Origin of the sequence: Saccharopolyspora sp. SCSIO 74807, from assembly GCF_037023755.1 — a bacterium.
Lineage (GTDB): Bacteria > Actinomycetota > Actinomycetes > Mycobacteriales > Pseudonocardiaceae > Saccharopolyspora_C > Saccharopolyspora_C galaxeae.
In genome coordinates this window covers 2920001-2977671 of record NZ_CP146100.1, presented here as the reverse complement: position 1 = coordinate 2977671, position 57671 = coordinate 2920001, and the positions used below count along the sequence as shown (strand labels likewise).

Annotated in this window: 50 protein-coding genes, 2 tRNA genes, 2 rRNA genes, 1 pseudogene and 1 riboswitch (2 of these 56 running past the window's edge); of the genes and pseudogenes, 29 read left to right on the top strand and 26 right to left on the bottom strand. The window is 70.6% G+C overall.

What is annotated here, in order from left to right:
- From V1457_RS13755 to V1457_RS13735, 5 genes and pseudogenes are all read right to left on the bottom strand, one after another.
- Positions 1–944, bottom strand: partial view of a DHA2 family efflux MFS transporter permease subunit gene (locus V1457_RS13755; RefSeq protein ID WP_338604201.1) — the 5' portion only. It extends 478 nt beyond the left edge of the window; only the first 944 of its 1422 coding nucleotides appear in the window; its start codon is at positions 942–944; its stop codon lies beyond the left edge, outside the window.
- Between the two features lie 13 nt (positions 945–957).
- A complete protein-coding gene (locus tag V1457_RS13750) occupies positions 958–1155 on the bottom strand; it encodes an MbtH family protein (protein WP_295145783.1) in 198 nt (65 codons plus the stop codon).
- Positions 1155–8492, bottom strand: coding sequence for an amino acid adenylation domain-containing protein (locus V1457_RS13745; protein WP_338604197.1), 7338 nt, complete (start codon positions 8490–8492; stop codon positions 1155–1157). The genes V1457_RS13750 and V1457_RS13745 overlap by 1 nt, the downstream gene beginning before the upstream one ends.
- A gap of 223 nt (positions 8493–8715) precedes the next feature.
- A complete protein-coding gene (locus V1457_RS13740; RefSeq protein ID WP_295139524.1) occupies positions 8716–10020 on the bottom strand; it encodes a GNAT family N-acetyltransferase in 1305 nt (434 codons plus the stop codon).
- A 155-nt stretch (positions 10021–10175) separates the two neighbouring features.
- Positions 10176–10574 (bottom strand): annotated as a pseudogene (locus V1457_RS13735) (amino acid ABC transporter ATP-binding protein); the annotation flags it as partial.
- Between the two features lie 32 nt (positions 10575–10606).
- On the opposite strand from V1457_RS13735, the gene V1457_RS13730 reads away from it, so the two are divergent.
- The 4 genes from V1457_RS13730 to V1457_RS13715 all read left to right on the top strand — a co-directional run bounded on the left by V1457_RS13730 (position 10607) and on the right by V1457_RS13715 (position 13817).
- Positions 10607–10849, top strand: coding sequence for a hypothetical protein (locus tag V1457_RS13730; RefSeq protein WP_338604193.1), 243 nt, complete (start codon positions 10607–10609; stop codon positions 10847–10849).
- Between the two features lie 120 nt (positions 10850–10969).
- A complete protein-coding gene (locus V1457_RS13725; RefSeq protein WP_338604190.1) occupies positions 10970–11941 on the top strand; it encodes a hypothetical protein in 972 nt (323 codons plus the stop codon).
- Positions 11942–11953: 12 nt separating this feature from the next.
- The gene (locus V1457_RS13720) at positions 11954–12448 is read left to right on the top strand and encodes a hypothetical protein (protein WP_200070856.1); all 495 of its coding nucleotides are present in this window, start codon (positions 11954–11956) and stop codon (positions 12446–12448) included.
- A gap of 235 nt (positions 12449–12683) precedes the next feature.
- Positions 12684–13817, top strand: a complete 1134-nt coding sequence (locus V1457_RS13715; RefSeq protein ID WP_295146278.1) for a polysaccharide pyruvyl transferase family protein — start codon at positions 12684–12686, stop codon at positions 13815–13817.
- Between the two features lie 11 nt (positions 13818–13828).
- On the opposite strand, the gene V1457_RS13710 is transcribed toward V1457_RS13715, so the two are convergent.
- The 5 genes from V1457_RS13710 to thiE all read right to left on the bottom strand — a co-directional run bounded on the left by V1457_RS13710 (position 13829) and on the right by thiE (position 17291).
- On the bottom strand, positions 13829–14662 hold the full coding sequence (locus tag V1457_RS13710; protein ID WP_295146280.1) for a chitosanase: 834 nt from the start codon (positions 14660–14662) through the stop codon (positions 13829–13831).
- Between the two features lie 123 nt (positions 14663–14785).
- Complete coding sequence (locus tag V1457_RS13705) at positions 14786–14914, bottom strand: hypothetical protein (RefSeq protein WP_255520875.1); 129 nt, start codon at positions 14912–14914, stop codon at positions 14786–14788.
- A gap of 155 nt (positions 14915–15069) precedes the next feature.
- Positions 15070–15780 carry a thiaminase II gene (tenA, locus tag V1457_RS13700; protein ID WP_200070853.1) on the bottom strand — a complete coding sequence of 237 codons (711 nt, stop codon included), beginning with the start codon at positions 15778–15780 and terminating at the stop codon, positions 15070–15072.
- A gap of 54 nt (positions 15781–15834) precedes the next feature.
- Positions 15835–16632 carry a bifunctional hydroxymethylpyrimidine kinase/phosphomethylpyrimidine kinase gene (gene thiD / locus V1457_RS13695; protein WP_200070852.1) on the bottom strand — a complete coding sequence of 266 codons (798 nt, stop codon included), beginning with the start codon at positions 16630–16632 and terminating at the stop codon, positions 15835–15837.
- Positions 16629–17291: a thiamine phosphate synthase gene (gene thiE / locus V1457_RS13690; protein ID WP_200070851.1), complete on the bottom strand. Its 663-nt coding sequence runs from the start codon at positions 17289–17291 to the stop codon at positions 16629–16631. Before thiE ends, thiD begins: the two co-directional genes overlap by 4 nt.
- Positions 17285–17376, bottom strand: a riboswitch (TPP riboswitch). It overlaps the preceding gene by 7 nt.
- 326 nt (positions 17377–17702) lie before the next feature.
- On the opposite strand from thiE, the gene V1457_RS13685 reads away from it, so the two are divergent.
- From V1457_RS13685 to V1457_RS13675, 3 genes are all read left to right on the top strand, one after another.
- Positions 17703–17981 carry a hypothetical protein gene (locus V1457_RS13685; RefSeq protein ID WP_233627631.1) on the top strand — a complete coding sequence of 93 codons (279 nt, stop codon included), beginning with the start codon at positions 17703–17705 and terminating at the stop codon, positions 17979–17981.
- A gap of 162 nt (positions 17982–18143) precedes the next feature.
- On the top strand, positions 18144–18878 hold the full coding sequence (locus V1457_RS13680) for a hypothetical protein (RefSeq protein WP_200070850.1): 735 nt from the start codon (positions 18144–18146) through the stop codon (positions 18876–18878).
- A gap of 126 nt (positions 18879–19004) precedes the next feature.
- Complete coding sequence (locus V1457_RS13675; RefSeq protein ID WP_338604176.1) at positions 19005–19463, top strand: nuclear transport factor 2 family protein; 459 nt, start codon at positions 19005–19007, stop codon at positions 19461–19463.
- A gap of 97 nt (positions 19464–19560) precedes the next feature.
- On the opposite strand, the gene V1457_RS13670 is transcribed toward V1457_RS13675, so the two are convergent.
- Entirely contained in the window at positions 19561–19965 is a 405-nt protein-coding gene (locus V1457_RS13670; RefSeq protein WP_200070848.1) for a hypothetical protein, read from the bottom strand.
- Between the two features lie 208 nt (positions 19966–20173).
- On the opposite strand from V1457_RS13670, the gene V1457_RS13665 reads away from it, so the two are divergent.
- The 4 genes from V1457_RS13665 (at position 20174) to V1457_RS13650 (ending at position 23024) form a co-directional block, all read left to right on the top strand.
- Positions 20174–20365, top strand: a complete 192-nt coding sequence (locus V1457_RS13665; protein ID WP_200071135.1) for a hypothetical protein — start codon at positions 20174–20176, stop codon at positions 20363–20365.
- A 76-nt stretch (positions 20366–20441) separates the two neighbouring features.
- Positions 20442–22133 (top strand): AMP-binding protein, encoded by a 1692-nt coding sequence (locus V1457_RS13660; protein ID WP_200071134.1) that lies wholly within the window; start codon positions 20442–20444, stop codon positions 22131–22133.
- A 53-nt stretch (positions 22134–22186) separates the two neighbouring features.
- Positions 22187–22831 carry an oligoribonuclease gene (orn, locus tag V1457_RS13655; protein ID WP_295149165.1) on the top strand — a complete coding sequence of 215 codons (645 nt, stop codon included), beginning with the start codon at positions 22187–22189 and terminating at the stop codon, positions 22829–22831.
- Positions 22832–22948: 117 nt separating this feature from the next.
- Positions 22949–23024: transfer RNA gene (locus tag V1457_RS13650), tRNA-His, on the top strand.
- A gap of 53 nt (positions 23025–23077) precedes the next feature.
- On the opposite strand, the gene V1457_RS13645 is transcribed toward V1457_RS13650, so the two are convergent.
- A complete protein-coding gene (locus tag V1457_RS13645; protein WP_307850093.1) occupies positions 23078–24220 on the bottom strand; it encodes an Ig-like domain-containing protein in 1143 nt (380 codons plus the stop codon).
- 349 nt (positions 24221–24569) lie between these two features.
- Between V1457_RS13645 and V1457_RS13640 the strand changes: the two genes are divergently transcribed.
- The 3 genes from V1457_RS13640 to V1457_RS13630 all read left to right on the top strand — a co-directional run bounded on the left by V1457_RS13640 (position 24570) and on the right by V1457_RS13630 (position 26882).
- A tRNA-Lys gene (locus V1457_RS13640) sits at positions 24570–24642 on the top strand.
- 173 nt (positions 24643–24815) lie between these two features.
- The gene (locus V1457_RS13635; protein ID WP_295149167.1) at positions 24816–25196 is read left to right on the top strand and encodes a VOC family protein; all 381 of its coding nucleotides are present in this window, start codon (positions 24816–24818) and stop codon (positions 25194–25196) included.
- Positions 25197–25400: 204 nt separating this feature from the next.
- Positions 25401–26882, top strand: a complete 1482-nt coding sequence (locus tag V1457_RS13630; RefSeq protein ID WP_338604166.1) for an aldehyde dehydrogenase family protein — start codon at positions 25401–25403, stop codon at positions 26880–26882.
- 48 nt (positions 26883–26930) lie between these two features.
- Here V1457_RS13630 and V1457_RS13625 read toward each other — a convergent pair whose 3' ends face one another.
- Complete coding sequence (locus V1457_RS13625) at positions 26931–27185, bottom strand: hypothetical protein (protein WP_338604163.1); 255 nt, start codon at positions 27183–27185, stop codon at positions 26931–26933.
- Between the two features lie 243 nt (positions 27186–27428).
- On the opposite strand from V1457_RS13625, the gene V1457_RS13620 reads away from it, so the two are divergent.
- The 4 genes from V1457_RS13620 to V1457_RS13605 all read left to right on the top strand — a co-directional run bounded on the left by V1457_RS13620 (position 27429) and on the right by V1457_RS13605 (position 31758).
- Positions 27429–28763, top strand: a complete 1335-nt coding sequence (locus V1457_RS13620; protein ID WP_200071132.1) for an MFS transporter — start codon at positions 27429–27431, stop codon at positions 28761–28763.
- Between the two features lie 137 nt (positions 28764–28900).
- Positions 28901–29182 carry a metal-sensitive transcriptional regulator gene (locus V1457_RS13615; RefSeq protein ID WP_295148390.1) on the top strand — a complete coding sequence of 94 codons (282 nt, stop codon included), beginning with the start codon at positions 28901–28903 and terminating at the stop codon, positions 29180–29182.
- Between the two features lie 26 nt (positions 29183–29208).
- The gene (locus V1457_RS13610) at positions 29209–29412 is read left to right on the top strand and encodes a heavy-metal-associated domain-containing protein (protein WP_200070842.1); all 204 of its coding nucleotides are present in this window, start codon (positions 29209–29211) and stop codon (positions 29410–29412) included.
- Positions 29413–29532: 120 nt separating this feature from the next.
- The gene (locus tag V1457_RS13605; protein WP_338604159.1) at positions 29533–31758 is read left to right on the top strand and encodes a heavy metal translocating P-type ATPase; all 2226 of its coding nucleotides are present in this window, start codon (positions 29533–29535) and stop codon (positions 31756–31758) included.
- Positions 31759–32009: 251 nt separating this feature from the next.
- Here V1457_RS13605 and V1457_RS13600 read toward each other — a convergent pair whose 3' ends face one another.
- The 8 genes from V1457_RS13600 to V1457_RS13565 form a co-directional block, all read right to left on the bottom strand.
- Positions 32010–33227 (bottom strand): DUF1015 family protein, encoded by a 1218-nt coding sequence (locus tag V1457_RS13600; RefSeq protein WP_200070840.1) that lies wholly within the window; start codon positions 33225–33227, stop codon positions 32010–32012.
- 145 nt (positions 33228–33372) lie between these two features.
- Entirely contained in the window at positions 33373–33825 is a 453-nt protein-coding gene (locus V1457_RS13595) for a hypothetical protein (RefSeq protein WP_200070839.1), read from the bottom strand.
- Positions 33826–33893: 68 nt separating this feature from the next.
- Complete coding sequence (add, locus tag V1457_RS13590) at positions 33894–34907, bottom strand: adenosine deaminase (protein WP_200070838.1); 1014 nt, start codon at positions 34905–34907, stop codon at positions 33894–33896.
- A gap of 100 nt (positions 34908–35007) precedes the next feature.
- Positions 35008–35241 carry a hypothetical protein gene (locus V1457_RS13585; RefSeq protein WP_200070837.1) on the bottom strand — a complete coding sequence of 78 codons (234 nt, stop codon included), beginning with the start codon at positions 35239–35241 and terminating at the stop codon, positions 35008–35010.
- 43 nt (positions 35242–35284) lie between these two features.
- Complete coding sequence (locus tag V1457_RS13580) at positions 35285–35956, bottom strand: TNT domain-containing protein (RefSeq protein WP_338604149.1); 672 nt, start codon at positions 35954–35956, stop codon at positions 35285–35287.
- Positions 35957–36038: 82 nt separating this feature from the next.
- Positions 36039–37205 carry a DUF6923 family protein gene (locus V1457_RS13575; RefSeq protein ID WP_338604145.1) on the bottom strand — a complete coding sequence of 389 codons (1167 nt, stop codon included), beginning with the start codon at positions 37203–37205 and terminating at the stop codon, positions 36039–36041.
- Positions 37202–37963, bottom strand: a complete 762-nt coding sequence (locus V1457_RS13570; RefSeq protein ID WP_338604142.1) for a hypothetical protein — start codon at positions 37961–37963, stop codon at positions 37202–37204. The genes V1457_RS13575 and V1457_RS13570 overlap by 4 nt, the downstream gene beginning before the upstream one ends.
- Positions 37964–38346: 383 nt before the next feature.
- On the bottom strand, positions 38347–38643 hold the full coding sequence (locus V1457_RS13565) for a helix-turn-helix transcriptional regulator (protein ID WP_338604139.1): 297 nt from the start codon (positions 38641–38643) through the stop codon (positions 38347–38349).
- 849 nt (positions 38644–39492) lie between these two features.
- Here V1457_RS13565 and V1457_RS13560 point away from each other — a divergent pair.
- The 5 genes from V1457_RS13560 (at position 39493) to V1457_RS13540 (ending at position 45567) form a co-directional block, all read left to right on the top strand.
- Positions 39493–40899 carry a family 2B encapsulin nanocompartment shell protein gene (locus tag V1457_RS13560; protein ID WP_338604136.1) on the top strand — a complete coding sequence of 469 codons (1407 nt, stop codon included), beginning with the start codon at positions 39493–39495 and terminating at the stop codon, positions 40897–40899.
- Positions 40900–41168: 269 nt separating this feature from the next.
- Positions 41169–42575, top strand: coding sequence for a family 2B encapsulin nanocompartment shell protein (locus V1457_RS13555; protein ID WP_338604133.1), 1407 nt, complete (start codon positions 41169–41171; stop codon positions 42573–42575).
- Between the two features lie 13 nt (positions 42576–42588).
- A complete protein-coding gene (locus tag V1457_RS13550) occupies positions 42589–43614 on the top strand; it encodes a family 2 encapsulin nanocompartment cargo protein polyprenyl transferase (RefSeq protein WP_338604130.1) in 1026 nt (341 codons plus the stop codon).
- A 248-nt stretch (positions 43615–43862) separates the two neighbouring features.
- Positions 43863–45074, top strand: coding sequence for an amidohydrolase (locus V1457_RS13545; protein ID WP_338604127.1), 1212 nt, complete (start codon positions 43863–43865; stop codon positions 45072–45074).
- A 247-nt stretch (positions 45075–45321) separates the two neighbouring features.
- Complete coding sequence (locus V1457_RS13540; protein ID WP_338604124.1) at positions 45322–45567, top strand: zinc-ribbon domain-containing protein; 246 nt, start codon at positions 45322–45324, stop codon at positions 45565–45567.
- A 1-nt stretch (position 45568) separates the two neighbouring features.
- Here V1457_RS13540 and V1457_RS13535 read toward each other — a convergent pair whose 3' ends face one another.
- The gene (locus V1457_RS13535) at positions 45569–46342 is read right to left on the bottom strand and encodes a DUF1295 domain-containing protein (RefSeq protein ID WP_338604121.1); all 774 of its coding nucleotides are present in this window, start codon (positions 46340–46342) and stop codon (positions 45569–45571) included.
- Entirely contained in the window at positions 46339–47625 is a 1287-nt protein-coding gene (locus V1457_RS13530; RefSeq protein WP_338604118.1) for a cyclopropane-fatty-acyl-phospholipid synthase family protein, read from the bottom strand. The genes V1457_RS13535 and V1457_RS13530 overlap by 4 nt, the downstream gene beginning before the upstream one ends.
- A gap of 123 nt (positions 47626–47748) precedes the next feature.
- Between V1457_RS13530 and V1457_RS13525 the strand changes: the two genes are divergently transcribed.
- The 6 genes from V1457_RS13525 to V1457_RS13500 are packed head-to-tail and all read left to right on the top strand — an operon-like array spanning position 47749 to position 53042.
- Entirely contained in the window at positions 47749–48393 is a 645-nt protein-coding gene (locus V1457_RS13525) for an alpha/beta fold hydrolase (protein WP_338604114.1), read from the top strand.
- Positions 48390–49649 (top strand): FAD-dependent oxidoreductase, encoded by a 1260-nt coding sequence (locus V1457_RS13520; RefSeq protein ID WP_338604111.1) that lies wholly within the window; start codon positions 48390–48392, stop codon positions 49647–49649. The genes V1457_RS13525 and V1457_RS13520 overlap by 4 nt, the downstream gene beginning before the upstream one ends.
- Positions 49646–50401 (top strand): DUF1365 domain-containing protein, encoded by a 756-nt coding sequence (locus V1457_RS13515; RefSeq protein ID WP_307850092.1) that lies wholly within the window; start codon positions 49646–49648, stop codon positions 50399–50401. The genes V1457_RS13520 and V1457_RS13515 overlap by 4 nt, the downstream gene beginning before the upstream one ends.
- Entirely contained in the window at positions 50398–51636 is a 1239-nt protein-coding gene (locus tag V1457_RS13510; RefSeq protein WP_200070824.1) for a cyclopropane-fatty-acyl-phospholipid synthase family protein, read from the top strand. The genes V1457_RS13515 and V1457_RS13510 overlap by 4 nt, the downstream gene beginning before the upstream one ends.
- Positions 51637–51687: 51 nt before the next feature.
- Positions 51688–52290: an ECF RNA polymerase sigma factor SigK gene (sigK, locus tag V1457_RS13505; RefSeq protein WP_200070823.1), complete on the top strand. Its 603-nt coding sequence runs from the start codon at positions 51688–51690 to the stop codon at positions 52288–52290.
- Positions 52287–53042 (top strand): anti-sigma factor, encoded by a 756-nt coding sequence (locus V1457_RS13500; RefSeq protein WP_338604105.1) that lies wholly within the window; start codon positions 52287–52289, stop codon positions 53040–53042. Before sigK ends, V1457_RS13500 begins: the two co-directional genes overlap by 4 nt.
- 152 nt (positions 53043–53194) lie before the next feature.
- Here the strand turns inward: V1457_RS13500 and ilvD are convergent, their stop codons facing one another.
- The 3 genes from ilvD to V1457_RS13485 form a co-directional block, all read right to left on the bottom strand.
- Positions 53195–54886, bottom strand: a complete 1692-nt coding sequence (ilvD, locus tag V1457_RS13495; RefSeq protein ID WP_338604103.1) for a dihydroxy-acid dehydratase — start codon at positions 54884–54886, stop codon at positions 53195–53197.
- Positions 54887–54982: 96 nt separating this feature from the next.
- Positions 54983–55100: ribosomal RNA gene (gene rrf / locus V1457_RS13490) — 5S ribosomal RNA — on the bottom strand.
- Positions 55101–55227: 127 nt separating this feature from the next.
- A 23S ribosomal RNA gene (locus V1457_RS13485) occupies positions 55228–57671 on the bottom strand; it runs 641 nt beyond the window's last position.

Below are 57671 nucleotides of genomic sequence, written 5' to 3'. Positions count from 1 at the left end.
CGCGAAGCCAGCATCAGCCCGATCGCCTTCGGCAACGTGACCAGCCCGGTCTCCTGCGCCGAAGCACCCATCCCGGACTGGTACATCAACGTGAAGCCGTAGAGCGTGCCGAGGAACCCGGCCACGCAGAACGCCAGGATCAGGCTCGCCCGGCGGAACGACGCGTCGGCGAACAGCCGCACGTCCAGCATCGGTTGCCGGGTGCGCAGCTGCGCCAGGACCAGCACCAGCAGGCAGACCAGCCCGGCCACGCCGCAGGCCAGGAATTGCGGCGAGGTGAAACCGTGCGCGGAAACCGTGTCCAGCGCGTACATCAGCAGCCCCAGGCCCGGCGCGGCCAGCGCGAACCCGAGCACGTCGAACCGCTTGTGCACCGACTCCACGTGCTCGGTCAGCTTGACCGCGCCGTAGATCAGCGCCAGCACCCCGACCGGCACGTTCACGAAGAAGCCCCACCGCCAGGTCAAGTGCTCCACGAACAACCCGCCGAGCACCGGCCCCAGCGCGGGCGCGATCGCGGTCGGGATCACGAGCACGCCGGACAACCGGATCCGCTCCTGCGGCGGGTAGGCGCGGAACAGCATGGTCAGCGCGACCGGGCTCAGCACCCCGCCGCCCGCGCCTTGCAGCACGCGGGCCGCGGTGAGCTGGGTGAGGTCCTGCGCCGCCCCGCACAGCGCGGAGGCCAGCACGAACGCGCCGAACGCGCCGAGGAAGACCTTCTTCGTGCCGAACCGGTCCCCCAGCCACCCGGACATCGGAATGCACACCGCGAGGCTGACGAGGTAGCCCACGTTGATCGCGCTGGTCGCGCTCGGCGCCACGGCGAACTCGTCGCCGATCGCGGGCAACGCCACGTTGACGATGGTGGCGTCCATGCCGTTCATGAACATCGCGGCGACGTAGACGACGCACACCGCGATCTTCGGGTCGTTCAAGCGCACTGCCGGTCCTGGTTCACGCGCCGTTGCGGGCTGGGCGGATGTCGGTCCAATGCACCTCGATGTGTTCGAGGCATTCGGGTCTGGGCGCCGGTCCGTGCGCGATCGACCAGCCCGCCGGGATCTCGATGCGGGCGGGCCACAGCGAGTACTGGTCCTCGTCGTTGACCAGGGCGTAGAAGGTTCCGTCGGGGTCGTCGAACGGGTTGGTCATCAGCGCGGACTCCTTGGCTGCGGCGGCGTTGCTGCGTCTTGCTGCGGCGCGGCGGGACGGTCGTTGCGCTGCGGCCGGGCGGGGTCGCCGCCTTGCCGCTGCGACGCGGTGTTGTTGCGTTGCCGCGGCGAGACGGGGTTGCCGCCGTGCTGCGGCGAGGCAGTGCTGCCGCCTTGCTGCGGCCCGGCGGGATCGGTCTGCGGCGGCGCGGCGGGCGGTTCCGAGTCGGCCAGCCGCTCCGGGTCGGCCAGCCGCTCCGAATCGGTCAGCCGCCGCTGCACCACCTCGGCGATCTCGGCGAGCGGACCCGGCTGGGTCATGTCCTTGTGCTCGCAGGCGATGTCGTGGTTCTCCACCGCACCGTCCACGTAGGACTCCCACATCCGGGCGGTCAGCGACTCCTTCGCCGGATTCACGGTGGCGGTGAAGAACAGCACGTCACCGCGGTAGATCTCGTGCTCGGCCTCGTTCTCCAGCACCGCGCAGTTGGCGAAGTTGTCGATGATGGCTTCGACCGTGTGCTCTTCGAGGTTGGCCAGCGCACTGCCCTCCGCGGACAGGATCTCCATCACGTGCTCGCGGCGCAGCTGGTCTATGCCCATCCCATCAGCACGCAGCTCGGCGAGGTCGTAGCCGGCCATGTAGAGCAGCGCCTTGAGCGCTTCCTCCTCGGTGGGCAGCTCGTCCCACACGTCCTTCGGGTAGGAGTCGAGCATCGCGAGGAACCGGACCTCCTCGCCCTGGGCCTGCAACTGGGTCCCCATCTCGTGCGCGATCACGCCGCCGAACGACCAGCCCAGGAAGTGGTACGGCCCGTGCGGCTGCACCGAGCGGATGTGCTCGAGGTATTCGGCGGCCAGATCGTGCAGGTTCGCGATCACCGGCGCCGGTTCGTCCAGACCGCGCGACTGCAGGCCGTACAGCGGGCGGCGCGGATCGATGTGCTTCATCAGCCCGGAGAACGGCCACGCCAGACCGGCCGCCGGGTGCACGCAGAACAGCGGTTCCTTGTCGCCTTCGGTGCGCAGCGGCAGCAGGATGCCGAGCGCGTCGCCCTTGCCGCCGGTGCGCATCCGGGAGCTCAGGCCCGACACCGACGGTGCCGCGAACAGGCTGCCGACGTTGAGCTGCACGCCCAGCGCCTCATCGATGCGCGCGATCAGCTTCGCGGCCAGTAGCGAGTGCCCGCCGAGGTCGAAGAAGCCGTCGTGCACGCCGACCCGCGGCAGTTCCAGCACTTCGGCGAACAGTTCGCACAGGATCTCTTCGGTCGGATCGCGCGGTACCGCGTCGCCCACGGATGCGGCCAGGTCCGGCTCGGGCAGCGCGCCCCGGTCCAGCTTCCCGTTCGGCATCAGCGGCAGTTCGCCGAGGAACACGATCGCCGCCGGGACCATGTAGTCCGGCAGCGATTCCGCCGCGTGCGCGCGGAGTTCGGCTTGGCTGACGTCCTGGCGCGCGACGACGTAGCCGACCAGCCGCTTGTCGCCGGGCCGGTCCTCGCGCACCACCGCGGCGACCTGGGACACCGCGGGATGGCGGGTCAGCGCCGCCTCCACCTCGCCCGGTTCGATCCGGAATCCGCGGATCTTGACCTGGTCGTCGGCCCGCCCGGCGAAGTCCAGCGCCCCGTCATCGCGCCAGCGCACCAGGTCGCCGGTGCGGTACATCCGCGAGCCGGGTTCGCCGTGCGGGTCGGCGACGAAGCGTTCGGCGGTGAGCCCGTGCCGGTTCAGGTAGCCGTGCGCGAGCCCGGTGCCGCCCACGTACAGCTCGCCGACGACCCCCGGCGGCACCGGCTGCAGCGCCTCGTCCAGCACGTACAGCCGGGTTCCCGGGTCGGGCAGGCCGATCGGCACGGACGTGCCCGCGTCGGGTTCGCACAACCACAGCGTGGAGTTGACGGTGGCCTCGGTCGGGCCGTAGCAGTTCAGCATCCGCCGCCCGCGCGCCCAGCGCTGGACCAGGTCGGAGGGCACCTTCTCGGCCCCGCACAACAAGGTCGCGTCCGGCGGCAGGTCCACGCCGGGCGGGAACATGCCCATCACCGACGGCCCGATGGCCAGGTGCGTGACGCCGTGCTCGGTGGCGTAGTCGACCAGCGGCGCGCCAGGCACCCGCCGGTCCGCGGGCGCGACGACGAGCGTGCCGCCGGAGAGCAGCCCCATGCACATCTCCCAGAACGCCACGTCGAAGCTCGGCGAGGCGAACTGCAGCACCCGGCTGCTCTCGGTGATGCCGACCCGCTGCGCCTGCGTGGCCAGCAGTCCGGCGACACCGCGGTGCGGCACCACGACGCCCTTGGGTCTGCCGGTGGAGCCGGAGGTGTAGATGACGTACGCCGGGTCGTCCACAGTGGATTTCCGTGGCGGTGCGGCGACCGGTGCGCTGCGCAGCGCCGCGCGCGTCCCGTCGTCGTCGAGCAGCAGCGTCCGCGCGTTCCGCGGCCGGTTCTTGGACAGCGCGAGCACCTGGTCCGGCCCGGCATCGTCGATCATGTGCTGCAACCGGTCTTCGGGATAATCCGGGTCCAGCGCCAGGTACGCGGCACCGGAGGCCATCACCGCCAGCAGCCCCACGATCAGCTCGGGTGAGCGCGGCAGCATCACCCCGACGATCCGGCCGGGACCGGCACCGCGCTCGATCAGCAGGTGTGCCAACGCGTTCACGCGTGCGCCCAGTTCCGCGTAGCTGAGTTCGGTGCCCTCGAAGACCAGCGCCGGCTTGTCCGGGTTCGCCCTTGCCCGCGCGTCCAGCAGGTCCGGGAAGGTGGCGGGGTCGACGTCCTGCGCGGCGACCGCGTCACCCCAGGAGAAGATCCGCTGCCGCTCCTCGTCGTCGAGCACCGCGAGCCGGCTGATCGGCGCGTCCGGCCGGGAAACCGCGTCGGTCAGCAGCCGCACCAGCCGGTCGGTGAGGTCCTCGACCGTGCCCGCGTCGAACAGGTCGGTGCTGAACTGCGCGACGCCTTCCACGCCGCCGCCTGCCGCACGCAGGCTCAGCGCCAGGTCGAACTTCGCCGCACCCGCGTCCACGGTGTCCACATCGGACTTCAGTCCGGGGAAGCCGGCGTGCACCGCGTCCGCCTCGCCCCAGTACGCCAGCATCACCTGGAACAGCGGGTGCCTGGCCAGCGAGCGGGACGGGTTGAGCACTTCGGCCAGCCGCTCGAACGGCAGCTCGGCGTGGTCGTAGGCGGCCAGGTCGGTGCGCCGCACCCGCTGGACCAGCTCGGCGAACGTCGGATCGCCGCCGGTTCCGGTGCGCAGCACCAGGCTGTTGACGAAGAACCCGACCAGTTCGTCCAGCCGGTCGTCTCCGCGCCCGGCCACCGGTGAGCCGATCGGGATGTCGGTTCCCGCGCCGAGCCTGGTCAACAGCGCGGCCAGCCCGGCTTGCAGCACCATGAACAGGCTCGCCTGGTGCTCGGCGGCCAGCGCCCGCAGGTCACTGTGCAGCTCCGCGTCGAAACCGAACCGGATCGCGCCGCCGCGATGGCTCGGCACGGCCGGGCGCGGGTGGTCGGCGGGCAGCTCGAGCTCGTCCGGCAGGCCCGCCAGCTCGTCGATCCAGAACGCCAGCTCGCGGGCGGCGAGGCTGTTGTCGTCCTGCTCGTCGCCGAGCAGTTCCCGTTGCCACAGCGTGTAATCCGCGTACTGGACCGGCAGCGGTTTCCAGTCCGGCTCGGCGCTCATGCTGCGCGCGGAGTAGGCGGTGGCCAGGTCGCGCAGCAGCGGAGCCATGGACCACTCGTCGGTGGCGATGTGGTGCAGCAGCACCAGCAGCACGTGCTCGTTCGCGGACGTCTGGAACAGCACGGTGCGCAGCGGCGGTTCCTGCGCGAGGTCGAAACCGTACCGGGCGGCCGCGGCCAGTTCCTCGTCCAATGCGGACTCGGTCGTGCGCACGTAGGTCAACGCCGGCCGGGACGGCTCCAGCACGCGCTGCCGCGGCTGCCCCTGCCGGTCCGGGAAGACGGTGCGCAGGCTCTCGTGCCGCCCGACCACGTCCCCGAGCGCGGCGCGCAGCGCGGGCACGTCGAGGTCGCCGGACAACCGCAGCGTGATCGGCAGGTTGTAGGTCGCGCTGGGACCTTCCAGCCGGTGCAGGAACCAAAGCCGTTGCTGCGCAAAGGAAAGCGGCACCTCGTCCGGGCGCGGCAGCGGCCGCAGCTCCGGCCGGCCGCGCACGCCCGGACCGAGCCGGCTCGCCAACCCGGCCACCGAAGGGTGGTCGAACAGCGTGCGGATGGCGACTTCGACGCCGAGTTCCGCGCGCACCCGCGCCAGCAGCCTAGTCGCGAGCAGCGAATGCCCGCCCAGCTCGAAGAAGCCGTCGTCGATGCCCACCTCGTCCACGCCGAGGACTTCGCCGTAGAGCCGGCACAGCGCGGTCTCCACCTGGTCGCGCGGCGCCCGCCCGGCGGCGTTCGCGCTGAAGTCCGGCGCGGGCAGCGCATCGGTGTCGAGCTTTCCGTTGGGCGTCAACGGGAACTCGTCGACTATGACCACTGTGGACGGAATCATGTAGTCCGGCAGTTCGGCCGCCAGCGCCGCGCGCAGCTCGGCGGGCTCGGCCTGCGAAACCGCGTAGCCGACCAGCCGCACGTCTCCCGGCTGGTCCTCGCGGGTGAGCACCGCCGCCTGCGAGACGCGCGGTTGCGCGGCCAGCCGCGCCTCGATCTCGCCGAGCTCGATGCGGAAACCGCGAACCTTCACCTGGTGATCGGCGCGCCCGACGAACTCCAGCAGCCCGTTTCCGCGCCACCGGGCCAAATCCCCGGACCGGTACATCCGCGTTCCCGGCGTGCCGAACGGATCGGCGACGAACCGGGACGAGGTCAGCCCACGCCGACCCAGGTAGCCGCGCGCCAGCCCCGCGCCCGCGATGTAGAGCTCCCCGACCACGCCGGGCGGGACCGGTTGCAGGTTCTCGTCCAGCAGGTAGACCCGCAGGTCGGGGATGCCGCGCCCGATGAGGCTGCCGTCCCGGCGGGACACCAGCTCGCGATCGAGCTCCAGGTAGGACACGTGCACGGTGGTCTCGGTGATCCCGTACATGTTGATCAGCTTCGGCGCGTCGTCGGCGTGCCGCGCGTACCAATCGTCCAATCTGGACAGATCGAGCGCTTCCCCGCCGAACACCACGCGCCGCAGCGCCAACCGCCCGGCGGACTCCGGGAATTCCCGATCGGCCTCGATGAGCTGGTAGAACGCCGAAGGAGTCTGGTTGAGCACGGTGACCCGCTCGCGCACCAGCAGCCGGCGGAACTCCTCCGGCGACCGGCTGACCTCGTGCGGCACCACGACGAGCCGCCCGCCGTGCAGCAGCGCGCCCCACAGCTCCCACACCGAGAAGTCGAAGGAATACGAGTGGAACAGCGTCCACACGTCCTCGGTGCCGAAGCCGAACCACGGCTCGGTGGCGCTGAACAGCCGGACCACGTTGTGGTGCGGGATCACCACGCCCTTCGGCTTGCCGGTCGAGCCGGAGGTGTAAATCACGTAGGCGGCGTGGTCCGCCGTCAGCGGCCCCCGCTCACCACCGCGCGGGTCGCGCTGCGAGTGCTCGCCGATCTCCCGCACGGCCGCCGGATCGTCCAGCAGCAGGCGCGGGATCGGCAGGTCGCCGTGCTGCGCCGAGTCGCTGATCAGCATCGACGGCTGGGAATCCGCGACGATGTAGGCGATCCGGCTCGCCGGATTGCCCGGGTCCAGCGGCAGGTACGCCGCACCGGACTTCAGCACCGCCAGCACCGCGACCACCAACTCGGCCGAACGCGGCAGGGCCAGCGCCACCAGCTGCTCCGGCCCGATGCCGTGGTCGATGAGGCAGTGCGCCAGCCGGTTCGCCCTGGAATCCAGCTCGGTATAGCTGATCTGCTCGTCGCCCCAGGTCAGCGCGATCGCCTCGGGCGTGCGCCGGACCTGGTCCTCGAACAGTTCGGGCAGCGTCGCCGGACCGCGGTCGGCGCCGACCGGCCCGCCGTTGTACTCCCGCAGCACCAGCTCGCGCTCCTCGGCGGTGAGCAGGTCCACCTGCCCGACGGGTCCGCCGGTGCGCGCGAACCGGTCCAGGAAGCGCAGGAACCGGTCCTGGTGCGCCGCGAGCTCGTCCGCGGAGTACAGCTGCGGATTCGCGTCGAACTCGAACCGCATCCCGGTGCCTTCGGTGTAGACCAGCACCGTGAGGTCGTCGACCGGCCCGGCGGCCAGGTTGTGCACCGTCGCAGGGTGCTCGGCGAAGCTCAGCTCGTAGTCGAACGCCTTCACGTTGATCATCGGGCCGAACAGCGGCCGGTCGGTGCCCAGCAGCCGCAGGTCCCGGCGCAGGTCCTCGCCGCGGTACTGCTGGTGCTTGCGCAGCTGCCGCACTTCCCGCGCGACGCGGCCGACCAGCTCGTCGCGGGTGGTGTCCGGGTCGACCGCGACCCGCAGCGGCAGCACGTTCACGACCATGCCCGGCACCCGGGAGGCGGTGGAGCCGAGCCGCCCCATCACCGGCAGTCCCAGCACGACCTCCCGCGCGCCGGTGACCCGGTGCAGGTAGGCGGCGAACCCGGCGATCAGCGCATCCGGCCAGATCGTGCGGCTGTCCGCGGCGGCCGCGCCGAGCGCGTCGGCGGCGTCGGAGTCCAGTTCGGCGCTGCGCCGCAGGAACGTGTGCGCGGTGCGGCCGCTGCGGCTGGCGAGGCCGACCGGGGCCGGGGCGTCGGCGAGGTGCTCGCGCCAGAACTCGGCGTCGCGCTCGAACTTCGCCGACTCGCGGTATTCGCGTTCGGCGTCCAGCAGCGCGCGCAACGGCTCGAACGGGGTCGCGCCGACCGGCTGCCCAGCGGCGAGAGCGCTGTAGACCTCGGCGACCCGGCGCATGACGATCGAGAAGCCGTAGCCGTCGATGGCCACGTGGTGAATCCGCTGGTACCAGAACCAGTGCTGGTCGGTGAGCTTGAACAGCGCGGCGGTGAACAGCCGCCCGTCCGGCCCGCCGACCGTGAGATCGACCGGTTCGGCCAGGTCAGCGCGCATCCAGCGCAGCGCGGCCGCCCGCGGGCCGGCCTCGGCGGTGAGGTCGACGACCGGCAGCCGCGGGTCCCAGGCCGGCTCGATCACCTGCTGCGGGGCGTCCGCGTCGTCGATCACGCGCAGGCGCAGCGCGTCCGCCTCGGCGAGGACGGTGCGCAGCGCCGCGCGAAACAGCTCCGGGTCGATCGGGCCGTGGATCTCGACGTACTCGCTGGTGTTGTAGATCGGGTTCGCGCCATCGAGCGCTTGCGCGAACCAGATTCCCGCCTGGGCGGCGGACAGCGGCAGCGACGCGCCAGGAAGCTCCGGCATCGTTCTCCCCACGGTCACACGGACGAAGTAAGGCTAACCTTATTTCACCCGCGCTCCGCGCACCAGAACGTATGGCTCGTGCTTTACCTCTCAGTCCTGCGCAGACGCAACGCCCGCGGGCGCGGCCCGCAGCACCTGCTCCATTCGGCCCAATCGCCGGCGCACGAGGAGCGAGCGCCGACTTCGACCGGCCCCATGGGACGGAGGTCGCGCTCGCCGCTGATCAGCGCGGGTGGATCATCAGCGCGGAGTTCTTGCCGGGCAGACCGACTTCGCGAGCGCGACCGAACCCGCCCTTGCCGAACGCAGCCACCGAAGCTCCATTGTGGACATTCGGCTCGGCGACCACCCGGCGGCAGTCCTGATCGGCGCCGAGCAACCCCTGCGCCACCGCCGCCAGCAGCGACGAACCGAGCCCGCGGCCGACGGCGTCGGACTCCCCGATCGCGATGTGCACGCCCAGGTCGTTCGGCTCGAACGGGTAGCAGGCCGAAAGCTTGTCCCGCAGCACCCGGTACAGCTCGACGTAAGCGACCTCCCGGCCGTCCCGGCTGACCAGGCACGGCATCGAATGCTCACCGGCCAGCTGGGTGCCGAGCTCGTCGGTCCAGCGGCGCAACGACCACGCCTGGTTCCAGTTGGTCGCCACGTGCTCGGCGTTCATCCAGCGGTGCACCAGCGCCGGATCGTCGGAGTCCAGCCGAACCGGCCGCAACGACCAGCCCTCGCCCAGCTCCGGGATCGGCACGCCCGGCACGTCGGTGTCGTTCACCTTGGCGCGCAACGGGTTCGGCACCTCGTGGTGCACCGGCCGCACCTCGACCCTGTCGCCGTTGCGGTAGCGCAGCCCGGACCCGTTGAGCACCGCGAAGTCGGTGAGCGTGGTGCTGGTGAGCCAGTGCCGCACGATCCGCTCGGTCTCCGGGTAGGTGTCGCGGATCGCGGTCAGCGCCGCGGTCAGCAGCTCCAGCAGCTCCTGCTCGTCGGCGACGCCGCGCAGCCCGAACCGTCCGATCGCGGCCAGCGACCGGGCGCTGAGCAGGCGCGCGGTGACGTCGGCCAGGTCGGCCTTTCCGTCGACGTTGCGCAATGCGGGGGTGAGCGTGCCCTCCACGTGCGTGGCCAGCCAGCGACGTGCCTCGTCGGCCGAGGACACACCGTCTGCGAGCACGTCGACCTCGTGGTCGCCCGCCAGCGGATCCACCGCCCCGTTGCCGACGGCCTGCAGCAGCCAGTCCACCAGCGTGCCGCTGCTCTCGGCGTTGATCGGGGCGTCCGCGGTGGCGCGCCCGCGCGCGTCCGCCGAACAGGCCGCTGCCAGCAGGGCGGACTCGGCGAGCGCACCGGAGTCCGCGACGCGGATCGGACCGAAGCCGTGCGCACCCGTGGGCGAGCGGTAGGTGATCTCGGTGCTGAACCGCAACGGCCCGATGGTGACCTTCAGCGGCCCATCGGCGACCGGCGTGTGCGTCTCGGCCAGCCAGCGCCGCAACAGCACCGCGGTCCGCGGATCGGTCCGTTCAGTCACACCGCACTCCTCTGTCGTCCCCGACTTGGCAAGCCGAGCCTAACCAAAGCGCGCGGATCGGCCGCGGGCGCGCCCGGCACGCGCCGTATCGCGCCGATCACTGCGTGCTTTCCCGCGGCTGCGGGGCAAAACTCGGCGGCCCCACCCAAGTGCTTTCACAGCACTCGGTCAAGGAATTCCCGAGTCCGGCTTCGCTCGGGCCGTTGGAGGACTTCGCGCGCGGCACCCGATTCGACCACCAGCCCCTGGTCCAGGAACACCACGGAGTCCGCGGCCTGCCGGGCGAATCCGATCTCGTGCGTGACCACGATCATGGTCAGTCCCGCCCCGGCGAGGTCGCCGAGGACGTCGAGCACCTCGCCGACCAGTTGCGGGTCCAGCGCGCTGGTCGGCTCGTCGAACAGCAGCACCTTCGGTTCCATCGCCAGCGCTCGCGCGATCGCGACCCGCTGCTGCTGGCCGCCGGAGAGCCGGCTCGGGTGGAAATCCGCCCGGTCGGCCATCCCGACGCGCTGCAGCGCGGCCAGCGCTCGCCCGTGTGCATCCTTTTTGGACAGAGCTGCCCCAGGGCCGCGCCGACGCGGTCATGAGCACTACGAACGGCCTGCGCTACGCCGCGGCGCAACAGCCCGCGATCAGGTTCTCCAACGAATTCCGCAGGCTCGACGTCGGTTTCGCGCTGCCCGCCGGTTCCCCGCTCGCGCCCGCGCTGCAAGCCGCGGTGCACAAGCTGATCAAAACCGGGGAATACCAACGGATCTTGCGCAAGTGGGGCGTGCAACCCTCGGCCATCGGCGAATCCCAGATCAGTCCGCCGGAGATCCGCTGAGCGCGCCCGGGAATCCGCTGCGCACTACCTGATCAGGTGGTGATCTCCGGTGTCCACCGCGCGCGGTGTCCAATTCGGACCTACTCTCCACCGCGAGTCGACCCTCGCCTGTGGAGAGGAGTGTCCAACGTGGAGGACTCCGCACAAGCCGTCGTCCCGCTCCGTCCCGGATTCGACATCCAGGTCCGGGGTTTCAACCGCCGCCAGGTGATCGAGCACATCGAGCTCCTGGAAGACCAGCTCCGGCTGGTCAGCATCGACCGCAACGAAGCGGTGGCGCTGAACTCCGACCTGCGCCGCCTCTGCGACGACGCGCGGCACGAGCTCGCCGAGACCCAGCAACGACTGCAGCGCATCGAAGCTTCCGACACCGGACTGCCGCACGCCTCCCAGCGGGTGCAGAACATGCTCACGCTGGCCGAGGAAGAAGTGCAGACGCTGCGCGAACAGGCGCAGCGCCAAGCACGGACCGTGCGCGGCAGCGCGGAGTACGAGGCGCACCAGCTGATCAGCCAAGCCGAGCAGGCCGCCGAGTCCATGCGAGCGGAATGCACGAGGCTGGTCGACGAGATGGACGAGCGGCAGAAGCAGATCCGCCAAGAGCACGAGCAGAAGATCGCCGACATCCGGGAACGGGAGCGCCGGATGCGCCACGCCATCCGGGACGAGTACAAAGCCACCATCGAAGCCGCGCAGGAAGAGGCCGACGAGCTGCTCGCCAGCACCCGGTGGGAATGCGGCAAGCGTGACGCCGAGAGCGAGCACCTGCGGCTGCAGGTCCTGCAGGACCTGCACACCAAGCAGACCAGGATGGAAGAGCTGCGCAGCGCGATCCTGTCCTCGCTGGAGAACGTCGGCAGGCTGGTCGGCGCCTCCACCAACGAGATCGGCGAGCAGCAGATCGACGACGTCATCGACGCGGAGCTCGTCGCCGAGCCGCACCAGGTGTGGCTGCCCGAGCCGCGCGACGACACGCAGAGCTACCTGGTCCCGCTGGACGCCCTGACCGACCAGGACTTCGGCGGAACCGGCGGCGGCGATGTCCCGGCCGCGGCAAGCAGCGAACCCGACGGCGCCGTTCCCCGCTACTGATCGGAGCACCTCGTGAACACCATCATGATTTTCGCCGCCGGCTTCCTGCTGGCATCGTTGATCTTCTGGCCGATGCTGGCGCGGGCCCGGCGCACGGACGCGGACTCGGCCCCCACCGGCAAGCACGCCATGCGTCCGGCGCCCCGGGAGCAGGCACATTCCGCGCAGGCCGGAGAGGCCGCGGGCGGCGACGGCAAGCCGGCGGCCGAGTCCGGCGAGACCGCGCCGGCCCGCGAGGAGACCGCCGAGAACACCTCCGAAGCGGCCGAAGCCGCACCGCACCGACCCGAAACCGAGCAGCCGCAACCGGACCAGCAGCCGCAACGGGAATCGGGCGAGCCGGTCCGCTCCGCCGAAGTGATCCGGATCCGGCCCAGCGACCAGGAGATCGGGGTCTCGGTCGGGACGCTGCCGACCTCCCTGTTCGAGGAACACCACGCGGCGAAGTTCCGCCGCACCCAGGACCGCATCGAACGCCTCCGCAGCCAGTTGCACGAGCGCAACTGATCAGCGGCCCCCGGCGGCGGCAACGGCTCACCGAGTCGTTGCCGCCGCTTTTTGCGTCGGGCGGCGGCCACGCACGCGGTCGGCTTCGCCACGCAATACGGCTGAAGGACTCCGCACGCCCTGCCGCGTTCCTCCGCACGGCCCCGGGAGATGCCTCCGGACCGGGGGTCGGGCACGGTGTTGCTAGGTTCGGCGCCTGCCGCGCGCAGTCGCGCCCCCGAACGCTGGAGAGCTTGTGACCAGTCCCGAACAACCGCCCAAGCTGTACCTGGTCGCCACGACCGGGCACCCGAACTACGGTGACGAGCTGATCGCCGCGACCTGGCTGAAGTACCTGGCCGAGGTGGCACCGCACAGCGAGGTGTGGGTGGACTGCCCGAACCCCGGTCCGAGCGAGGTGCTGCTCGGGCACCTGCACCCGCACGCCCGCTTCACCGACACGCTGTGGCGGTTGTCCTGGGAAGCGCCTTCCGACGAGCCGTGGGAGGTCGCTTCGTTCGTGCAGCACGCGATGATCAATCCCGGGCTGGCGCCGCACTGGGTGGCCGGGATCGAACTCGCCGCGAGCGCAGACCTGGTGCACGTCATCGGCGGCGGGTTCATCAACGGCATCTGGCCGCGGCACTTCGGGCTGCTGGCCGGTGCGGTCGCCGCGGTGCGCCGCTCCGGTGGGCGCGCGGTGATGACCGGCCAAGGGCTGTGGCCGGTGCCGGACGAGGCGCGGCCGCTGCTGCGCAACCTGGCATCCCAGTTCGAGCTGATCGACGTGCGCGACGAGCCGTCCGCGGAGCTGCTCAGCTCGGCGGGCCAGCTCACCGCCACCGGCGACGACATGTTCTTCGGCATCGAGCCCGGCCAGTACCGCACCGACGACCTGCGCGAGGTGATGGTCTGCCTGCAGTCGGACCTGCTGGACGTCACCGTGCCCGCGCTGGCCGGGTTCCTGCTGGACACGCTGCGCGCCTGGGACGTGCGACCGGAGCAGGTCGGCATCGTGGAAGGCATCCCGCGGGTGGACCGGGAGGTGTTCGCGCTGGTCGAGCACGACCTGCCGGGGGCGCGGTTCTACGCCTTCTCCGAGATCATGGAGACCGGCTTGCCCGCGGCGGCCGGGCAGCGGTGGTTGTCCAGCCGGTTCCACATGCACCTGATGGCCGCCGCGGCCGGAGCGCACGGCGTGGCGGTGTCGATCAATTCCGGCTACTACACGAACAAGCACCGGTCGCTGATCGAGCGCGGCTCCGGCTGGGGCATCAGCGAAGGGCTCGCGATCCCGCCGCAGCCGACCGAAGGCGGATTCGACGCCGAGACGCTCAAAGCGCTGCAGGACGCCAAGTCCAAGCTCGCCTGGTCGATGTACGGCCACTGAGCTTCCGCCGCTCAGCCGTCGATGCGGAACTCCTGACCGTAGACGCGCCAGCTCAGCGGTGGGTCGAGAGCCAGGTTCCCGGCGTCGAGGAAGACTCGTTGCGCGGTGTCGACCCGGCTGGTGTCGCTGTGCGCGTCCTCTTCCCGCATCGCGGTGACCCGGGCGTCCAGGAAGGCGCTGAGGTAGCCGGTCTCGTCGCCGCCTCGCGCGGGCGGGACCGCCTGCTCCAGCGCCGCCCGGCGGATGCCGCCGAACGACGGCCAGGACTCACCGGGTCCGTGCATCACGATCGCGTCGTAGTAGGCGAACTGCCCGAGCGCACCCAGCCCGTCTTCCTCGGCCCGGCGCACCGCGGGGTCGAAGTACCGGCGGTCCCGTTCGGACTCCTGCGCACGCTGGAAGTCGGGGTCCTCGGCGGCAGTGGCCCAGGCGTCCGGGTAGCCGTCCAGACCCTCGTGCGAATCCGAACCGTTCACCGCGCGTAACGCCTCCAGATAGGGCGCGAGCGCGTTGTCCGGTTCGGCCCCGGTGTAGGACTCGACGAGTTCGAGCATGTCGCCGGTGCCGGAGCAGAAACCGATGATTCCGGCGGTGTAGCCGCGACCGTCGCCGATGTCCTCGATGTAGCCGAACTGCGCGCGCCAATCCAACGAGGAGTTCTCCGCGCTGGACACGAGCTGCATCGCGATGTCCTTCTTGCGCGGATCGGCGAGGTCACCGCCTGCCGCGGTGCCCGGGACCGCGAAGGCGCGCCCGGACCCGAACGCGCCTGCGGCGATCCCGGACACGAGTGCGGTGCGCAGGATTCCGCGGCGGGACACTCGCACCGACGGCGTCGGCGACATCGGGATCCTCCAGGGTTCGCGGCGGCTGGCGCACCAGCACCCTGCTCGTACGCCTGCCGGTCCACCACCGCCGTCGGGCTGAGGTTTTTCCCGTTGCCAACCGGGTCCGGTCTCGCCGGTGCGTCAGTCGTCGGAATCCTGCGTGGATTGTTCCGAATCGGCCCGTCGGTCCGCGATGTAGAACGGGGCGGCCGCCAGGATCGGCACCATCATCCCCGCCATCATGATCAAAATGGACGAACCTGTGCTCAAGGCCCACCGAATCCCAGACTGCGCGGTGGGAAAAGACATCCCACACCGGAACACGTCCGACCGGACGTGACGTTCGGTAATCGTCGCGAACGGCCGGATACGTTAGCAGCGGGACCACGTGCGTCCGGTCACGAGCACCACCCGAGACCGGAAGATCACGGCAACCAGCGAGCGGTCGGCCACTCCTCCCGGATCCACGCGCTGTTCCAGAACAGCCACTCGTACTCGCTGGCGCGGGTGAACGCTTCGAGCATCCGCTGCCGCGTCGGCTCGTCGGCGGCTTCGGCGACCCGGTCGGTGAGTTCCCGGGCGCCGCGCACAGATTCGGCGAACTCGTCGTCGGCGTAGGTCTCGATCCACCGCCGGTACGGGTGCGCCGCGATGTCGCCCACCGCATCGAGGATCTCGCTGCCCACGTGCTGGTACACCCAGAAGCACGGCAAGATCGCCGCGAGCAGCACCGGGTACGGCTCGGAGAGCGCGTTCGCGCGCAGGAACGAGGTGTAGGCCAGGCAGGACGGCGAGGTCGGCACCCCGGCGATGTCGGCTTCGGTCAGCCCGAACTCCTCGACGTATCCGGCGTGCAGCCGGCGCTCCTCGACCAGCGCCGCCTGCGCGTTGCCAGCCAGGAACGCCGCGTCCTGCGGCCCGTCCGCGCGGGTCGCGGCTGCCGACAGCGCCTGCGCGAAGCCGACCAGGTAGCGGGCGTCCTGCACGATGTAGAACGCGAACCGCTCGCGGTCCAGCGTGCCGTCGGTGAGCGCGGCGTTGAACGGGTGCTCGACGGTGGCCCGCTGCAACTCGGCGGTGTGCTCCCAGGCACCGGCGCAGAAGCCGTCGGCGGGCGGATCGGGCAGCTTGCTCATCGGGCGACTCCTTCGCGAGGCCGGATTTCTCCGCCGTGGCAGGCGGGGTTCAACTCACCACCAGCGGTGGAAGTGGTGCACCGGTCCGTGCCCGCGGCCGACGTCCAGCCGTCCGGCGGCGCGCAGCGACTCGGTCAGGTAGTCCTTGGCCTCCCGCACGGCCTCCTCCCAGCTCGCCCGCTGCGGGCGCAGCGCGGCGATCGCGGCGGCCAGGGTGCAACCGGTGCCGTGGTCGTTGGTCGTTTCGACCCGCTCGCCGCGCAGGTACTGCGCCGCGCCGTCGCCGCGGAGCAGGTCGACGCTGGCGCCCTGGCGCAGATGGCCGCCTTTGAGCAGCACCTGCTTGGCGCCGAGCCCGGCGAGGCGGTCGGCGACGCCCGGCATCCCGGCGGACTCGGCGATCTCCCGCTCGCCCAGCAGGTCCGCGGCCTCCGGCAGGTTCGGGGTGATCAGCTCGACCCGCGGCAGCAGCTCGTCACGCAGCACCTCGACCGCTTCGGCGGCCAGCAGCCGATCACCGCTCTTGGCCACCATCACCGGGTCCAGCACCACGTTCGGCGGGTTGTAGCGGTCCAGCACCGCCACGACGGCGCGGATCACCTCGGCGTTCGCGAGCATCCCGATCTTCACCGCGTCCACCCGGACGTCGTCGAGCAGCGTGGTGAGCTGGGCGGTGACGAACTCCGGCGGGATCTCGTGCACCTGGGAGACACCGGTGGTGGTCTGCGCGACGAGCGCGGTCATGACCGACATCCCGTAAGCACCGTTGGCGGAGAACGCCTTGAGGTCGGCCTGGACCCCGGCCCCGCCGCTGGGGTCGGTCCCGGCGATGGTCAGCACGTTGGGAATCATCGGTACACCTTTCGCAGGCGGGCCGCGGCCGATGCCGGATCGGCGGCCGCGCAGATCTCGGAGACGACGCACAGCCCGCGCACGCCGGTCGCGGCGATCTCGGCGGCGTTGTCGGCGTGCACGCCGCCGATGGCGACCGCGGGCAGTTCGGTCGCGGCGGTGAGCTCGCGCAGCCCGGTGACGCCGAGCGCGGGCGCGGCTTCGGGTTTGGTCGGCGTGCCGAACACCGGGCCGATGCCGAGGTAGTCGACGGTGCCGGGCGGGAACGCGGCGGTCTCGGCGAGTTCCGCGGCGTCCGAGACCGACCAGCCGATCAGCAGCTCGGGCGCGATCCGCCGCGCTTGCTCCGGCGGCACGTCGCTCTGTCCCAAGTGGACGCCGTCGGCGCCTGCCGCGAGCGCCACGTCGAGCCGGTCGTCGACCAGCAGCGGGACCGCCGGGAACTCGGCGAGTTCGGCGCGCACCGCGGTGACCAGCTCGCACAGCTGCCTGCCGGTGGCGCGCGGATCGCGGACCTGAACAACCGTCGCGCCACCGGCCACGGCTTCGCGCACCGTCCGCGGCACCCCTCTGGCACCGCACAGTTCGGTGTCGGTGACCAGGTACACGGACAGGTCGAGCCGCCCGGCGGCTTGCGGTGCATCGGCGCGAGTTGTCACGGCGGTGACGTCCCTCCGCTAGTTCGAACTAGGTCAGGTTCGACGGGTTTGCTCTCAGCCCTGGTGGGCACCCCGCGTCACTGCTCTCAAGCTAGCAAGCACGGTCAACCTGGCGAAGCGCCGTGCCGCGGAGGGTTCCGCCGGACGGCTCGACCCCGCTGTCGCATCGGTGATAATGATCACCATGTGAAACAGGATGTAGCTGATCACCTTGGGTCGAACGGACCACGACCGGCACCACCGCCCGGCCGGAACAGATGATCCGGAACGGTGCATCCGTTGCGGGACGGCTCGCATTGGCACCGCACCGGTTGCCACGCGGATGCAACCCGGCGGCTGAGCGCACCGTCTAAGGTTCGAGATCGGCCACAGGCCGCGGCAGGACGGCGCAGCGTCCGAGGAGATGTGGGGGTGGGAGCGGTGTTCCCCGATCGCGAGCACGTGTGGTGGATCGTCGGCGCAGGCGAACGCGTCCGGCACGCGATCACGGTGCGCCCGGGGGCGAGACCGGCCGGGGATCCGGTGGTCGCGCTGTGCTCGACGACGATCAAGCTCCCGCACGAGACCTGGCCCGCCAGCAAGGAGCCCAGCAGCCGCCGGATCACCGAGCGCTGCCCGGATTGCGAGCAGCGCGTCGACGAGGAACTGGCGCGCGACGACGAGCTGATGATCACCAATTGGGATTCCTGAGCGCGCTGCCGTTGAACGTCGGACGCCGCCTCGCAGTGGGGATCTCCACCTGACGCAGCGCCGCCGCGACCCCGCGCGGTGCCGACGGCGCGATCGAACTCACACCGGGCAGCCCTGATCACCTAGTGAGGCAACCCTGTGCGGCGGATTAAGGTTGGGGCAATGGAGACCACAACCGACTCCCCCCAGTTCGCCCGGTCCCGCCGCACTTCCCGGCCGGACCCGGCGCAGGTCTGGGCACCGCTGGCCGGTCTCGCCGACGCCGCGGCGCAGGCCGGGACGTCCGGGGCGGTGGCCATCACCCGCGGATTCGACCGCAACAGCAGGCAGCGCGCGAAGGCGCTGCGCGAGCTGCTGGACGAACGCGACATCCCCGCGATCGAGATCACGCCCGCGCCCGGCAGCGAGCGGCTGGTCGACGGCACCGAGGTCGCCAGCGTGGTGAACCTGATCGGCGCCGGTTCCTGGCAGCCGCACCGGTTGGCCGCGAAGCTGCGGGCGCCGCTGCTGGCGCCGCAGCAGGACGGGGATTCGCCGGTCGAGGACGCGCGCGACGTCATCGGAGTGACCAGCGCCGAAGGACGGCGCGACGTCGCGCTCTCGCACGTCGCGGTCCGCCCCGAGCACGGCGGCGCTGGCAGCCTCACCCTCACCACCGGCGGCGAGCCGTTGTCGGTCCCGGGTGGCGCCGTCGCCATCACGCTGCAGGATGGGGCGCTGGAGATCCAGCTGTCCGGGCCGGACTTCGCCGAGCAGACCTTCACCGCCGCCGAGGTGCGCATCGAGATCTCGGAGGGGCCGCACCGGCTGGTGCGCGACGAACTGCCGATCGCCGAGTTCGAGGGCGCGCTGACGTTCGCATCCGAGCCGCGCGGCCTGGTCGTCCGGCCTGCCTGAGCGGTTCCCGGCACGCGGCGGTGGCCCGCGCAGGTCACCGCCGTTGCCGCGTCCGCAGCGACACCGCCGCTGCCGGGATCTCCCGCAATCGCCGCGCCGAGAGGGCAACGCCGAGAGGAAGGCACCGTGACCGCACGCCCGCCGTTCCCGCCGTTCACCGAGGAGACCGCCCGGCAGAAGGTGCAGGCCGCCGAGGACGCCTGGAACACCCAGGACCCCGAGCAGGTCGCCGCCGCTTACACCGCGGATTCGGTCTGGCGCAATCGCGACCGGTTCATCACCGGGCGGGCCGAGATCGCGGACTTCCTGCGCGAGAAGTGGTCGCGCGAGCTGGAGTACGCGCTGCGCAAGGAACTCTGGGCGTTCCAGGGCGACCGCATCGCCGTGCGGTTCCAGTACGAGTGCCACGACGCCGCGGGCCAGTGGTGGCGCAGCTACGGCAACGAGCTGTGGGAGTTCACCGGAGACGGGTTGATGCGACGGCGCGAGGCCAGCATCAACGACGTGCCGATCAGCGCGGCCGAGCGGCGGATCTTCGGGCCGCGGCCGGCGGCCGAGCACGGCGAGCCGCTGCCGGTCCGCTGAGTGCCCGCTCGGAACCCGAGCTCGGCATGGTTGCCGGTCTTCTTCGAAGCGGCGTGAGCCGCTTTCGCCACCTCGGCAACCGCCCGGGCACTGCGGCTCAGCGGCTCATCCGGTGTCCTATCCACCCGAGCAGCGCCAGCACGGCGGCGAGCAACACCCCGACCAGCGCCAGCGGCAGCGGCGCCAGCGTGCCCGGCGCTATCGCGTTGCCCGCCGACCAGCACAGCACCAGCACGGCGACGAGGCCGAGCAGCACCGCCTGCGCCGTCATCAGCGGCCTGCGCCCGGGCAGCAGGCGCAGATTGCCGCGGGCGGTCGGCGACATCCGGCGCAGCGTGAGCGCCACCGGCAGCGCGACCAGCGCCACGACCAGCACGCCCAGCAGCGAGTCCGATCTGCTCGCGCTGGAGCCGAGGCCGATCAGCAGGCCCAGCACGCCGATCGCGAGCACCGCCAGCACCCGGTGCAGCGTCCGCCACACCAGCCCGTCGTAACCAGTCACGATCAGCAGTCTCCCGCATCACCGCGCACGCCCGAGGGCGGCCGGATCCGGGCACGGCCCGCTATCCGAGGCCGCCGTGCGGCCGATGGTGTGACGCCGCGAGGTTTCCGCGCGATTAATCGGGCGAAGCACCGTCACAACCGTGATTCTGAACCATCACACGCCGTGGAGTGCGCACCCGGACGAGGAGGTCTGCGTGGGAGAGAGCATGGAGTGGCAGGTCAACTGCCGCGACGTGGCTGGGCGGCGGCGCAACATGGCCGTGTTCGTCAACGAAGGCAGTGTGGTGGTGGTGGCTCCGCCTGGGGAGACGGCGGTGCTCGCGCCACTGGAGGCCGGCCGGCTTCGCGCGGCGTTGCGGGAGGCGGTGGTGGCCGCGGCGGCGGTTCCGGAGCGCTGAGCCCTTCCCCTCGCGCTCGCCCCCAGGCATTATCTACTGGCGAGTAGTTAAGGGACTCGAGGAGACGCGCGTGGCGATGTGGCGACGGCCGAAAGAACTGCTCCGCAACCTGGCGGGTGCGCCGGGGGACTCGGCGGCTGGACCGGCGGGTGGCCTCCGGCGAGCCGCGCAGCGCGTCGCCCCCGGCGCGCAGACCTTGTGGCTGCTGATCCGGCAAGGCGTGGTCCGCCCGATGCGCCCGGACAAGCTGTGGCGCATCGTGCGGGCCTGGCGCCGCTGGGGCGTGACCCCGGCGCTGGGCTACGAGGTCGCCGCGATCCGGCACCCCGACCGGCCCGCGGTGATCGACGAGCGCGGCGCGCTGAGCTTCCAGGAGCTGCACCAGCGCACCGCGCGGCTGGCCAACGGGCTGCGCGCCCGCGGCGTCCGGGACACCGGCCGCGTCGCGGTGCTGTGCCGCAACCACCACGGACTGGTGGAGAGCATCGTGGCCTGCGGCAAGATCGGCGTGGACGTGGTGCTGCTGAACACCGGCCTGCGGCCGCAACAGCTGCACGCGGTGCTGGCGGAGCAGCGGGCCGACGTGCTGATCGCCGACACCGAGTTCGTCGAGCAGCTGGAGCCGCCCGAAGACCTGGACGTGGTGCTCGCCTGGACCGAGGGCACCACCCGGCGGCCCACGCTGGAGCACCTCATCGGCAGCTCGCCGTCCACCCGGCTGCCGCGGCGGCCGCGGCACGCGCGGATGATCGTGCTCACCTCCGGCACCACCGGCACGCCGAAGGGCGCCCGCAGGCCCGCGCCGCCCGGCGTCGGCCCGGCCGCGACGATCATGTCCAGGGTGCCGCTGCGCGAGGGCGAGCGGATCCTGGTGGGTGCGCCGATCTTCCACACCTGGGGCCTCGCGGCCTTCCAGCTCGGCTCCGCGATCGGCGCGACGCTGGTGCTGCGCCGCAAGTTCGAGCCGCAGCAGGCGCTCGCGGCGGTGCAGCGGCACCGGTGCACCGCGATGTTCATGGTGCCGGTGATGCTGCAGCGCATCCTGGACCTGCCTGCCGAGTCCCGTGCGCCGTTCGACTGCTCCGCGCTGCGGATCGTCGCGTGCAGCGGATCGGCGCTGCCCGCCGACCTGGCGACCCGGTTCCAGCGGGTGTTCGGGCGGGTGCTCTACAACTTCTACGGCTCCACCGAGGCGTCCTGGGTGAGCATCGCCGACCCGCAAGACCTGGCGGCGTCGCCGGGCACGGCGGGGCGGGCACCACGCGGCACCACCATCATGATCGTCGGCGAGGACGGTGAACCGGTGCGCCGCGGCGAAACCGGGCGGATCTTCGTCGGCAACGACATGCTGTTCGAGGGCTACACCGGGGGCGGCGGCAAGGAGACCCGGAAAGGGCTGATGTCCACCGGTGACCTCGGCCGCATCGACTCCGCCGGGCGGTTGCAGGTCGTCGGCCGGGAGGACGACATGATCGTCTCGGGCGGGGAGAACGTCTACCCCAAGGAGACCGAGGACGCCCTGGCCACCCTTCCCGAGGTGCACGAGACCGCGGTGATCGGCGTGGACGACGCGGAGTTCGGCCAGCGCCTCGCCGCGTACGTGGTGCTCGCGCCCGGCGCGGACCTGGACGCCGACGCGGTGCGCGACCGGCTCCGCGACGCGCTGCCGAAGTACGCGCTGCCCAGGGACGTCGTGTTCCTGGAAGAGCTGCCGCGCAACGCCACCGGCAAGGTCGTGCCCGCCCAGCTGCGCGAGCGCGGCGAGTGACGCCCGCGCGGTCCGATCCCGCACGGCGCGGGCGTCGCGTTAGGCTCGCACGGGTGAACGACCGTCTAGTGTGGATCGACTGTGAAATGACCGGGCTCGACCTGGCCTCGGACGCCTTGATCGAGATCGCCGCCCTGGTCACCGATGCCGACCTGAACATCCTCGGCGAGGGTGTGGACATCGTGATCCACGCCTCGGACGAGGTCTTGTCGGCGATGCCCGAAGTGGTGCGGGACATGCACGAGCGCTCCGGGCTCACCGAGGAGGTGCGACGCTCCTCGGTCACCCTCGCCGAAGCCGAGCAGCGCGTGCTGGAGCACATCCGCGAACACGTGCCGGAGAACGTATCGGCGCCGCTGGCGGGCAACTCGATCGCCACCGACCGCGGGTTCATCGCGCGCGACATGCCCGCGCTGGACGCGCACCTGCACTACCGCATGGTGGACGTGTCCTCGGTCAAGGAGTTGTGCAGGCGCTGGTTCCCGCGGATCTACTACGCGCAGCCGGAGAAGGGGCTGGCGCACCGCGCGCTGGCCGACGTGCGGGAGTCGATCCGGGAGCTGGCGTACTACCGGCGCACCGCGTTCGTGCCGCAGCCCGGCCCGAGCAGCGAGCAGGCGCAGACGGTGGCCGCCGAACTGCTCGACGGCGCGGCGGTGGAAGGCGGTACCGAGAAGGCCGTCAAACCGTCCGAGTGAGCCGTTGACCTCGCCCGTCACCCGGGTGCGGAGCCCGGTGGGAAAGCGATCGACACCGCGCGCTAGGATATTCGTGTTGCTCCGGACGGCCGGGTTCACCGGCGCACCGTTGCTGTGGTGGGTGTAGCTCAGTCGGTAGAGCACTGGGTTGTGGTCCCAGGAGTCGCGGGTTCGAATCCCGTCACTCACCCCACGAGGAAGGCCCCGCTCCGAATCGGAGCGGGGCCTTTCGATTGCGCGGCGGGCTCAGCGATTGCCGCTGAGCCATTCGTCCCACGGGACCTGCCAATCCCCGAAACCGTTCGTGGATTTCAGCTCCGGCCCGCCGGAATTGGTGATCTCCACGACGTCGCCCTTCTTGAGCAGGTCGTAGACCGCCTTGGCGTCGGCGTTGCTCATGTTGATGCAGCCGTGGCTGACGTTGCGCTTGCCCTGGTCGGCGACCGACCACGGCGCGGCGTGCAGGAACTCGCCGCTGTTGGAGATCCGCACCGCCCACTTCACCTCGGTCTGGTAGCCGCCCTGGTCGACGGGCAGGCCGTAGGTCGATGAGTCCATCAGCTTGGTCGCGTGGTGCTCGGTGACCACGTGCGTGCCGTCGTTCGACGGGAAGCTGGGCTTGCCCAGCGAGACCGGGATGGTCCGCTGCTCGACACCGTTGACGTTGATCGACATCTGGTGACTGGCGCCGTCGGCCTTGAGCACCACCGCGTCGCCGATGTGGAAGGTGGCCGTGCGGTTCTCCTCACCCCAGACGCCGTTGCCCAGGTCCTTGCCGTAGACGTCCGCGTCGACGGTGATCTCGGTGCCGGGCTGCCAGTACTCCTTGGGGCGCCAGTGCACCTCGCGGCTGTCGATCCAGTAGAACGCGCCTTCCACGGCGGGTTCGGTCCGGATCCGGATGGCCTGTTCGGCCTTGGCCTTGTCCGGCGCGGGCGCGTCTTCGGAGAAGTAGAAGGCCAGCGGCTGGCCGACGCCGACGGTCTGGCCGTCCAGCGGGTTCATCGAGACGTAGGTCTGATCCGCCGGATCGACCGTGGTGAACGAGGCCTCCTGCGTCACCGGCGCGCCAGCCGCGCCTTGCACGGTGATGGCCGCCTTGTAGGTCTTGCCGTAGCCCAGCGGTTCGGCTGCCGACCAGCTCGCCCCGTCCGGCGCGACGGCCGCTTCGACCCGCTCCCCTTCCGGATTCGTGAGCACCGCGTCGACGATCCGGCCGTGCTGCGCGGTCGCCGTGATCGGCGCGGTCGGCGACACCCCCTGGGCTCCGTTGCCCGGGTCGAACAACACCGTCGGCGGCGGAGGTGGCGCGCTCTGCTGTCCCCCGGCGCCGCCGCTGCACCCGGCGACCAGCACCCCCACGAGGCCGATGAGCACGAGCGACCACACCCGCGACCACCGAGCCCGACCACTCCCGAGGGAGTGAAGCGAGTCATTCATTTGTCACTGTCCGTTCGATTCCGATCCGCCACATCCGCCACAGCACAGTGTGCCTGAGCCCACCGACCTCGTGGAGTGCACCCGACGTGCACGCTGCGTATATTTCTGCTGATCTTCCACCCCGGTGGACGCGCCAGGACGCGGCCGGTTGCTCGCCCGAAGCGGATCAACCGGACACGGTCCGGCAACGGCACCGCCGCCGGACACCCCCTCGGATCTGTGCCCCGCGCGCCGTGCTAGTGTTTCTTTCGTCGCCAGGGAACGAGCGCAAGCGGGAAAATCCCCGGCAGGCAAGCAAGCGCCAATAGCTCAACAGGCAGAGCAACTGACTCTTAATCAGTGGGTTCGGGGTTCGAGTCCCTGTTGGCGCACAGCGATAACCTGGAAGAACGAAAAGCCCGCCCTTCGTGGCGGGCTTTTCGTCGTTTCAGAAGTGGTCTCTTTCTCCCCTCGCCGAAGTGATCCGGGGTTGTCGATCTCGCGACCCGGGTAACTCGAGCGACGTCCGGGCCCGCCCACCGTTGCCGATCGCGAGGACGCCGAGATGCAGATGTCGAGTATCGCAGTGGTCATGTTCACCGTCTCGGACCAGGACGCGGCACGTGCGTTCTACACCGAGAAGCTGGGTTTCGAGGTGCGCGCCGACACGCCGTTCGGCGAGCACGGCGAGATGCGCTGGCTGGAGGTCGCCCCTCCGGGCTCGACGGCGCGGCTCGCGCTCAATCCGCCGATGGGCGGGCAACCCGGTGGCGGGATGATCGGAGTGGAGACCGCCGACGTGGTCGGCGAGCACACCCGGTTGCAGGCGTTGGGCGGGATCGACATGGACCCGGAGCCGATGCGCAACCCCGGCGCACCGCTGATGTTCATGCTGCGCGATCCGGACGGCAACAACGTGGTCGTGGTGGAGCAGCCGTCCGCCTGATCCGGCAATCCGCCGCTCCGCGCGGGTCTCCAGCCGCCGCGCGGTGGCGGGCACCCGCGGATTCCTCGCGGAAGCCCGGAATCGAGCCGTCCGGACCCGGCCGCTAGTCACGTGACAGATTCAGCGGGAACAGGTTTCCTGACACCCTCGGGCGGATGCCGGTCGGCACGGCGCACCGGCGACGAGCTTGGAGAGCGAGGAACGATGGCAGCTGGAGAAGCCGGAGAACCCGGAAAGCGCGGACTGCTGATCGGCGGTGCCGACCGCGCCGCCGGGACCGGCCGCACCGAGCAGGACCTCAACCCCTACACCGGCGAGGTGTTCGCCACCGTCGCGGCAGCCGCCCCCGAGGACGTCACCGCGGCCGTCGACGCGGCCGCCGCGGCCTTCCCCGGCTGGGCGGCGACCGACGTGGGCACCCGCCGCAAGATCTTCCTGCGCGCGGCCGACCTGCTGGAGCAGCGCACCGAGGACGCGGTGGCGCTGATGGCCGGCGAAGTCGGTGGCACCCGGCCGTGGGCGATGTTCAACGCGGGGCTGGCCGCCGACGTGCTGCGGGAGGCCGCGGCGGCGATCACCGCGCCGCGCGGGGAAGTGCTGTCCAGCTCCAGCCCCGGCGAGTGGGGGTTCGCGCTGCGCCAGCCCGCCGGAGTGGTCGCCGCGCTGGCACCGTGGAACGCGCCGCTGATCCTCGGCGTGCGCTCCTTCGCGGTGGCGCTGGCAGTGGGCAACACCGCCGTGCTCAAACCCAGCGAGGACGCGCCGCTGACCGCGGGCCTGTTCCTCGCGGAGATCATGCGCGAGGCGGGTCTGCCGGACGGGGTGCTCAACGTGCTCACCAACGCCCGCGACGACGCGGCGCAGGTGGTCGAGACGCTGATCGCCGATCGGCGGGTGCGCCGGGTCAACTTCACCGGCTCGACGAACGTCGGCCGCAGCGTCGGGATCAAAGCCGCGGAGAACCTCAAACCGGCCCTGCTGGAGCTGGGCGGGAAGAACTCGATCCTGGTGCTCGACGACGCCGACCTGGACTACGCGGTCGACGCGGTCACCTTCGGCGCGTTCATGAACGCCGGGCAGATCTGCATGTCCGCGGACCGCGTGCTGCTGCCGCGCGCGCTGGAGCAGGAGTTCTCCCGGCGGTTCGCGGCCAAGGTGGCCGAACTGCCCTGCGGCGACCCGGGAAAGCCGGACACCGTGATCGGGCCGGTGATCGGCGAACGCTCCGCCCAGCGGGTGGCCGCGCTCGTCGACGACGCGGTGGCGCAGGGCGCCGTGCTGCACACCGGCGGCGGGCGCCCGGACGGCGCGGTGTACCGGCCGACCGTGCTCAGCGGCGTGACTCCCGAGCAGCGGATCCACTCCGAGGAGATCTTCGGCCCGGTCACCACCGTGCACGGCTACGACGACGTGGACTCCGCGATCGAGGTCATGAACGACACGCCGTACGGGTTGACCGCCGGGGTGATCACCGAGGACACCCGCCGCGGCTGGGCCATCGCGCAGCGGGTGCGGACCGGGATCTTCCACATCAACGACCAGTCCGTGGGCGACGAGCCGCAGGCCCCGTTCGGCGGGGTGAAGGACTCGGGCTACGGGCGGTTCGGCGGGCGCGACGGCATCGACGCGTTCACCGACACGCGTTGGGTCACCTTCCGCGAACAGCACGCGCAGTATCCGTTCTGAGCGGAGGAGAACTCGCCGGGCCGGGCGAGTTCCTCCGCCCCGACTGCGTTACCGGCCGGACTCCCGTTCCGGGTTGATCGGGCTGTCCGGGTTGATCGGGCTGTCCGGGGGCTCGGGCGGCTCCGGGCGGTCCGGGTCCGGGATGTCCGGCGGGTCGGGAGCGCTCGGCCGGTCCGGGACCTCCGGGGGCTCCGGGATCTGCGGGGGTTCCGGACTCTGCGGGGGTTCCGGGCTCTCCGGCCGTGGCACCTCGGGCCGGTCCGGTTCTGCGGGTTCGTCCCGCCGGTCAGCGGAGAACGTCACCGCTGCGCCTCCTCTCGTTCGCCGGTCGTGGGCCACCACCGGACTACCCGGCAACCGGCGCGGAGAAATCCGGTGCTCGCCGGTACCCCCGCGGGGTTCCCGAACCGAAGCCGCGAGCAGGCGCGGAACACGGTTCCGAACCTCCTCGTGCCGCTATAAGGTGCCCCGGCGGGTAGATCGACTCCCGGCAGGGGCGCGAAGGAGCAGAACGTGACGACTCCCGAGCCGACGATCGCGGCGCGCATGGACCGCCTGCCGCTGATCGGGATGCACCGCAAGGCCACCGTCGCGGTGGGGCTCGGGCTGTTCTTCGACATGTACGAGATCTTCCTGACGCCTGTGCTCAGCGTCGCGCTGACGCAGGAGTTCCACCTGAGCAAGGCCGAGCTGCCGCTGGTGCTGGCCTCGACGTTCCTCGGGATGTTCGTGGGCACGCTGGTGCTCGGGCGGCTCGCCGACCGGATCGGGCGGCGCCGGGCGTTCCTGGTGAGCCTGGCGATCTACTCGCTGTTCTCGCTGCTCGGCGCGTTCAGCACCGGGCCGTTCATGCTGGCCGCGACCAGGTTCGTCGCAGGCATCGGGATCGGTGCGGAACCGCCGCTGGCGGATGCCTACCTCAGCGACCTGCTGCCCGCCAAGCGCCGCGGCCGGTTCATCGCCTGGGCCTACACGCTGTCGTTCCTGGGCGTGCCCGCGGCCGGGTTCCTGGCGCACTGGCTCGAGCCGCTGAGCCCGCTCGGCATCGCGGGCTGGCGCTGGATGTTCGCGATCGGCGCGCTCGGCGCGGTCGTGGTGTTCCTGCTGCGTCGCGGGTTGCCGGAGTCGCCGCGCTGGCTGGCCACCAGCGGCCGCGCCGAACAGGCCGACGCGCTGGTCACCGACTTCGAGCGGGAGGCCCGAGCCGCCGGGGCGGCGCTGCCGGAGCCGGACCCTGCCGAGCCGGATCGTGCGGTCACCGCCCCGTCCAGCGGGTTGCGCGACCTGGTCGCCGCACCGTACGGCAAGCGCACCGCGATGATGGCGGTCTTCCAGGTGCTGCAGACGGTGGGCTACTACGGCTTCGGCACGATGGTGCCGATGGTGCTGGCCGCGAAGGGCTACCAGGTCACCGACTCGCTGCTGTTCAGCGCGCTGACGTTCGTCGGCTACCCGGTGGGCTCGGCGCTGTCGCTGCCGTTCGTCGAGCGGGTGGAGCGCAAGCACCTGGTGATGGGCTCGGCGATGGCGATGGTCGTGCTGGGGCTCGGGTTCGGGCTGGCCGGTTCGACCGCGCTGATCCTGCTGCTCGGGTTCGGCTACACCGCGGCCAGCAACGTTTTCTCCAACGCCTTCCACATCTACCAGGCGGAGATCTTCCCGACGCACATCCGCGCGACCGCGGCGTCCTGGACGTATTCGCTGTCCCGGCTGACCACCGGCGCGATGCCGTTCGTGCTGGTTCCGCTGCTGCAGGCGCAGGGCGCCGGGGTGCTGTTCGCGGTCGTGGCCGCGGCGATGATCGCTGTGACGCTGGACATCGGCCTGTTCGGCCCGCGCGCCACCGGCCGTCCCCTGGAGACCGTCAACACCGCGTCCTGACCGGAGTGAACGGCCTGTTCGTCCCAATAGATTGGACGAACGGTCCGTTCGCTCCGAAATCTTGGCGCGTTGACACCCTTACCCCCTAGGGGTATATATGTGGCGAAGGCTCCGCATCGGACTGCGAGGAGGAAGCGGTGCACGGTTACACGCCGGACAAAGAGGCGTACGCGAAGCGACTGCGCCGCATCGAGGGACAGGTGCGGGGCCTCGCCAGGATGATCGAGGACGACGAGTACTGCATCGACGTGCTCACCCAGGTCAGCGCGACCACCAAGGCCCTGCAATCGGTGGCGCTCGGACTGCTCGACGAGCACCTGCGCCACTGCGTGGCAGAGGCGCTGACCGAGGGCGGCGACGCCGCCGACGAGAAGGTGCGGGAAGCCGGCGACGCGATCGCCCGGCTCGTGCGCTCCTGAACCGCCGACTCCGCGAAAGGACCCCGATGACCGAGTTGACCTACACCGTGACCGGCATGACCTGCGAGCACTGCGCGCGTTCGGTGACCGAGGAGCTCAGCGAGCTCGCCGGCGTCTCCGACGTCGCGGTCGACGTGCAGACCGGCGCGGTGACGGTGACCAGCGCGCAGCCGCTCGCCGACGCGGACGTGCGCGGCGCCGTGGAAGAAGCGGGCTACGCGCTGGCTTGAGCCCGGGTTCGGACACCGCGGCCCGATCGGCGGCGCCGGTCCTGCTCGACCGGCGCCCCTCCGACCGGAGGGGAACTCGTCCGGCACCGCACGCAGCAGGCGAAGAATCGGGAGATCGCGATGAGCACCGCACCGGCAGGGCAGTCGATCGAGCTGGCCATCGGCGGCATGACCTGCGCTTCGTGCGCGAACCGGGTGGAGCGCAAGCTCGGCAAGCTGGACGGGGTGACCGCCGCGGTCAACTACGCCACCGAGAAGGCGACCGTGACCTTCCCGGACGGCGTCGCGCCGCAGCAGCTGGTCGAACAGGTCGAGGCCGCCGGCTACACGGCGCAGCTGCCGGACTCCGGCGGCGCGGGCGAGTCCGAACAGGACGACGGCACCCGCGCGCTGCGCGACCGGTTGATCACCGCACTGGTGCTGTCCGTGCCGGTGATCGTGCTCGCGATGGTTCCGGCGCTGCAATTCACCTACTGGCAGTGGATTTCCCTCGCGCTCGCCGCCCCGGTGGTGATCTCCGGCGGTGCGCCGTTCCACCGCGCGGCGTGGACGAACCTGCGCCACGGCGCGGTCACGATGGACACGCTGGTGTCGATGGGCACGCTGGCGGCGTTCCTGTGGTCGATCTACGCGCTGGTGTTCGGCAGCGCCGGAATGCCCGGCATGACGCACGGATTCGAGTTCGGCGTGCGGCCCGCCGACGGCGCCGGCTCGATCTACCTCGAAGTGGCCGCCGGGGTGACCACGTTCATCCTCGCCGGGCGGTACTTCGAAGCCCGCTCCAAGCGCCGCGCCGGTGCCGCGCTGCGGGCGCTGCTGGAACTCGGCGCGAAGGACGTCGCGGTGTTGCGCGACGGGCGCGAACAGCGCATCCCGACCGAGCAGCTCGCCACCGGGGACCTGTTCGTGGTGCGGCCCGGCGAGAAGATCGCCACCGACGGCACCGTCGAGGAGGGCGGTTCGGCGGTGGACGCCAGCATGCTCACCGGCGAGTCCGCACCGGTCGAAGTCGGCGTCGGCGATTCCGTCGCGGGCGCAACGGTGAACTCGGGCGGGCGGCTGGTGGTGCGCGCGACCCGGGTGGGCTCGGACACCCAGCTCGCGCAGATGGCGCGCCTGGTGGAGGCCGCGCAGGCGGGCAAGGCCGCGGTGCAGCGGCTCGCCGACCGGATCTCGGCGGTCTTCGTGCCGATCGTGATCGCGCTCGCGGTGCTCACCCTGGCCGGGTGGCTGATCGCCGGTGGCGGGGCGAGCGCCGCGTTCACCGCCGCGGTCGCGGTGCTGATCATCGCTTGCCCGTGCGCGCTGGGCCTGGCCACGCCGACCGCGCTGCTGGTCGGCACCGGCCGCGGCGCCCAGCTCGGCGTGCTGATCAAGGGGCCGGAGGTGCTGGAGTCGACCCGGCGCATCGACACCGTCGTGCTGGACAAGACCGGCACCGTCACCAGCGGGCGGATGTCGCTGGTGGGGGTGCACGTCGCGGACTCCGACGAGCGGACCGCGCTGCGGCTGGCCGGAGCCGCCGAACACGGCTCCGAACACCCCGTCGCGCGGGCGATCGCGCAAGGTGCGGCCGACCGGGTCGGCGCGTTGCCCGCCGCGAACGCCTTCCGCAACGTCGAAGGGCTCGGCGTCGAGTCCGAAGTGGACGGATGCGAGGTCCGGGTCGGACGGCCCGCGCTGGTGGACGCGGAACTGCCGGAGCCGCTGCGGACCGCTCGGCTCGAAGCGCAGCGGCGCGGCCGCACGGCGGTGGTGGTCGCCTGGGACGGTGCCGTCCGGGCCGTGCTGGAGGTCGCCGACACCGTCAAACCGACCTCGGCGGACGCGATCCGGCGGCTGCGCGAACTCGGCCTCTCCCCCGTGCTGCTGACCGGGGACAACGAAACCGTGGCCCGCGCGGTGGCGGCCGAGGTGGGCATCGACGAGGTGATCTCCGAGGTGCTGCCTGCGGACAAGGCGGCCGTGATCAGCCGCTTGCAGGGCGAGGGCCGCGCGGTGGCGATGGTCGGGGACGGCATCAACGACGCCGCCGCGCTCGCGCAAGCCGACCTCGGCCTGGCCATGGGAACCGGGACGGATGTGGCGATCGAAGCCTCCGACCTGACGCTGGTGCGCGGTGATCTGCGCGCGGCGGTGGACGCGATCCGGTTGTCGCGGCGCACGCTGGGGACCATCAAGCAGAACCTGTTCTGGGCGTTCGCCTACAACGTGGCGGCGCTGCCGATGGCGGCGGCCGGTCTGCTGAACCCGATGATCGCCGGGGCCGCGATGGGCTTGTCCAGCGCGTTCGTCGTCGCCAACAGCCTTCGCCTGCGCCGCTTCCGCAGCGACATCCCGGCGTGACCCCCGCGCAGCGTTCTCCGAGCGAACTCAGATCCGAGCCCAGCCGAATCCGGTGACGTACGGGCACACCGCACCACGCACCGGGCGCTTCGAGTGAACCGACTCTCGACCAACCTGGCCGGGCGAGCGGTCCGCTCACTCAGGATGATCCGTGGTGATCGGGTGCGGATCGGGCGTGTCGGCACCGCGCTCGCGCGTCGGAACGGCACCGCGCGGTGCACCACCGACGACCGTCCACGTTGGACCAGCGATCACTGCGGCAGGTGCGGGTCCGTCTGGAGCTGTGGATCGGGCGCACTCCGCGGTGCGGGCAGGTCGCGCAGCACCAGCCCGGGATGCGGGTTCGGGCCGAAGGCGGTCGCCTGCACGGGCAGCCGGCAGCCCGTCGCCGCCGCCGAGTGCAGATCCTGCACGCTCGGCGGGAACGCGAGCATCGCGAGGCCGCCCCGATCCGCCACCTCCCGCACCGCGCGGGTCGCACTGGACTCGTGGCGCACCGCCAGGTCCGGCCCCGGCGGCAGCGAGTCGAGGAACGCCTGCACGACCGTGATGTGCATCTTGCGCAGCGGCTCCGCGAACCGCGCGCACGGACCGCGCTCCAAGAACGCCGGATCCGGGCTGTCCAGCAGGAACGCCCGGTCCCGCGTGGCCACGACGAACGCCGGGCCGCGATAGGCGTGCGCGCGCAGCACGTCCAGCCATTCCTCCAGCGGCCCGTTCAACGCGGTGATGCGGAAGCACTTCTGCGCCTCCGCCAACACCTTCCACGGGTCGGCGAACGGCAGCACCCGGTGCACCGGCCGCAGCCGCAGCGGGCTGCGCTTGGTGTCCACCAGCAGCGCGGGCAGGTAGTCCCACGGCCCGCGGCCGTGCCCGGCGGCGTGCACGTCCCGGCGATACCGGCGCGCGGCGACGTGCCGGTGGTGCCCATCGGCGATCAACGCGGCGCGCTCGTGCAGCGCGCCCATCAGTTCCGAGCAGGAATCCCGCGCTGCCATCCGCCACACCCGGTGCTCCTGGCCGTCCGGGGTGAACAGCTCGGTCAGCGGCGGCTGCCGGGTCGCCGCGTCCAGTTGCGCCGCGACGTGGTCGGTGCCGGTGTAGCCCAGCAGTATCGGCGGCAGGCTCATCCCGCCTGCGCGCATCAGCTCCGCCATGTTCTCCGCGTGCGGCGGCAGGACGTCCTCGTGCGGCAGCAGCCTGCTGTCCAGATGCACCGCGGAGATCACGCCGCGCTGCACCCCGAGCGGGCCGGTCTGCTCGTAGACGTACATCGCGGGCCGCGATTCCCGCGCCAGCACCCGCAGTCGTTTCCACTCGTCCAGCAGCCGCAGCGAGTCCGCGATGTGGCCGCCCGACCGGTCCCACGGGGTGGCGTGCCGGTCGGCGAGGCCGCGCAGCCGTTCCGGCGCGAGCACCCATGCGCGGAACGGGCGGATGTCCACTCCGACGCGAACCGATCTCGTCACCCCCGCAGTATCAACCCGGCCGCGGTGCGCTCCGAGAGGTGGGCGGGCTCCCGCGCCTTTTTGGGCGCTATGCGGGGATCGCGCTTCCGAGCACGGCCCGTGGGAGTGCCGCTGACCGGCACCGCTACGTGCCGATCGGGAGTCCTCAGCGCGGCGGTGCGGTGGCGAGCGCGGTTTCGAGGTCGGTGAGCGCCTTGTTCACCGCTTGCAGGCTCGCGGTGCAACGCTGCTCGGTGTCCGGGGAGGGTGGCAGGCAACCCTGCCCCTGCAGCTGTTGCACCCGCTGCTGCAAGACCTGCGCGGGGCCGGTGATCGCCGGTGGGTTCTCAGTGGACTCGGTGGCGCTGAGCGCGATGTTGCGGACCTGGGTCAGGTAGCGGTCGCAGCGCTGCGTCCCGTGCGTCGTGGCCTCGCGGAAGCACAGGTCGTGCTTGATGAAACCGACCTTGGTGGCGATGTCCTGCCGCGACTGGCTGGGCGCGTAGTGCTGCACGCCCGGGTCGGTGTCGGCGCAGCCGAGCAGCGGCAGGACGAGTCCGGCGAGCAGCATTGCGCCCGTAGCGGCGCGGGCCGTCTTCTTGCGGATCGTCGTGCTCATCGGTGCCTTCCCACTGGGGCTCTCCCTGCGGGCACGGTACTCCGCGAGCGGCGGTGCGGGCCGACCGTTCACGGGCCATCGGCGTGCGCGGCGAGTACGTCGTCGATCTCCCCGAGGATCCGCGCCTTCCCCGGCTCGTCCAGGAACGAGGCGGTGACCGCGTTGCGCGCCAGGTCGGCCACCTCCGCGCGATCCAGCTCCAGGCTCTCCGCCACGACCCGGTACTCGCGGTTGAGGTCGGTGCCGAACATCGGCGGATCGTCGGTGTTCAACGTCACCAGCACGCCGTTGTCCCGCAGCTGCCGGACGGGATGCGCGCCGATCGCCGCGATCTGCCGGGTTCGCAGGTTCGACGTCGGGCACAGCTCCAGCGGGACCTGCTCGGCCGCCAAGTGCTCGATGAGCGCGTGATCTCGCACCGCGCTGATGCCGTGCCCGATTCGTTCCGCGCCGAGTTCGCGCAGCGCCGTCCAGATCGACTCGGGGCCGGTGGTCTCGCCCGCGTGCGGGACGCTGCGCAGCCCCGCGGCACGAGCGGCCGCGAACGCGCCGGTGAACCGCGCACGGTCCACTTCGATGCCGCCCAGTCCGAGGCTGACCAGCCCTTCCGGCCGGTTCACCAACCCGAACCGCACGGTGTCCATGCCGTCACCGACCGCCGGATGACCGCCCGGGATGTCGAAGCACCACGCCAGTTCCACACCCTGCTCGCGCGCGGCCGCGCGGCCCTCGGTGAGCCCGGTGAGCATCTCGTCGTCGGTGAGCCAGGCGAACAGGTGGCTGAACACCGTCACGGTCACCTCCGCGTAGCGGACGCGCTGCGCAGCGAGGTCGGTGGCCAGCCCGGTCACCAGCCGCGTCACGTCCGCGGAAGTGCGCACCAGCGAGTTCACCGCCACGTAGACGCGGATGAAGTGCTCGAAGTCCCGGAACCGGTAGAACTCGGCGAGTTCCCGCCTGGTGGTCGGCACCCCGGCGTCCGGGTGCCGGGACGCGAGGTCCAGCACGGTCTCGAACGATGCCGAACCGACCAAGTGCACGTGCAGCTCGACCTTGGGCAGCGCTGCGATGAACTCGTCCACACCGACCTCCCGCAGGCGAACGTACCGAGCCGGAACAGGCGTCCGCCGTCCACCAGGCCGGCTGCCCGAGGTGATCGGCACGCCGGGCGGGTGCGGCGCGTCAGGGCTCGGCCAGGCGCAGCAGGTGGGCGCAGGCGGCCGCTTCGTCCGGGAACGAGGCCACCACGTGCCAGCTGCCGCGTTCGCAAACACCGGTGTCCCAACCGTTCCCCGCCCGGCGCAGGAACAGGAACTCCGGGGACGGGGGCTGCGGCTGGTGCACGCCCTCGATCCACATCTCGGCGTCGGCGACTCCGCGGTGGCGCAGGACGCTCAGCAGTTCTTCGCGGTCCACGTCGATTCCTCCCGGTGCGGCCACGGTGACCGCAGGCCCCGGATCAGCCTGCTGGTTCGAGGTAGCCGTGCGCCACCAGCCACCGAACGTTCAACCGTTGCCCCTGCCCGGGATCGAGGAACTCGGGATCGAGCAGGATCTGCTGCCCGCCGCCGCGCTGCGCGAACCACGGTGCGATCTCGCCCTGCCACGCGGTGAAGTCCCGCGCCACCTCGTATTCGTGGTAACCGCACGGGAATCGCGGTTCGCGGGTGAGCAGGCTCTGCGGCGGCAGCGAACGTTCGGCGTAGTGATCGCCCGCCGGGGCCAGGAACGAGCCGAACTCGGAGCCGAAGCGGTCCAGGTCCGTACCGGCCCGCAACACCTGCGGGTGCTTGCGGGCAGCTCCGTCCGGGCCGACGGCGAAACCGTCCTGCGGCGGGTAGCGCCAGCTGTCCGCGCCCGGATCCCAATACCGGTCGAGGAAGTCCTCGGTGCTGAGCTCACCGGTCCGCGAGTAACCGGCCAGCAGCGGCCCGACCGGGCGCTGCCGAGCCGCAGGCAGGTTCTCCGGCCCCAGCCGCTCGTCGCCCTGGTGGACTCCCGTGCACGGTTCCGGCTCCGCGTGCGCCGGAAGCGCAGGCAGCATGCCTGCCGAGAGCACCATGAACAGCGCGAGCAGCAGGCGGACGCCGCGGGCGCGCAGCACACCCGGCGAGCCGGGAATTCCGATCATCGAAGTCCTCTTCCTGGTCGTCGGGACGGCGGCTGCGCGATCGCGGCCGGCCGCATCGGGTGATTCCTGCCGGATCGGTTGCTCAGCGGCGGCCGACCGAGCGTGCTGCTGCGCCGCCGCCGAGTATCAGCAACAGCGTCGTGAGGCCCCAGCGGCGCTTCTCTTCGGTGGGGGTCGGCTGTTCGTCGTCGGATTCCTCCGGGGGGAACATCACGGGACGGTCGCGGCCGGAGTCCGGGGGTGGCGAGGGCGGTTCCGGAGCGGGCGGCTCGGGCGCGGGCTGCGCGGCCTCGGGGGGTTCCGGAGCGGGCGGCGCTGGTGCGGGTGGCTGCGGTGCGGGCGGCTCCGGCGGGGGTGGGTCCGGTGGGGGCGGCTCCGGTGGCGCGGGTTCGGGCGGTGCGGGCTCGGGTGGTGGCGGGCCGGGTTCGCCGATGCAGCCCGCGGAGTCCGAACTCAGCACCACGGGACCGCTGGCCAGCTCGCGAACCTCCCCGTCTCGATCCACCCGGTAAAGCCTGCTCGCCCCGTCCACGTCGTGCGCCAACGCGAACAGCGAACGATCCGGCCCGATGCTCACCGAGCCGTAAACCGTCTCGCCAGGCAAGCGGGCACCCGGCACGACCTGCACGTCCCCGGTGCCCGGGTCGATGCGCACCACCCGCGCCGGACCCGGCAGCAGCGAGGAAACGCCGTAGAGATCACCGTCCACCGGATCCGCGGCGAAGTCGTGCATCCCGACCGCCAGCGCCGGGTCGTGCAGCGCGGTGGTTTCGGTGATGTCGAGGTACGAGGGGCTGTCCGGGTCGATGTCCACCACGTACAGGAAGTTCAGCGCCCCGAGGTACCAGCGGTCGCCGACGACTTCGCCCGCGGTGGCCCGCAACACCGCCCACGGCACCCTGCCCGCGTCGGTGACCGTTCCGTCCGGCGAGATCGTCACTGCACGCCTGCCGGGTGGCGCACCGTCCGGGTGGTCGTGCGCGAAGTCGCCCGCCATCCCGTACGCCACGCCCTGCGACGAGGAGAAGCCCAGCGCATCCACGACCTCGTCCAGCTCCGCGACCTGCGTCGGCTCCCCGCTGCCCGGGTCCACGCGCTCCACAGTGGACGAAAACGGGTCCGCTGTGGTCTGCGTACGCAGAATGCCGCACTTGCCGGGGGAATCCGCCGCCGTGAGGACCGGAACGGACACCGCCACCGCCGCGAAGGCCGCGGAAGCTCCCGCCAGCCTGCGCGCCGCCGGACTCACGTCAGCCGCCCCATCGCCCACTCCAGCGCGTCCGGCTGGATCGCGGAGGTTCCGTTGAACGGGTTCTGCAGCTGGTAGATCGCGAACAGCAGCAACGTCAACGCACCGGCCAATGTGGACATGAGCACGACCTGCGGCCACAACTTGGTGCCACCGAACAGGTTCGGCAGCAGCACCGTCACGACGGTGCCGATGATGAGCACGAACCAGACCACCTCGGCGACCTGGTTGTCCTCGACCGCGGCCAGTCGCGCCTGGCGCTCGTGGTAGACCTCCCAGAGTCGGCTGAACGCCTCGGTCTTGCGGTCCTCCTGCCACTCCCCGACCGGTTCGGACGCGGCGATGGCGCCGCGGATCGCGTCGAGCTGCTGCCAGCCCGGCCCGGTGACGTCCTGCCCGGCGCGCAGCTGCGGCCACTCGTAGTCCACGACGTTGCGGGCGTAGCTGTCGCCCAGGCTGCGCACCTCGGCACCCGTCTGACCGGGCAGCGAGTCCGCCGCCCAAGATGCGGCGACCAGGCCCTCGGCCTCGGCGTCGAGCCCGTCGCTGGTGGTGGAAACGGCGTCGAACAGCGAGATCAGCACGAACCCGACGATCACCGCGTGCAGCCCGCTGACGATGACGAAGACCTGCCCGGTGGCCTCGTTGTTGTCCGGCCGCCCTTCGTCCAGGCCGAATCGCCGCACGGCCCAGGCGAGCAAGGCACCGACCGCGGCCGCTCCGGCGACCCACAGGGCTCCGGCGAGGTAGATCTGCATCGCATTCCTTTCCGACCGCCGATGCACGCGAACCGCGGATGCGCGGAAACACTGGAAACGCGCACGACCGTTCGCGCCGTATTTCCCGCGAGCATTATCGCGGGAGCCGAGCCGTCGGCACTCGATCCACCGTCGACGCGCGGGGATTCATCTCGGGTGCGAACGGCCGATCGACAAACTAGCCAGCACGGCGGATGCCGCACAAGGCCGCCACCGTCGGGTTCATCCGACCGAATAACCATCGATCACCGCTTCGGAGCAGTACCACCTCCCATTCACCACGAAACGAATTCTAGTGATCATCATCACTCTCGATTGATCGCCCTTCGGCGCTTGGCCGTGCGACCGGAAAAGGTATCGCGCGCACGGTCCTCCGGAAACGCTCATCCGGAACCGGACCGCCCGGACTCGCCGGTTTCGGCCGCACCACCGGGATCCGCGGAAGAGCTCGCCGGCGGCACCCGTTCCGGCTGCGGAATGAGCAGTTCCCCGACTTCGCAGCCGAGCACCGCGCACAGCACGTCCAAATCGTCCAGCTTCACGCTGCTGGGCTGCCCGGACCACAGCGCGGACATCTTGCCCGCGGACACGACCAGTCCCCGCTCGGCCAGCCTGCGCTGCAGTTCGCCCGCTTTCCAGATACCGCGATTGGCCGCCGCCAGCCGCAGATTCCACCGCATCGTGGCCGTCCTCCTCCGACCCAGTAGGCGCCGCCCGCACGCGACGCCATCGCGAAACATCCCACGCTGATCGCACGCCGCTACCAACAGTCCCCCACGACAACCCGCACGTCCGAGCCGATTTCGAGAAACCTGAGATTTTGTCGGCGAGCTGAGTTTTCCCCGCACAGAACGCTACTGCAGCGATGCGCCGCGGCGGCAACCGGCTTCGCCAAGCGAGCAGCGCGCTCCTGCTCCCCCGGTCAGAGCAGGAGTGCGCACGCACCGAATGCAATTCGACCGAGAAACCGGCCCCGTTAATCGCAACGCCGCGCGGCGCAGCGCTCGAAGCCCAGGAATTCGTTCCACCAACAACTACTTCAAGTGATGCAACAGGCCGATCGAGTGATCATCGAGGAAATCGGTCACGGAACGATCGAGCCCCATCGCTTAGCTCCTTCGGGTGACTATACGGGTCCATCCGGCGGTGCTAGCGTCTGCACCGCCAAGCAACTGATCGAGAGAACTCGACCCGGCCGGAATCGTCGGCCCAAATGCCGACCGCGCGCCGGAATCACCGCTGGAAACGCACAAGCGCGACCGGACAACGCGATCGATCCGTGCAATTGACGGGTGTGCGGGCAATGCTGCCCGCCGCCGGATTCGGCACGGGCCGGTGCGGGTGCGCACAACCCCTCGATGTGCGCGCCCGAAACCATCCCTGGACGTGGTCCCGGTACCGGCTCGCGCCCGGTGACCGGCGGTTCACCGGCTCGGTCGGTGAACTCCTGGCCGACTACCGCGGGAATCCGGGATCCCGTCCCGAAGACCAGGCAACAACCTCGTAGCGAAGATTGGGTGGTGTACCTCGTGACCGTGGCGGATACGGGTGTCGATGAGAACGAGCGGCCGCAGCTGAGCCTGGGCACCGCAGCGGCGCGGAACCTGGCGACCACGACGAAGACCCCGCCGCAGATGCAGGGCGTCACCTCGCGGTGGCTGCTGAAGATGCTGCCCTGGACGCAGGCCGCAGGCGGCACCTACCGGGTCAACCGCCGGCTCACCTACACCCTCGGCGACGGCCGGATCACCTGCACCAACACCGGCAGCGAAGTCCGCGTCATCCCGCAGGAGCTGCGCGAACTGCCGCTGCTGCGCGGGTTCGACGACGAGTCGGCGCTGGGCGCGCTCGCGGACCGCTTCGTGCAGCAGGAGTTCGGCCCCGGCGACGTGATCGTCGAGTCCGGGCAACCGGTGGACCAGGTGTTCCTGCTCGCGCACGGCAAGGCCAACAAGATCGGCCGCGGGGAGTACGGCGACGACACCGTGCTCGGCGTGATGGCCAGCGGGGAGTACTTCGGCGCGGAGGCGCTGGCCTCCGCGGACGGCTCGTGGAAGCACACCGTCAAGGCCGTGACCGGCTGCACCGTGCTCACCCTGCGGCACCAGAGCCTGCAGGAGATGAACGCGGCGGAGTCGCTGCGCACGCACATCCAGCAGGCGCTGAGCGACCGGCCGAAGCCGCAGAACGAGCACGGCGAGGCCGAGATCGACATCAGCTCCGGGCACGTCGGCGAGACCGAACTCGCCGGCACCTACGTGGATTACGAGCTCTCGCCGCGGGAGTACGAGCTCAGCGTCGCGCAGACGGTGCTGCGGGTGCACAGCCGCGTCGCGGACCTCTACAACCAGCCGATGAACCAGACCGAGCAGCAGCTGCGGCTGACCATCCAGGCGCTGCGCGAGCGCCAGGAGCAGGAGCTGATCAACAACCGCGACTTCGGGCTGCTGCACAACGCCGACCTCGCGCAGCGCATCCACACCCGCACCGGCCCGCCCACACCCGACGACATGGACGAGCTGCTGTCCACGGTGTGGAAGGAACCCAGCTTCTTCCTGGCGCACCCGCGCGCGATCGCGGCGTTCGGCCGCGAGTGCAGCCACCGCGGCCTGTACCCGCAGAACGTGGAGTTCGGCGGGCACCACTTCCCGGCGTGGCGCGGTGTGCCGCTGCTGCCCTGCAACAAGATCGGCGTGTCCGAGACGCGGTCGAGCTCGATCATGCTGCTGCGCGCGGGCGAGCAGAACCAGGGCGTGGTGGGCCTGCACCAGACCGGCATCCCGGACGAGTACCAGCCGGGCCTGTCGGTGCGGTTCATGGGGATCAACGAGAGCGCGGTGATCTCCTACCTGGTCAGCACCTACTACTCGGCGGCGGTGCTGACCCCGGACGCGCTCGGCGTGCTGGAGAACGTCGAGGTCGGGCGCGACGGCTGAAGCCCGGGGCGGCCGGGGTCACCGGCCTCGGCCGCAAGCCCCGGCCGACAGCTATCCACTGTGGACCGAAACGACGGCGTCCACTGTGGCCGGTGGTCGGCGCGCAGCGGCGTTCGGAGTGAACGGCCTGTTCGCCCCAATAGTTCGGGCGAACGGTCCGTTCACTCGCTGCGAACCCGTAGCCACTCACACCACCGGAGCGACCGGCACCGCTACCCGACCACCCACGCAACATGATCCAGAACAGGCTCGGAACCGACGGGAGCCGCATGACCCGCGAGATCGACACCGCAGACCGGCAGCAGACCGACCGCCCGGCGCTGAGCCTGGGCACCGCCGCGGCGCGGAACCTGGCGACCACCACCAAGACTCCGCCGCAGATGCAGGGCATCAGTTCCCGCTGGCTGCTGCGCAAGCTGCCGTGGGTGGAGGCCACCGCGGGCACGTACCGGGTGAACCGGCGGTTGACCTACACGCTCGGCGACGGGCGCATCACCTTCGTCAACACCGGCGCGCACGTGCAGGTCGTGCCGCAGGAGCTGCGGGAACTGCCCGCGCTGCGCGGATTCGACGACTCCGGCGCGCTCGGCGCGCTGGCCGACCGGTTCACCCAGCACGAGTACGCCGCGGGCGACGTGATCGCCGAGGCGGGCCAGCCGATCGACCGGCTGCTGCTGGTCGCGCACGGCAAGGTGCACAAGCTCACCCGCGGCCAGTACGGCGACGACGCGGTGCTCGGCATGATCGCCGACGGCGACCACATCGGCGACGAGGTGCTGACCGGCGAGGACGGCAACTGGCGGTGCGATCTCAAAGCCGTCACCGCGTGCACGGTGCTGGCGCTGCGTTCCCCGGTGCTGCAGGAGATCCGCGACCGCACGGATTCGCTGCGGGCACATCTGGAGCAGGTCGGGTCGCGGCCGCGCAAGGCGCAGAACAAGCACGGCGAGGCCGAGATCGGCATCAACTCGGGGCATTCCGGGGAACAGCTGCTCGGCGGCACCTTCGTCGACTACGAGACCGCGCCGCGCGAGTACGAACTGGCCGTCGCGCAAAGCATCCTGCGGGTGCACACGCGGGTCACCGACCTCTACAGCACGCCGATGGACCAGACCGAGCAGCAGCTGCGGCTGACCATCCAGGCGCTGCGCGAACGCCAGGAGAACGACCTGGTCAACAGCCGCGATTTCGGACTGCTGCACAACGCCGACCTCTCGCAGCGGATCCACACCCGCACCGGCCCGCCCGCGCCGGACGACCTGGACGAGCTGCTGTCCCGGCGGCGCGGGACGAAGCTGTTCGCCGCGCATCCCAAGGCGATCGCGGCGTTCGGCCGCGAGTGCAACAAGCGCGGCGTGGTGCCGGACACCGTCGAAACCGACGGCGCGCGGTTGACCGGCTGGCGCGGAGTTCCGCTGCTGCCGTGCAACAAGATTCCGATCGACGAGTCCGGGAGCACCTCGATCCTGGCGATGCGCACCGGCGCCGAGGACAGCGGCGTGATCGGTCTGCACCAGACCGGCATCCCGGACGAGCTCGAGCCGGGCCTGAACGCGCGGTTCATGAACCTCGACGAGCACGCGGTGAGCTCCTACCTGGTCAGCACCTACTACTCGGCGGCGGTGCTGGTGCCGGACGCGCTCGGGGTGCTCGAACACGTCGAGACCACGCGGTGAAGGGACTTCGCGGATGAGCACGGGAGTCGACGGCGTGCCCGACACCCTCGCGGCCGGGCGCGCCCTGCTGGACCCCGCGCTGCGTGCGGCCGTGGGCACGCTGCCGGAGTCGATGAGCCGCATCGTCGGGCACCACTTCGGCTGGTGGGACGAGCACGGCGCACCGGTGGAGGCTCCGGCGGGCAAGGCGATCCGGCCGAACCTGGTGCTGCTCTCGGCGCGTGCCGTCGGCGCGGACGCCGAGTCGGCGCTGCCCGCGGCGGTGGCCGTGGAGCTGGTGCACAACTTCTCGCTGCTGCACGACGACGTGATGGACGGCGACCTGACCCGCAGGCACCGGCCAACGGCGTGGCGGGTGTTCGGTTCGGGTGCGGCGATCCTCGCCGGTGACGCGCTGCTGACGCTGGCTGCGGATGTGCTCACCGCCAGCGGGCATCCGGCTGCGATGTCCGGGTTGCAGGAGCTCAACAGCACGGTGCTGAACCTGGTCGACGGGCAGAGCGCGGACATGTCGTTCGAGCGCCGCTCCGATGTGGCGCTGCCGGAGTGCTTGACGATGGTGAGCGCGAAAACGGCTTCGCTGCTGGGTTGCAGTTGCGCGCTCGGCGCTTCGTTCGGCGGTGCCGAGCCGGAGCGGGCGCAGCGGTTGCGGCGCTTCGGCACCCGGCTCGGCTTGGCGTTCCAGCTGGTGGACGACCTGCTTGGCATTTGGGGCGATCCGGCGGTGACCGGGAAACCGGTGCATTCGGACCTGCGGAACCGGAAGAAGTCGCTGCCGGTGGTGGCCGCGTTGAACTCCGGCACCGCGGCGGGCGGCGAACTCGCCGAGCTCTACGAGCGCGCCACCGAACTGTCCGAAAAGGACGCGGTGCGGGCGGCCGAGCTGGTGACCGAGGCCGGCGGCCGGGAATGGTGCCTGCAACGCGTCGAGCGGTGCGAGCGGGAGGCGCACGAGCAGCTGCGGCTGGCCGACCCGGCACCGGAGGTGGCGGCGGAGTTGTCCGGCTTGACCAGGATGCTCACCAGCAGGAAGTACTGATACCGCGGCGGTGCCGAGCGGGTGGACCGTTGCCGCAGGCACCGCCGCGGGTCCGGCCGGTTCGCGCAGTGCTGCGGCCGGAGCAGTCCACGACGGATGGTCGCGAGTGGACCTCCACCGGCGACCGCGCCCTGGGATCATCCGCTCGGCCCGCTACCGTCCCGTCGCGTGTCGCGTCGCTCTCGCGCACGTTGCAAGCAGCACGACGCGATCCGAGACTTCCGGGCAGTACCGCCGGAAGGAGCAACATGAGCGACCTGGAAAGCCGCTACGTCGACCTGCACCGCAACCCGGAGCTGTCGTTCGAGGAGCACCGGACCGCGGGCATCGGGGCGGAGGCCTTGCGCGCGGCCGGGTGCGAAGTCACCACCGGGATCGGCCGCACCGGCGTGGCCGGGGTCCTGCGCAACGGTGCCGGGCCGACCGTGCTGCTGCGCGCCGACATGGACGCGCTGCCGGTGCGGGAGGAGACCGGGCTGTCCTACGCCAGCACCCGGGTCGCGACGAATTCGCAGGGCATCGAGGTTCCGGTGGCGCACGCCTGCGGGCACGACATGCACGTCACCTGGCTGCTCGGTGCGGCGGAAAGCCTTGCCGCGAGGCGGGATTCCTGGTCCGGCACGATCTTGTTCGTGCTCCAGCCCGCGGAGGAGGCCGGCGGCGGTGCGCGCGCGATGGTCGAGGACGGGCTGTTCGACCGCTTCGGCACCCCGGACGTGGCGCTCGGCCAGCACCTCGCGCCGATGCCCGCCGGGCACGTGCTCACCCGCTCCGGCCTGGCCATGTCCGCCAGCGACACGCTGCACGTCCGGCTGTTCGGCCGCGGCGGGCACGGGTCGCGGCCGGAGGCGACGGTCGACCCGGTGGTGCTGGCGGCTTCGACGGTGCTGCGGTTGCAGACCGTGGTGTCCAGGGAGATCGGGGCGACCGACGCGGCGGTGGTGACCGTCGGCGCGATGAACGCGGGAGCCAAGGAGAACGTGATCCCGGACGAGGCGGAGCTGCAGCTGAGCATCCGCTCGTTCGCCGAACCGGTGCGGGAGAAGGTCAACGAGGCGGTGCGGCGCATCGTGCGTGCGGAGTCGACGGCGTCCGCGGCGCCGCGCGAACCGGAGATCACCGCCACGGCCTCCTACCCGCCGACGGTCAACGACGAAGCGGCGACCGAGGCGCTGACCGCGCGGTTCCGCGAGGAGTTCGGGCCGGACCAGGTGCACGACGGCCCGCTGATCACCGGCAGCGAGGACTTCGGCGAGTTCGGGCGCGCCGCCGGAGTGCCGTCGGTGTTCTGGTTCGTCGGCGGCATCGACCCGGCGCGGTTCGCCGCGGACGGCACGCTCGCTCCCGGCCCGGATGTCCCGTCGAACCACTCCGCCCAGTTCGCCCCGACGCTGCACCCCACGATCGACTCCGGCGTCCGGACCTTGGTCACCGCCGCCCTCTCCTACCTCAGCAACTGACCTTCGCAAGCAAATCGATCCGAGTGAACGGCCTGCTCGTCCAATCTGTTCGGACCAACGGTCCGTTCGCTCAGAGTCCACCGTGCGTACGCGGACCGGGTCCGACACGCCGACGCACCACCGCGATCAAGTACGTCGATCCGAGTGAACGGACTGTTCGTCCGACTGGATTTGCCCAACATAGGAGCGCCGAACGGTCCGTTCACCGTCGGCGAACCGGTGCGGGCGGCGGCAGTAGGCTGGTGTCGTGTTCATCCTTTTCGGATTTCGGCGGACCGCGCGGCGACTGGGCGTGCTGTTGCTGGTCTGCCACGCCTGCGGTGGGCAGTACGCAGCGGTGCTGGACCGGGTGGTCACGAAGTTCACGGTGTTCTTCATCCCGCTGTTCCCGGTCCGCGTCCGCCGGACGCTCACCTGCACCCGCTGCGCCCGAACGGCCACGATCTCCAAGGCCGAAGCCGCCCGGTTGCTGCGGGAGTCGCCGCGCGCCTGACTCACCGCCGCGGCGGGAGAGGGAAGAACCCGCTGGTGCGCGCGACGTAGTCGGCGTAGGCGGGACGACGTTCGGCCAGGCCGCGTTCCAGCATCGGCTTGCCGGTGCCGCGCGCGAGCAGCCACGTCATCAGCACCGGTGAGAGCACGGTCGCCACACCGACGAAGCTCTGGCACGCCAGCAGGTACAGCCCCCACCACACGCAAGCGTCCCCGAAGTAGTTCGGATGCCGCGTGTAGCGCCAAAGCCCGGTGTCGAGCACCGCGTTCTCGTTGGCGGGGTCCGCTTTGAACCTGCGCAGCTGCCGATCCCCGACCGCCTCGAAGACGAAGCCGATCAGCCACACCAAGCCGCCGAGCACCGCGAACACCGCCGCGCCCGGCAGCGCGGGCTCGGCGGCTACCGCGGCCTGCACGGGCAGCGAAACGAACCACAGCACGACGCCCTGCACGAGGTAGACCCGCACGAACATCAGCACCCCGACGCGATCGCCGTAGCGCTGCGCCATCTCCCGGTAGCGGCGGTCTTCCGGCTTGCCCGCGTTGCGGGTGTGCAGGTGCACCGACAGCCGCACACCCCACACGGCGGTGAGCGCCACGACGGCCCACCCGGCCGGGCTTCCGGCTCCGAACGGCGCGGTGACCAGCGCGATCACCGCGAAACCGGCACCCCAGACGCTGTCGATCGTGTCCCAGCGCCCGCGCAGGCGGGCGATGCCGTAGCTGGCCAGGACCGTGGCCAGCGCGGCCAGCGGTGCGGCGGCGAACGGGCTCATCGCACACCCTCCAGCACGGTCGAACGCCCGGCGACGGGCAGTCCGCTACGTCCGTCCACAGTGGGCCGAACGGCGAGGATCTGGTTGACTCCCATGCGGTTCTCCTCGAACGCGAGTCCGCCGCCCGCCAGGTACAGCCGCCACACCCTGGCCTGCTCCGGCCCGACCAGCTCGACCGCGGCGTCCCAGTTCTCGTCCAGCGTGCGCGCCCACGCTTCGACGGTGCGCACGTAGTGCTCCCGGATCGCCTCCACGTCCCGGATCTCCAGGCCGGCGTCTTCCAGCAACCCCAGGGTGCGCCCGACCGGCACCATGCTCATGTCCGGCGCGATGTAGGACTCGATGAACGCGCCGCCGCCGGGCGCGGTCCCGGCGCGGGACATCTGCTGGACGAGCACCCGCGCACCGGGCCGCGCCAGCCGGTGCAGCGCGGCCGCGTAGATCGGGTACTGGTCCGTGCCGACGTGCTCGCCCATTTCGATCGAGGCCACCGCGTCGAACGGCTCGACGTCCCGGACCTCCCGGTAGTCCTGCAGCCGCACGTGAACCTGGCCGCACAGCCCCGATTCCTCGATGCGCTGCTGCACGTGCCCGGCCTGCTGCGCGGAGAGCGTCACGCCGGTGGCGTGCACCCCGTAGTGCCGCGCGGCGTGCAGGATCAGCGAACCCCAGCCGCAACCGACGTCCAGCAGCCGCATCCCCGCGGTTAGCCCGAGCTTGCGGCAGATCAGATCGAGCTTGGCCCGCTGCGCCTCGGCGAGCCCGCCGTCGCCGGTGAAGTACCCGCAGGAGTAGGCCATGCTCGGATCCAGCAGCAGCTCGTAGAACTCGTTGCCGGTGTCGTAGTGGTGCGCGATCACCGAGCGGTCCCGGCGGCGGCTGTGCAGCGCACCGCTCGGGCGGGCCTCGCCGGCGGGCGGCTTCGGCCGCGGGCCGATGGCGCCGAGCGCGACGGCCTCGCCCAGCATCCGCCGCCACGCCGAAGGCCCGAACCGCGGCTTGTCCACCCGCTGCTCGCGGAACGCCGCCCAGCAACGGCGCAACCCTTCCGCGAGATCCCCTTCCACGTCGAGATCGCCGGAGACGAACGCCCGCGCCAGACCGAGCTCACCCGGGCTGAACAGCAGATGCCGCAACGCACGCCGCCTGCGCAGCACCACCCGCGGCCCGCTGCGCGGACCGGCGGTGCTGCCGTCCCAGGCCACCACGCCAACCGGCAACGGCACTCCCACGAGGTCCCGCAGCACGCCTTCGATCCGTTCCGCAGCCTGCCGAGCACGCAACACGCACACCTTCCCCGAGCGTTTCGATCGCGGGTGGTTCGGAGCCCGCGGCGCCCCGGACGGCTCGCTGTGATCCATCCGACAACGACCAGCCCGAACGCCCGGCGGCTGCGAACAACGGGTATGCAATCCCCCAAGCTGCGGGTCCTGCGCTCCCGCGCGGACACCCCCGGCACGATCGTGCTGGTGCTGCACGGCGGGCGGGCCACCAGCCACGCCCCCGCACGCGGCCACCAGCTCGCCTACCTGCGGATGCGTGCCGTGGCGCGGTCGCTGCACAGCGCAGGCGCCGGCTGCTCCGCGCAGGTGTGGTTGCTGCGCAACCGCTTCCGGGGCTGGAACGAACCGGACCTGGACGCCGTCGCGGACGCGCGCTGGGCGCTGGAGCGGATCCAGCGGGAGCACCCGCAGGCCGGGATCGTGCTGGTCGGGCACTCCCTCGGCGGCCGGGTCGCGCTTCGGCTCACGGGCGAGCCCGGTGTGCGCGGGGTCTGCGCGCTGGCTCCGTGGGTCGAGCAGGACGAACCGGTCGAGCAGTTGCGCGGAAAGCCGGTGCTGATCGCGCACGGCGACGAGGACCGGGTGACCTCCGCGGCCGCGTCGGCCGACTACGCGGTGCGCGCGCGGCGGCAACCGGACGCGCCAGCGGTGACCTACCGGCGAGTTCCCCGCTCGGGGCACGCCATGCTCCGGCGCAGGCCCGAATGGAACGCGTTGACCAGGCGGTTCGTCCGCGCGCTGCTCGCGGGCGAGGAGCCGGTGCGATGACCGGGACGGTAGTCGTGATCGGCGCCGGAGTCTCCGGCCTCACCGCCGCGCACCTGCTGCGGCGGCGCTACGACGTGCTGCTTTTCGAGGCCGACGACCGGCTCGGCGGGCACGCGCACACGCACCGTCTGACCACTTCGGACGGCCGAGTGCTGCCGGTGGACAGCGGGTTCATCGTGCACAACGAGCGGACCTACCCGAATCTGCTGCGGTTGTTCGGCGAACTCGGGGTGCGCACCCGCGAAACCGAGATGTCGATGAGCGTGTCCTGCGACGGCTGCGGGCTCGAGTACGCGGGCGCGAAGCGCGCAGGCGGGCTGTTCGCCCAGCGCGGCAACGCTTTCCGCGCCCGCTACCTGCGGATGCTGGCCCAGGTTCCGCGCTTCCACCGGTCGGCGAACCGGCTGCTGGACGCTCCCGGCGCGCAGGCGGACGAGGTCACCCTCGGCGATTTCCTGAGCACGCAGGGATTTTCCCGCTACTTCGTGGACCACTTCGCGCTGCCGCTGGTTTCCGCGGTGTGGTCGGCGGATTTCGCCACCAGCGCGCGCTATCCGGCGCGGTACCTCTTCGAGTTCCTGCGCCATCACGGCATGTTGTCGGTGTCCGGCTCGCCCACCTGGCGCACCGTCGAAGGCGGCTCGCGCGAGTACGTTCAGCGCGCAGCCGCAGGTTTGTCCACAGTGCACACCCCGGTCCGCGCGGTGCGCCGCGCGGAGGACCACGTGCAGATCCGCGACGAAGCCGACCGCACGCACCTGGCCGACCGGGTGGTGCTGGCCACGCACGCCGACCAGGCCCTGGCGCTGCTGGCCGACGCGACCCCGGCGGAGCGGAAGGTCCTCGGCTCCTTCGGCTACTCCGAGAACGAGACCTGGCTGCACACCGACCCGGCAGTGCTGCCGCGCAGCGGCGGCGCGCGGGCGTCCTGGAACCACCACAAGCCCAGCTGCGCGGCGATTCCGGGGCACGTGCTGGTCAGCTACGACATGAACCGCCTGATGCGGCTGGCCGAACCGGCGGACTACCTGGTCACGCTCAACCCGGCAGGCCGGGTCCGTCCGGACCGGACACTCGCCCGGATGCACTACCGGCATCCCATCTACACGCCGGATTCCGTTGCAGCGCAACGCCTTCTTCCGGGGCTCGGGGACGACCGCACGAGGTTCGCGGGCGCCTACCACGGCTGGGGATTCCACGAAGACGGCTGCGCCAGCGGCGTCCGGGCCGCCGAAGCGTTCGGAGCGGGGTGGTGACCGTGCCCACCGCCCCGGTGCGCTGCGACGCCCCAGCGCTCTACGACGTCACCGTCTCGCACACCCGGCACGGCGACGTGCCGAACCGCTTCCGGCACCGGCTGCACACCTGGCTGGTCGACCTCGACGAACTGCCGCGGCTGCCCAGGTGGCTGCGGCCGTTCGCCCGCTTCGACGCGCGCGACCACCTCGGCGATCCGGACCGCAGCATCCGCGCGAACGTGGACCACTGGCTCGGGCTGCAGGGCATCGACCTGCGCGGCGGCCGCATCCTGATGCTCGCGCACGCCCGCGTGCTCGGGTACGTGTTCAACCCGATCACCGTGTACTGGTGCCACCGCCCGGACGGCGAGCAGGCGTGCGTGGTCGCCGAGGTGCACAACACCTACGGCGAGCGGCACTGCTACCTGCTGCACCCGGACGCGGAGGGCCGCGCCGAGACCGGCAAGCACTTCTACGTCTCCCCGTTCCTGCCCGAGAACGGCCACTACGAGATGCGGATCCCTCCGCCCGGCGAGCGCGTCCACGTGCGCATCCGATTCCGCGACGAGTCCGGCCCGCGCCTGACGGCCGTGCTCACCGGAAGCCGAAGGCCCGCGACCGTGCCGGCGATCGTGCGCGAGCTGCTGCGCCGCCCCCTGCTCCCGCACCGCGTCGCCGCGCTGATCCGGCGGCACGGCATCGCGCTGTGGCTGCGCGGAGTTCGCATCGCGCCCCGAAAGCCGCACGTCCACCAGGAAGGCATCCGATGAGCACCGCCCTGCACCAGCCCACCAGCACCCCACCGTGGGAAGCGCTCGAAGCCGCGCCGGACTCGCCCGCCCGCGCCTACCTGGCCGAGAAGCTGTTCCGGCACGCCGTGCGCGACCTGCCGGTGCAGATCGCGCTGGCGGGCGGCGAACGGCTCGGCAGCGGCGGCGCAGGATCCCCGCTGATGCGGATCACCGATCCGGCCGCGTTCTTCCACCGGCTCGGCGCCGACTCCAAGATCGGTTTCGGCGAGTCGTACATGGCGGGCGAATGGGAGAGCCCGGAACCCGCCGACCTGCTCACCCCGTTCGCCGAACGGCTCCCGCGGCTGGTGCCGAAACCGCTGCAAGGCCTGCGCCGGTGGGTCGACCCGCCGAAGCTCGCCGCGGAGCGCAACACCGCCGCGGGTTCGCGGCGCAACATCGAACGGCACTACGACCTGTCCAACGACGTGTTCGCCGCGTTCCTGGACGAGACGATGACCTACTCGTCCGGCCTGTTCGCGCCCGGCAGGGACCTCGCAGCGGCCCAGCGGGCGAAGCTGGACGCGGTACTGGACCTCGCCGGGGTCGGTGCGGACACGCGGCTGCTGGAGATCGGCACCGGCTGGGGCTCGCTCGCGCTGCGCGCGGCCGAGCGCGGTGCGCAGGTCACGACGCTGACCCTGTCCACCGAGCAGCGCGAACTCGCGCAGAAGCGGCTGGCCGAAGCGGGCCTCGCCGACCGCGTCGACGTGCAGCTGCGCGACTACCGCGACGCCGAAGGCGGCTACGACGCGATCGTCAGCGTCGAGATGATCGAAGCAGTCGGCGCCGAGTACTGGCCCGGCTACTTCCGCGCCCTGGACCGGCTGCTCGCGCCGGGCGGGCGCATCGGGTTACAGGCGATCACCATGCCGCACGACCGGATGCTGGCCTCGCGCCGCTCCCGCACCTGGATCCACAAGTACATCTTCCCCGGCGGCGAACTGCCCTCGCTGCAGGCGATCGAGCGATGCGTGCGCCGGCACACCGGCCTGCGCGGTATCGAACGCCACTCCTTCGGCCCGAGCTACGCCACGACCCTGCACACTTGGCGCAACCGGTTCATCGAGAACCGGGAGCGGATCGCCGAGCTCGGCTTCGGCGAACGGTTCCGGCGGATGTGGGAGTTCTACCTCGCCTACAGCGAAGCCGGATTCCGCTCCGGCTACCTCGACGTCTGGCAGCTCGGTTTCGGCAAACCGCCGGCGGCCTGAACACTGCCACGACCGGGCGGTCGCGACCGCGGCCAAGAAGGGACCCAGCAGATGCCAGAACTCCCGCAGCACGGACCCCGGCGGGTGCCACCACCCGCCGACGACGGAGGTCCGGACGCGCAAGCGCTCATCGCCGAAGTCGCCAAAGGCGATGAACGCGCCTTCGAGCAGCTCTACGAGCTGATCGCGGGTTCGCTGTTCGGGCTCGTCCAGCGCATCGTGCGCGACGCCGCGCAGTCCGAGGAAGTCGCTCAGGAAGCGCTGGTCGAGGTGTGGCGCACCGCCACGCACTACCGGCCGGAGCGCGGCAGCGTGCTGACCTGGGTGCTGACCGTCGCGCACCGCAAAGCCGTGGACCGGGTGCGTTCGGCGCAGGCCGGGCGGGACCGCGAGGCCCGCGTCGGAGCCCGCGACCAGGGCAGGCCGTTCGACGAGGTCAGCGAATCCGTCACCACGCGGTGGGAGCAGCGGCAGGTGCGGCGCTGCCTGAGCACGCTCACCGAGCTGCAGCGCGAGTCGGTGCTGCTGACCTACTATCGCGGCTACACCTACCGGGAAACGGCCGGGCTGCTGGAAGCTCCGGCCTCCACCATCAAAACGCGACTGCGGGACGGGTTGATCCGCCTGCGCGATTGCCTGGGGGTGGGCCGATGAGCACCGACCTCGCCACGCTGACCGGCGCATACGCCGTGGACGCGTTGCCCGACGACGAACGCGCCGAGTTCGAGCTGCACATGGCCGGCTGCGAGGACTGCCGCCAGGAGGTCCGCGAGCTGCGCGAAGCCGCGGCCCGGCTCGCCGCCACCGAGCAATCGGGTGTTCCGGACGGCCTCAAGCAGCGGGTGCTCGCGGAGGTCGCGCAGACCCGGCAGGACCCGCCGCCACCGGCACCCTTGGCTCAGGCGCGGGCGCGGCGCAAACCCTGGGGCGTCCGGCTGGCCGCGGTCGCTGCGGTCCTCGGGATCGCACTGGCCGGCGCGTTCGGCGTGCTCGCGCTGCGCGCGCAGCAGGAACTCGCCGACACCAAGGACCGGATGATCGCCGCGGGCGCTCGCGGCGACGAGATGTCGCAGGTGTTGCAGGCACCCGACACCCGGGTGCTGAACTCGGCCGGTCCGTCCGGCTCGCGGGCCACCGCGATCGTCTCCCAGGAGATGGGCAAGGCGATGTTCATGACCAGCGGGATGGCTCCGGCGCCGAGCGAGCACGACTACCAGCTCTGGTTCATCGGAGCGGACGGTGCGACCCCGGCCGGGCTGCTGGAGCAGGGTCGCGGCGACGGCACCGAGCCGATGATGGCCGCGATGCCCGCCGGAACCGCCACGCTCGGCGTCACCGTCGAACCGGACGGCGGCTCTCCGGCGCCCACCACACCGCCGATCATGACCGTGCCGCTGGCGACCTGACCGATCCCGAGTGAAGGACCCGGACCCATCGGGTCGAACGGGTCCTTCACTCGGATTCTCGGTGCGGAGTGCGGGGCGTTCTGCGGTCCCGGCATCTCCGAGTCAGCCGCCTCTCGAGTCGGCCGCTTCTCCGAGTCGGCCGGGCCGGCGAGTCAGCACACGGCGCCTTCGGCCGCGGAGCCGACCAGGCGGGCGTACTTGCCCAGCACGCCGTGCCGGAACCGCGGCTCCGGCGCGGTCCACTCCCGCCTCCGGACGGCGAGTTCGTCTTCGTTGACGACCAGGTCCAAGGTCCGGGCCGCGAGATCGAGGTGGATGCGATCCCCGTCGCGGACCAGCGCGATCGGCCCACCATCGGTGGCTTCCGGCGCCACGTGCCCGATGCACAGCCCGGTCGTGCCGCCGGAGAAACGCCCATCGGTCAGCAGCAGCACGTCCTTGCCCAGCCCAGCGCCCTTGATGGCTCCGGTGACCGCGAGCATTTCCCGCATCCCCGGACCACCGCGCGGCCCCTCGTAGCGGATCACCACCACGTCGCCGGGCTGCACGGTCCCGTTGCCCACCGCGTCCATCGCGTCCTGCTCACCGTCGAACACCCGCGCAGTGCCCTCGAACGATGCGGTGTCGAAACCGGCGCTTTTGACCACGGCGCCTTCCGGAGCCAGCGATCCGCGCAGGATCGTCACGCCCCCGGTCGGGTGCAGCGGGTTCGACAACGAGTGCAGCACGTCGCCGTCGAGCTCCGGCGGGTCCAGCTCGGCCAGGTTCTCCGCCACGGTCTTGCCGGTGACGGTCATGCAGTCGCCGTGCACGAGTCCCGCGTCCAGCAGCGCCTTCATCACCACCGGAACCCCGCCGATGCGGTCCACCGCGGGCATCACGTGCCGGCCGAACGGCTTCACGTCGGCCAGGTGCGGCACCCGGTCGCCGATCCGGTTGAAGTCCTCCAGCGTCAGGTCGACATCGGCTTCCCGGGCGATCGCCAGCAGGTGCAGCACCGCGTTGGTCGATCCGCCGAACGCCATCACGACCGCGATGGCGTTCTCGAACGCCTCCTTCGTCATGATGTCCCTGCTGGTCAGCCCCTTCTGCAGCATGCCGACCACGGCCTGGCCCGCGTCCCGCGCGCTGGCGTCCCGCCTGCGGTCCACCGACGGCGGGCTCGCCGACCCCGGCACCGACATGCCCAGCGCCTCCGCGGCGCACGCCATGGTGTTCGCGGTGTACATCCCGCCGCAGGCGCCCTCGCCCGGGCAGATGGCGCGCTCGATGCGATCCACCTGGTCCTGGCCGATCAATCCGCGAGCACACGCACCGACCGCCTCGAACGCGTCGATGATGGTGACCTCTTGGTCGTCGACCTTGCCGGGCATGATCGACCCCGCGTAGACGAAAACGGACGCCAGGCCCAAGCGCGCGGCGGCCATCAGCATTCCCGGCAGGCTCTTGTCGCAGCCCGCGAGCAGCACCGAGCCGTCCAGCCGCTCGGCCTGCATCACCGTCTCGACCGAATCGGCGATGATCTCCCGGGACACCAGCGAATAGTGCATCCCGACGTGTCCCATCGAGATCCCGTCCGAGACGGAGATCGTCCCGAATTCCATCGGGAAGCCGCCCGCAACGTCGACGCCTTCCTTGCCGGCTTGCGCCAGCCGTTGCAGCGACAGGTTGCATGGCGTGATCTCGTTCCACGAGGACGCGACGCCGATCTGCGGCTTCGCGAAGTCGTCGTCCTGCATCCCCAACGCCCGAAGCATCCCGCGCGCAGGCGCGCGCTCCATCCCGTCGGTGACTTCGTGGCTGCGGGGTTTGAGGTTCGCCTGGTGCGCTGCTGGGTTGCTCATCCCGCCGAGGATAGTCCTCGGTGGCTGTGGTTTCTCGGCCCCGGACAGCAGAAGGCCCCGGAACCGTGGTTCCGGGGCCTTCCCATTTACGAGTATTGTCGGCGGTGTCCTACTCTCCCACACCCACACAAGTGCAGTACCATCGGCGCTGGAGGGCTTAGCTTCCGGGTTCGGAATGGGACCGGGCGTACCCCGCTCCGCTATACCCACCGACAAACCAACACACACCCAAACCCCATACGGGTGTGCTCACCAAAGGTGAAAACCAATATTCACAAGTCAAACACAACAACCAACGAGTTGTTGCCTCAGACACCATATAGTGGACACGAGACATCCCTGTGGGCAAGTCCTCGGCCTATTAGTACCCGTCCACTCCATCCGTTACCGAACTTCCATGCCGAGCCTATCAACCCCATCATCTCTAGGGGGCCTTAACCCATCAAGGGTGGGAACCGTCATCTTGGAACAGGCTTCCCGCTTAGATGCTTTCAGCGGTTATCCCTCCCGAACATAGCCAACCAGCCCTGCTCCTGGCGGAACAACTGGCACACCAGAGGTCCGTCCGTCCCGGTCCTCTCGTACTAGGGACAGCCTTCCTCACGACTCCTACGCGCGCGGCGGATAGGGACCGAACTGTCTCACGACGTTCTAAACCCAGCTCGCGTGCCGCTTTAATGGGCGAACAGCCCAACCCTTGGGACCAACTCCAGCCCCAGGATGCGACGAGCCGACATCGAGGTGCCAAACCATGCCGTCGATATGAACTCTTGGGCAAGATCAGCCTGTTATCCCCGGGGTACCTTTTATCCGTTGAGCGACACCACTACCACCAGCCAGTGCCGGATCACTAGTCCCTGCTTTCGCACCTGCTCGACCCGTCAGTCTCACAGTCAAGCCCCCTTGAGCACTTACACTCACCACCTGATAACCAACCAAGCTGAGGGAACCTTTGGGCGCCTCCGTTACCCTTTAGGAGGCAACCGCCCCAGTTAAACTACCCACCAGGCACTGTCCCCGATCCGGATCACGGACCCGAGTTAGATGCCCGGAACGACCAGAGTGGTATTTCAACAACGACTCCACACCCACTAGCGTGAGCACTTCCCAGTCTCCCACCTATCCTACACAAGCCGAACCAAACACCAATACCAAGCTATAGTAAAGGTCCCGGGGTCTTTCCGTCCTGCCGCGCGAAACGAGCATCTTTACTCATATTGCAATTTCACCGGGCCTGTGGTCGAGACAGCGGAGAAGTCGTTACGCCATTCGTGCAGGTCGGAACTTACCCGACAAGGAATTTCGCTACCTTAGGATGGTTATAGTTACCACCGCCGTTTACTGGCGCTTAAATTCTCCGCTTCCCCCTCCAAAGAGAGGTAACAGGTCCTCTTAACGTTCCAGCACCGGGCAGGCGTCAGTCCGTATACCTCGTCTTACGACTTCGCACGGACCTGTGTTTTTAGTAAACAGTCGCTTCTCCCTGGCCTCTGCGGCCACCACCAGCTCCCCCGGCACGCGGGTTCACCAGCACTGGCCCCCCTTCTCCCGAAGTTACGGGGGCAATTTGCCGAATTCCTTAACCACAGTTCACCCGACCGCCTCGGTATCCTCTACCGGACCACCTGTGTCGGTTTCGGGTACGGGCCATGCACACACATCGCTAGAGGCTTTTCTCGGCAGCACGGGCACACTGACTTCACCACCACGGCTACGCATCACCCCTCACCCACATAGTTGCCCGGATTTCCCTGGACAACGGGCTACAGGCTTACACCAGTACCACCACTCACTGGCACAGCTACCCCACTACGTCACCCCATCACTTGACTACTCCGGCATCAGGTCCCATGCACTCACACCAGAAGTCCGAAGACCACCAATGCTCGCGGATGGTTAGTCTCAACCGTTTCACCATGGGCGCGTGTACACGGGTACGGGAATATCAACCCGTTCTCCATCGACTACGCCTGTCGGCCTCGCCTTAGGCCCCGACTCACCCTGGGCGGACGAACCTGCCCCAGGAACCCTTGGTCACTCGGCGGCAGAGATTCTCACTCTGCACTCGCTACTCATGCCTGCATTCTCACTCCCACACACTCCACACCACGGTTACCCGGATGCTTCCCTGCATGCAGGACGCTCCCCTACCCAACCACACAAAAGTATGATCGGCATGGCTTCGGCGGTGTACTTCAGCCCCGCTACATTATCGGCGCAGGACCACTTGACCAGTGAGCTATTACGCACTCTTTCAAGGATGGCTGCTTCTAAGCCAACCTCCTGGTTGTCTCAGCAATCCCACATCCTTTTCCACTGAGCACACACTTAGGGGCCTTAGCCGATGCTCTGGGCTGTTTCCCTCTCGACGATGAAGCTTCTCCCCCACCGTCTCACTGCCACGCTAAACCCAGGCGTATTCGGAGTTTGGCTGACTTCAGTAACCAACAAGGCCCATCAACCAACCAGTGCTCTACCCCACCCAGGAACCACGCAACGCTGCACCTAAATGCATTTCGGGGAGAACCAGCTATCACGGAGTTTGATTGGCCTTTCACCCCTACCCACAACTCATCCCCCAGGTTTTCAACCCTGGTGGGTGCGGGCCTCCACACGGTCTTACCCGCGCTTCACCCTGGCCATGGGTAGATCACCCCGCTTCGGGTCCACACCACGCGACTCAACGCCCTCTTCAGACTCGCTTTCGCTCCGACTCCCCCACACACGGGTTAACCTCGCCACGCAGCAGCAACTCGCAGGCTCATTCTTCAAAAGGCACGCCATC

Bases quoted from the DNA above. Each gene is read 5' to 3' on its own strand.
- V1457_RS13610 (WP_200070842.1), top strand. From the start codon at position 29,209: ATGACCGAGTTGACCTACACCGTGACCGGCATGACCTGCGAGCACTGC.
- V1457_RS13710 (WP_295146280.1), bottom strand. From the start codon at position 14,662: ATGTCGCCGACGCCGTCGGTGCGAGTGTCCCGCCGCGGAATCCTGCGC.
- V1457_RS13630 (WP_338604166.1), top strand. From the start codon at position 25,401: ATGGCAGCTGGAGAAGCCGGAGAACCCGGAAAGCGCGGACTGCTGATC.
- V1457_RS13595 (WP_200070839.1), bottom strand. From the start codon at position 33,825: ATGAGCACGACGATCCGCAAGAAGACGGCCCGCGCCGCTACGGGCGCA.
- V1457_RS13550 (WP_338604130.1), top strand. From the start codon at position 42,589: ATGAGCACGGGAGTCGACGGCGTGCCCGACACCCTCGCGGCCGGGCGC.
- V1457_RS13665 (WP_200071135.1), top strand. From the start codon at position 20,174: ATGGAGTGGCAGGTCAACTGCCGCGACGTGGCTGGGCGGCGGCGCAAC.
- thiD (WP_200070852.1), bottom strand. From the start codon at position 16,632: ATGATTCCCAACGTGCTGACCATCGCCGGGACCGACCCCAGCGGCGGG.
- V1457_RS13680 (WP_200070850.1), top strand. From the start codon at position 18,144: ATGGAGACCACAACCGACTCCCCCCAGTTCGCCCGGTCCCGCCGCACT.
- V1457_RS13750 (WP_295145783.1), bottom strand. From the start codon at position 1,155: ATGACCAACCCGTTCGACGACCCCGACGGAACCTTCTACGCCCTGGTC.
- V1457_RS13510 (WP_200070824.1), top strand. From the start codon at position 50,398: ATGAGCACCGCCCTGCACCAGCCCACCAGCACCCCACCGTGGGAAGCG.
- V1457_RS13745 (WP_338604197.1), bottom strand. From the start codon at position 8,492: ATGCCGGAGCTTCCTGGCGCGTCGCTGCCGCTGTCCGCCGCCCAGGCG.
- V1457_RS13570 (WP_338604142.1), bottom strand. From the start codon at position 37,963: ATGCAGATCTACCTCGCCGGAGCCCTGTGGGTCGCCGGAGCGGCCGCG.
- V1457_RS13545 (WP_338604127.1), top strand. From the start codon at position 43,863: ATGAGCGACCTGGAAAGCCGCTACGTCGACCTGCACCGCAACCCGGAG.
- V1457_RS13565 (WP_338604139.1), bottom strand. From the start codon at position 38,643: ATGCGGTGGAATCTGCGGCTGGCGGCGGCCAATCGCGGTATCTGGAAA.
- V1457_RS13605 (WP_338604159.1), top strand. From the start codon at position 29,533: ATGAGCACCGCACCGGCAGGGCAGTCGATCGAGCTGGCCATCGGCGGC.
- V1457_RS13500 (WP_338604105.1), top strand. From the start codon at position 52,287: ATGAGCACCGACCTCGCCACGCTGACCGGCGCATACGCCGTGGACGCG.
- V1457_RS13520 (WP_338604111.1), top strand. From the start codon at position 48,390: ATGACCGGGACGGTAGTCGTGATCGGCGCCGGAGTCTCCGGCCTCACC.
- ilvD (WP_338604103.1), bottom strand. From the start codon at position 54,886: ATGAGCAACCCAGCAGCGCACCAGGCGAACCTCAAACCCCGCAGCCAC.
- V1457_RS13620 (WP_200071132.1), top strand. From the start codon at position 27,429: ATGGACCGCCTGCCGCTGATCGGGATGCACCGCAAGGCCACCGTCGCG.
- V1457_RS13730 (WP_338604193.1), top strand. From the start codon at position 10,607: ATGAGCACTACGAACGGCCTGCGCTACGCCGCGGCGCAACAGCCCGCG.
- V1457_RS13660 (WP_200071134.1), top strand. From the start codon at position 20,442: ATGTGGCGACGGCCGAAAGAACTGCTCCGCAACCTGGCGGGTGCGCCG.
- V1457_RS13555 (WP_338604133.1), top strand. From the start codon at position 41,169: ATGACCCGCGAGATCGACACCGCAGACCGGCAGCAGACCGACCGCCCG.
- V1457_RS13525 (WP_338604114.1), top strand. From the start codon at position 47,749: ATGCAATCCCCCAAGCTGCGGGTCCTGCGCTCCCGCGCGGACACCCCC.
- V1457_RS13635 (WP_295149167.1), top strand. From the start codon at position 24,816: ATGCAGATGTCGAGTATCGCAGTGGTCATGTTCACCGTCTCGGACCAG.
- sigK (WP_200070823.1), top strand. From the start codon at position 51,688: ATGCCAGAACTCCCGCAGCACGGACCCCGGCGGGTGCCACCACCCGCC.
- V1457_RS13580 (WP_338604149.1), bottom strand. From the start codon at position 35,956: ATGATCGGAATTCCCGGCTCGCCGGGTGTGCTGCGCGCCCGCGGCGTC.
- V1457_RS13535 (WP_338604121.1), bottom strand. From the start codon at position 46,342: ATGAGCCCGTTCGCCGCCGCACCGCTGGCCGCGCTGGCCACGGTCCTG.
- tenA (WP_200070853.1), bottom strand. From the start codon at position 15,780: ATGAGCAAGCTGCCCGATCCGCCCGCCGACGGCTTCTGCGCCGGTGCC.